The sequence below is a fragment of the Bacillus sp. A015 genome (assembly GCF_053851875.1).
Map to the genome: position 1 here is coordinate 57,672 of NZ_JBSPZB010000001.1, position 57,671 is coordinate 115,342.

Annotated in this window: 56 protein-coding genes, 1 riboswitch and 1 other annotated feature (2 of these 58 cut by a window edge); of the genes, 55 read left to right on the plus strand and 1 reads right to left on the minus strand. The window is 43.2% G+C overall.

The annotated features are described in order from the left end of the window. The 40 genes from ACSLGF_RS00295 to ACSLGF_RS00490 form a co-directional block, all read left to right on the plus strand. Positions 1–3,080, plus strand: the 3' portion of a protein-coding gene (locus ACSLGF_RS00295) for a S8 family serine peptidase (protein WP_456001363.1). The gene continues 1,237 nt to the left of window position 1, outside the view; the window shows 3,080 of its 4,317 coding nt (coding positions 1,238–4,317); the start codon falls outside the window, past its left edge; the stop codon is at positions 3,078–3,080. Between the two features lie 250 nt (positions 3,081–3,330). Beyond that, positions 3,331–4,260: a sigma-E processing peptidase SpoIIGA gene (spoIIGA, locus tag ACSLGF_RS00300; protein WP_099725937.1), complete on the plus strand. Its 930-nt coding sequence runs from the start codon at positions 3,331–3,333 to the stop codon at positions 4,258–4,260. Between the two features lie 59 nt (positions 4,261–4,319). Continuing rightward, positions 4,320–5,039, plus strand: coding sequence for an RNA polymerase sporulation sigma factor SigE (gene sigE / locus ACSLGF_RS00305; protein WP_007499746.1), 720 nt, complete (start codon positions 4,320–4,322; stop codon positions 5,037–5,039). Between the two features lie 142 nt (positions 5,040–5,181). Further along, on the plus strand, positions 5,182–5,961 hold the full coding sequence (gene sigG / locus ACSLGF_RS00310; protein WP_024424250.1) for an RNA polymerase sporulation sigma factor SigG: 780 nt from the start codon (positions 5,182–5,184) through the stop codon (positions 5,959–5,961). Positions 5,962–6,112: 151 nt separating this feature from the next. Continuing rightward, a complete protein-coding gene (locus ACSLGF_RS00315) occupies positions 6,113–7,051 on the plus strand; it encodes a sugar-binding transcriptional regulator (RefSeq protein ID WP_456001366.1) in 939 nt (312 codons plus the stop codon). A gap of 446 nt (positions 7,052–7,497) precedes the next feature. Further along, complete coding sequence (locus tag ACSLGF_RS00320) at positions 7,498–8,742, plus strand: NAD(P)H-dependent oxidoreductase (RefSeq protein ID WP_456001368.1); 1,245 nt, start codon at positions 7,498–7,500, stop codon at positions 8,740–8,742. A 12-nt stretch (positions 8,743–8,754) separates the two neighbouring features. Continuing rightward, a complete protein-coding gene (locus ACSLGF_RS00325) occupies positions 8,755–9,186 on the plus strand; it encodes a transcriptional regulator GutM (protein WP_456001370.1) in 432 nt (143 codons plus the stop codon). A gap of 18 nt (positions 9,187–9,204) precedes the next feature. Next, entirely contained in the window at positions 9,205–9,735 is a 531-nt protein-coding gene (gene srlA / locus ACSLGF_RS00330; protein WP_003210918.1) for a PTS glucitol/sorbitol transporter subunit IIC, read from the plus strand. A 13-nt stretch (positions 9,736–9,748) separates the two neighbouring features. Next, complete coding sequence (gene srlE, locus ACSLGF_RS00335; protein ID WP_456001372.1) at positions 9,749–10,759, plus strand: PTS glucitol/sorbitol transporter subunit IIB; 1,011 nt, start codon at positions 9,749–9,751, stop codon at positions 10,757–10,759. A 26-nt stretch (positions 10,760–10,785) separates the two neighbouring features. Further along, positions 10,786–11,142 (plus strand): PTS glucitol/sorbitol transporter subunit IIA, encoded by a 357-nt coding sequence (locus tag ACSLGF_RS00340; RefSeq protein WP_007499733.1) that lies wholly within the window; start codon positions 10,786–10,788, stop codon positions 11,140–11,142. Positions 11,143–11,271: 129 nt separating this feature from the next. Next, positions 11,272–12,048 carry an ABC transporter ATP-binding protein gene (locus ACSLGF_RS00345; protein ID WP_456001374.1) on the plus strand — a complete coding sequence of 259 codons (777 nt, stop codon included), beginning with the start codon at positions 11,272–11,274 and terminating at the stop codon, positions 12,046–12,048. Positions 12,049–12,127: 79 nt separating this feature from the next. Beyond that, positions 12,128–12,364: a YlmC/YmxH family sporulation protein gene (locus ACSLGF_RS00350; RefSeq protein ID WP_008344958.1), complete on the plus strand. Its 237-nt coding sequence runs from the start codon at positions 12,128–12,130 to the stop codon at positions 12,362–12,364. A 211-nt stretch (positions 12,365–12,575) separates the two neighbouring features. Further along, entirely contained in the window at positions 12,576–13,439 is an 864-nt protein-coding gene (gene pgeF / locus ACSLGF_RS00355; protein WP_456001376.1) for a peptidoglycan editing factor PgeF, read from the plus strand. A 6-nt stretch (positions 13,440–13,445) separates the two neighbouring features. Next, positions 13,446–14,135, plus strand: coding sequence for a YggS family pyridoxal phosphate-dependent enzyme (locus ACSLGF_RS00360; RefSeq protein ID WP_456001378.1), 690 nt, complete (start codon positions 13,446–13,448; stop codon positions 14,133–14,135). 1 nt (position 14,136) lies between these two features. Then, entirely contained in the window at positions 14,137–14,595 is a 459-nt protein-coding gene (gene sepF, locus ACSLGF_RS00365) for a cell division protein SepF (protein WP_456001380.1), read from the plus strand. Positions 14,596–14,601: 6 nt separating this feature from the next. Beyond that, a complete protein-coding gene (locus tag ACSLGF_RS00370; protein WP_456001382.1) occupies positions 14,602–14,883 on the plus strand; it encodes a YggT family protein in 282 nt (93 codons plus the stop codon). A 52-nt stretch (positions 14,884–14,935) separates the two neighbouring features. Further along, entirely contained in the window at positions 14,936–15,712 is a 777-nt protein-coding gene (locus ACSLGF_RS00375) for a YlmH family RNA-binding protein (RefSeq protein WP_230031455.1), read from the plus strand. Positions 15,713–15,738: 26 nt separating this feature from the next. Continuing rightward, the gene (locus tag ACSLGF_RS00380; RefSeq protein ID WP_008344947.1) at positions 15,739–16,233 is read left to right on the plus strand and encodes a DivIVA domain-containing protein; all 495 of its coding nucleotides are present in this window, start codon (positions 15,739–15,741) and stop codon (positions 16,231–16,233) included. A gap of 59 nt (positions 16,234–16,292) precedes the next feature. Further along, positions 16,293–16,531 (plus strand) — a binding site (T-box leader). Positions 16,532–16,590: 59 nt separating this feature from the next. Further along, the gene (ileS, locus tag ACSLGF_RS00385) at positions 16,591–19,356 is read left to right on the plus strand and encodes an isoleucine--tRNA ligase (protein WP_456001384.1); all 2,766 of its coding nucleotides are present in this window, start codon (positions 16,591–16,593) and stop codon (positions 19,354–19,356) included. A 160-nt stretch (positions 19,357–19,516) separates the two neighbouring features. After that, a complete protein-coding gene (locus ACSLGF_RS00390; RefSeq protein WP_456001386.1) occupies positions 19,517–19,891 on the plus strand; it encodes a TraR/DksA family transcriptional regulator in 375 nt (124 codons plus the stop codon). Between the two features lie 94 nt (positions 19,892–19,985). After that, positions 19,986–20,453 (plus strand): signal peptidase II, encoded by a 468-nt coding sequence (gene lspA / locus ACSLGF_RS00395; protein ID WP_099725925.1) that lies wholly within the window; start codon positions 19,986–19,988, stop codon positions 20,451–20,453. Next, positions 20,450–21,364 carry an RluA family pseudouridine synthase gene (locus ACSLGF_RS00400; protein WP_456001388.1) on the plus strand — a complete coding sequence of 305 codons (915 nt, stop codon included), beginning with the start codon at positions 20,450–20,452 and terminating at the stop codon, positions 21,362–21,364. The genes lspA and ACSLGF_RS00400 overlap by 4 nt, the downstream gene beginning before the upstream one ends. A gap of 170 nt (positions 21,365–21,534) precedes the next feature. Next, positions 21,535–22,077 carry a bifunctional pyr operon transcriptional regulator/uracil phosphoribosyltransferase PyrR gene (gene pyrR / locus ACSLGF_RS00405; RefSeq protein ID WP_024424234.1) on the plus strand — a complete coding sequence of 181 codons (543 nt, stop codon included), beginning with the start codon at positions 21,535–21,537 and terminating at the stop codon, positions 22,075–22,077. 153 nt (positions 22,078–22,230) lie between these two features. Then, positions 22,231–23,559, plus strand: a complete 1,329-nt coding sequence (locus tag ACSLGF_RS00410; protein ID WP_099725923.1) for a solute carrier family 23 protein — start codon at positions 22,231–22,233, stop codon at positions 23,557–23,559. 129 nt (positions 23,560–23,688) lie between these two features. Beyond that, a complete protein-coding gene (locus ACSLGF_RS00415; protein ID WP_456001390.1) occupies positions 23,689–24,612 on the plus strand; it encodes an aspartate carbamoyltransferase catalytic subunit in 924 nt (307 codons plus the stop codon). Further along, positions 24,596–25,882 (plus strand): dihydroorotase, encoded by a 1,287-nt coding sequence (locus ACSLGF_RS00420; protein WP_456001392.1) that lies wholly within the window; start codon positions 24,596–24,598, stop codon positions 25,880–25,882. The genes ACSLGF_RS00415 and ACSLGF_RS00420 overlap by 17 nt, the downstream gene beginning before the upstream one ends. Beyond that, positions 25,879–26,973, plus strand: coding sequence for a carbamoyl phosphate synthase small subunit (locus ACSLGF_RS00425; protein WP_456001394.1), 1,095 nt, complete (start codon positions 25,879–25,881; stop codon positions 26,971–26,973). Before ACSLGF_RS00420 ends, ACSLGF_RS00425 begins: the two co-directional genes overlap by 4 nt. Then, on the plus strand, positions 26,958–30,173 hold the full coding sequence (gene carB, locus ACSLGF_RS00430) for a carbamoyl-phosphate synthase (glutamine-hydrolyzing) large subunit (RefSeq protein WP_456001396.1): 3,216 nt from the start codon (positions 26,958–26,960) through the stop codon (positions 30,171–30,173). The genes ACSLGF_RS00425 and carB overlap by 16 nt, the downstream gene beginning before the upstream one ends. Continuing rightward, on the plus strand, positions 30,170–30,946 hold the full coding sequence (locus ACSLGF_RS00435; protein WP_456001398.1) for a dihydroorotate dehydrogenase electron transfer subunit: 777 nt from the start codon (positions 30,170–30,172) through the stop codon (positions 30,944–30,946). The genes carB and ACSLGF_RS00435 overlap by 4 nt, the downstream gene beginning before the upstream one ends. Continuing rightward, on the plus strand, positions 30,940–31,872 hold the full coding sequence (locus tag ACSLGF_RS00440) for a dihydroorotate dehydrogenase (protein ID WP_456001400.1): 933 nt from the start codon (positions 30,940–30,942) through the stop codon (positions 31,870–31,872). The genes ACSLGF_RS00435 and ACSLGF_RS00440 overlap by 7 nt, the downstream gene beginning before the upstream one ends. Then, positions 31,844–32,548, plus strand: a complete 705-nt coding sequence (pyrF, locus tag ACSLGF_RS00445) for an orotidine-5'-phosphate decarboxylase (RefSeq protein ID WP_456001402.1) — start codon at positions 31,844–31,846, stop codon at positions 32,546–32,548. The genes ACSLGF_RS00440 and pyrF overlap by 29 nt, the downstream gene beginning before the upstream one ends. Before the next feature lie 7 nt (positions 32,549–32,555). Next, positions 32,556–33,194, plus strand: coding sequence for an orotate phosphoribosyltransferase (gene pyrE, locus ACSLGF_RS00450; RefSeq protein ID WP_230031463.1), 639 nt, complete (start codon positions 32,556–32,558; stop codon positions 33,192–33,194). A gap of 340 nt (positions 33,195–33,534) precedes the next feature. Further along, positions 33,535–33,637, plus strand: a riboswitch (SAM riboswitch). Between the two features lie 129 nt (positions 33,638–33,766). Next, complete coding sequence (locus tag ACSLGF_RS00455; RefSeq protein WP_456001785.1) at positions 33,767–33,829, plus strand: DUF2292 domain-containing protein; 63 nt, start codon at positions 33,767–33,769, stop codon at positions 33,827–33,829. Positions 33,830–33,893: 64 nt separating this feature from the next. Then, the gene (locus tag ACSLGF_RS00460) at positions 33,894–34,595 is read left to right on the plus strand and encodes a phosphoadenylyl-sulfate reductase (RefSeq protein WP_309219414.1); all 702 of its coding nucleotides are present in this window, start codon (positions 33,894–33,896) and stop codon (positions 34,593–34,595) included. 13 nt (positions 34,596–34,608) lie between these two features. Next, a complete protein-coding gene (locus ACSLGF_RS00465) occupies positions 34,609–35,673 on the plus strand; it encodes an anion permease (protein WP_456001404.1) in 1,065 nt (354 codons plus the stop codon). A gap of 57 nt (positions 35,674–35,730) precedes the next feature. Further along, positions 35,731–36,867, plus strand: a complete 1,137-nt coding sequence (sat, locus tag ACSLGF_RS00470; RefSeq protein ID WP_456001406.1) for a sulfate adenylyltransferase — start codon at positions 35,731–35,733, stop codon at positions 36,865–36,867. A 13-nt stretch (positions 36,868–36,880) separates the two neighbouring features. Continuing rightward, positions 36,881–37,474, plus strand: a complete 594-nt coding sequence (gene cysC / locus ACSLGF_RS00475; RefSeq protein ID WP_456001408.1) for an adenylyl-sulfate kinase — start codon at positions 36,881–36,883, stop codon at positions 37,472–37,474. A 28-nt stretch (positions 37,475–37,502) separates the two neighbouring features. Then, positions 37,503–38,258: a uroporphyrinogen-III C-methyltransferase gene (gene cobA / locus ACSLGF_RS00480; RefSeq protein ID WP_456001410.1), complete on the plus strand. Its 756-nt coding sequence runs from the start codon at positions 37,503–37,505 to the stop codon at positions 38,256–38,258. Between the two features lie 76 nt (positions 38,259–38,334). Then, positions 38,335–39,120, plus strand: a complete 786-nt coding sequence (locus tag ACSLGF_RS00485; protein WP_456001412.1) for a sirohydrochlorin chelatase — start codon at positions 38,335–38,337, stop codon at positions 39,118–39,120. Then, positions 39,101–39,604 carry a precorrin-2 dehydrogenase/sirohydrochlorin ferrochelatase family protein gene (locus tag ACSLGF_RS00490; protein WP_456001414.1) on the plus strand — a complete coding sequence of 168 codons (504 nt, stop codon included), beginning with the start codon at positions 39,101–39,103 and terminating at the stop codon, positions 39,602–39,604. Before ACSLGF_RS00485 ends, ACSLGF_RS00490 begins: the two co-directional genes overlap by 20 nt. 28 nt (positions 39,605–39,632) lie before the next feature. Here the strand turns inward: ACSLGF_RS00490 and ACSLGF_RS00495 are convergent, their stop codons facing one another. Further along, entirely contained in the window at positions 39,633–41,342 is a 1,710-nt protein-coding gene (locus ACSLGF_RS00495) for an Rqc2 family fibronectin-binding protein (RefSeq protein ID WP_456001416.1), read from the minus strand. Between the two features lie 165 nt (positions 41,343–41,507). On the opposite strand from ACSLGF_RS00495, the gene ACSLGF_RS00500 reads away from it, so the two are divergent. The 15 genes from ACSLGF_RS00500 to rpe form a co-directional block, all read left to right on the plus strand. After that, entirely contained in the window at positions 41,508–44,183 is a 2,676-nt protein-coding gene (locus ACSLGF_RS00500; protein WP_456001418.1) for a calcium-translocating P-type ATPase, SERCA-type, read from the plus strand. An 83-nt stretch (positions 44,184–44,266) separates the two neighbouring features. Then, on the plus strand, positions 44,267–45,142 hold the full coding sequence (locus ACSLGF_RS00505; protein ID WP_456001420.1) for a YicC/YloC family endoribonuclease: 876 nt from the start codon (positions 44,267–44,269) through the stop codon (positions 45,140–45,142). 76 nt (positions 45,143–45,218) lie between these two features. Next, positions 45,219–45,488 carry an extracellular matrix/biofilm regulator RemA gene (remA, locus tag ACSLGF_RS00510; RefSeq protein ID WP_008344898.1) on the plus strand — a complete coding sequence of 90 codons (270 nt, stop codon included), beginning with the start codon at positions 45,219–45,221 and terminating at the stop codon, positions 45,486–45,488. 9 nt (positions 45,489–45,497) lie between these two features. Next, a complete protein-coding gene (gene gmk / locus ACSLGF_RS00515; protein WP_099725904.1) occupies positions 45,498–46,112 on the plus strand; it encodes a guanylate kinase in 615 nt (204 codons plus the stop codon). A 3-nt stretch (positions 46,113–46,115) separates the two neighbouring features. Next, positions 46,116–46,319 carry a DNA-directed RNA polymerase subunit omega gene (gene rpoZ, locus ACSLGF_RS00520; RefSeq protein ID WP_456001422.1) on the plus strand — a complete coding sequence of 68 codons (204 nt, stop codon included), beginning with the start codon at positions 46,116–46,118 and terminating at the stop codon, positions 46,317–46,319. A 118-nt stretch (positions 46,320–46,437) separates the two neighbouring features. Further along, positions 46,438–47,655, plus strand: a complete 1,218-nt coding sequence (gene coaBC, locus ACSLGF_RS00525; RefSeq protein ID WP_456001424.1) for a bifunctional phosphopantothenoylcysteine decarboxylase/phosphopantothenate--cysteine ligase CoaBC — start codon at positions 46,438–46,440, stop codon at positions 47,653–47,655. Further along, positions 47,652–50,060, plus strand: a complete 2,409-nt coding sequence (gene priA / locus ACSLGF_RS00530) for a primosomal protein N' (RefSeq protein WP_456001426.1) — start codon at positions 47,652–47,654, stop codon at positions 50,058–50,060. Before coaBC ends, priA begins: the two co-directional genes overlap by 4 nt. A 15-nt stretch (positions 50,061–50,075) precedes the next feature. Then, complete coding sequence (def, locus tag ACSLGF_RS00535) at positions 50,076–50,558, plus strand: peptide deformylase (protein ID WP_456001428.1); 483 nt, start codon at positions 50,076–50,078, stop codon at positions 50,556–50,558. A gap of 5 nt (positions 50,559–50,563) precedes the next feature. Then, on the plus strand, positions 50,564–51,517 hold the full coding sequence (gene fmt / locus ACSLGF_RS00540) for a methionyl-tRNA formyltransferase (RefSeq protein ID WP_456001430.1): 954 nt from the start codon (positions 50,564–50,566) through the stop codon (positions 51,515–51,517). Next, on the plus strand, positions 51,504–52,847 hold the full coding sequence (gene rsmB, locus ACSLGF_RS00545; RefSeq protein ID WP_456001432.1) for a 16S rRNA (cytosine(967)-C(5))-methyltransferase RsmB: 1,344 nt from the start codon (positions 51,504–51,506) through the stop codon (positions 52,845–52,847). Before fmt ends, rsmB begins: the two co-directional genes overlap by 14 nt. Positions 52,848–52,850: 3 nt before the next feature. Next, entirely contained in the window at positions 52,851–53,933 is a 1,083-nt protein-coding gene (gene rlmN / locus ACSLGF_RS00550) for a 23S rRNA (adenine(2503)-C(2))-methyltransferase RlmN (protein ID WP_456001434.1), read from the plus strand. Positions 53,934–53,936: 3 nt separating this feature from the next. Beyond that, positions 53,937–54,707, plus strand: coding sequence for a Stp1/IreP family PP2C-type Ser/Thr phosphatase (locus ACSLGF_RS00555; protein WP_456001436.1), 771 nt, complete (start codon positions 53,937–53,939; stop codon positions 54,705–54,707). After that, entirely contained in the window at positions 54,701–56,656 is a 1,956-nt protein-coding gene (gene pknB / locus ACSLGF_RS00560) for a Stk1 family PASTA domain-containing Ser/Thr kinase (protein ID WP_456001438.1), read from the plus strand. The genes ACSLGF_RS00555 and pknB overlap by 7 nt, the downstream gene beginning before the upstream one ends. Before the next feature lie 12 nt (positions 56,657–56,668). Continuing rightward, complete coding sequence (gene rsgA / locus ACSLGF_RS00565; protein ID WP_456001440.1) at positions 56,669–57,565, plus strand: ribosome small subunit-dependent GTPase A; 897 nt, start codon at positions 56,669–56,671, stop codon at positions 57,563–57,565. 3 nt (positions 57,566–57,568) lie between these two features. Next, a protein-coding gene (gene rpe, locus ACSLGF_RS00570; RefSeq protein ID WP_456001442.1) for a ribulose-phosphate 3-epimerase crosses the window boundary here: on the plus strand, positions 57,569–57,671 show its beginning. 548 nt of this gene lie beyond the right edge of the window; 103 of the gene's 651 nt are visible here — the first part of the coding sequence; the start codon lies at positions 57,569–57,571; its stop codon lies beyond the right edge, outside the window.

Sequence of the window (57,671 nt, forward strand, 5' to 3'; positions counted from 1 at the left end):
CACTGCAAGGTCCGTCTCCATATGGCGTTATGAAACCAGATATTGCTGCTCCAGGGGTAAACATTCGCTCTTCCATCCCAGGGAAAGGGTATGAGGATGGGTGGAATGGCACGTCGATGGCAGGTCCGCATGTTTCAGCCGTTGTTGCTCTTCTTCGCCAAGTACAATCAGATCTTTCTGTTGAAGAGATTGAGCAAATTCTCATTGATACAGCGAAGCCGCTGACAGACGAGCAATTTCCTGAATCGCCTAACAATGGCTATGGGGCAGGTTTAGTTGATGCGAGAGAGGCGATCACGGCATTAACCGACGGAATTGGCACGATTGAAGGCCAGGTCACCACAGAAGGGGAAGATACAGAACCGCCTGTTTTTTCTCATAAAGGACCGAACGAAATCTTTGCATCTACGCCAACGCCTCTGACCATCACAGCGGAAGATGAAGTAGCTGTGACAAATGTATCCTTGACTTACCAAGTGGATCACGGTGAATGGGAGACGCTGCAAGCAAGTCGTACGAATGGAAATCATTTAAAAGGAACCTATGTTGTCCAGCTTCCTGAACTTGAGGGCGAGAACGTCACGTATCGATGGATTGTGAAAGATTTTGGAGAAAATGAAACGGCATCAGAGCCGTACACCCTACCGGTTAAGACATCCGTCACCACGGGCTACTCGCAAGATTTTGAAGCATGGCCAAGTGGATGGTTCAGTGGTGGAATAAAAGATCCGTGGCAGTGGGGAAAACCGTCCACAGGTCCGAAACAAGCCTTTACTGGAGAACGTGTCTATGCCACAAACTTAGACAGTCCTTATGAAAATCAAATGGATGCCAATTTATCAATGCCGATGATTGCGGTACCAGAGTCAGGCTCCTCCTTTTTGCAATATCAATACTGGCATGATCTCGAAGCAAACTATGACTATGTGCATGTACATGTGCAGCCTGAGGGCGAAGATGCTGTTCAAGTGGCAGCCTATACAGGAAAAACAAATGCATGGACAGCAGGTGAAGTCGATTTATCTGCCTATAAAGGTCAAAAGGTGAGAGTGGTTTTTCAGCTGAGAACAGATGGCAGTGTCACAAAAGACGGCTTTTATTTAGATGATGTGAAAATAACAGATCAAGCATTGCCTCAAAAAGCAAAAAAACAACTTGGCGTGATCAAAAAGGAAAAGTCTACAACGCGAAATAAGAAATCAGTCAATCCGAAAAGTGCAACACCTGCTAAAGTAAAAGAAAAACATGTGCAGATGAAAAAGGAAAAAGGTCGAGATGTCCCGTCCATTCAAGCCCTTCCTATGAAGGCACAAATCAGTGTCCTTGAAAGCGGAAAATCAACGTACACTGATGAAGCGATAGGAAGATATCAGCTTTCTCATGGAGCAGGAGAATTCACAGTGAAAGCTGAAGCGTACGGCTTTGAATCACGCACCCAAAAAGTCAATATTTCCTCAAATGAAAAGGCAGAAGCGAATTTCTCCTTACAGCCACTTGAGAAACGAACGATATCCGGCACAGTTGTCAATGAAACAACGGGTGAAAAAGTAAAGGATGCCACTGTTTATCTTGTAGAGGATGCCAACATTGAGCCGGTGAAAACAGATGAATCCGGCGAGTTTTCTTTAGAGGCATTGAGCGGCGTTTATACAGTCAAAGTATTTGCGAAAGGTTTTAAAGGCTATTCTTTTACGGCGGATGTCACAGAAAAGCCGCTGGCAAAAGCGATCAAGCTTGAGCCTTTTATCGGCTTTGCTGGTGAAATTGGCTACGATGACGGGACAGCTGAAAATGCGCGGGCTTTCTATGATCCTGGCAATGGCTGGGCTGTGAAGTTTTCACTAGAAAAGGGAAAGAAACAAGCACAAGTCACAGGCGGACTTTTCCGTTTCTGGACATCAGAATGGCCAACTCCTGGCGGCAATGAATTTGCGGTTGAAGTGTATGACGCTTCCGGGAAAGACGGAGCACCAGGTGAGAAAATCGCAGGACCTTTGAAAGCGAATGCACTGCGTAATGGTGAATGGACAAAAGTAGATTTAGAAGATCAAGCAATCACTGTGGAGGGAGATTTTTATCTCGTCTACATTCAAACGAAAAAGAATACGGAATCTCCGGGGCTTGCAACAGATGAAGATGGGCCAAATACTGAAAGAAGCTGGCAGCTGACGAGCGGTGCCTTTTCTCCTTCTCCGAAAGAAGAGGGGAATTATATGATTCGTGCGCTTGTTAACTATGAAGCAGATGTGCCAGAAATTACATCTCCAAAGGCAGGAACCATCACAAATAAAGGTGAATTGGAGATTGAAGGCACAGCCTCTCCTGGGCTTGATGTAGCGATCTATCAAAACGACAAAGAGATCGCCAAAGTCAAAGCAGATCAGTCGGGCACCTTCAAAGAGAAGATCACTGTTTCAAGCGGAGAGCATATCATCACGGCAGCGACTGTCACGGATAAAGGCGCAACGAAACCATCCAAGCCGGTAAAGGTGATCATTGATCAAACAGCACCAACTTTGACCATTGATACACCGAAAAAAGGCGAAAAATCAAATAGAGAATCGCTCACTGTGGAAGGAAAAGTAACGGACGATCATCTTGATCAAGTCACAGTGAATGGAAAGAAAGCGACAGTAAAAGATGGGAAGTATTCCGCCAGAGTGCTGCTTGAGAACGGGAAGAATACGATAAAAGTGACAGCAAAGGATGCAGCAGGAAACAAAACGACTAGAACAGTCGACATTGATGTTCAATACGAGGCACCTGACATTTCTGAGCTGACTCCAGCAGAGGATGTCCATTTATCATCGGGAGAATCTGTTAAAATTTCATTTAAAAGCAGGGAAAAGCTAGAGGCAACCTTTGTCATTCACATGCCGCTGACAAACGCTGGATCAAAGCTTCAAAATATAGCAGAGCTGCCGATTCGCGAAGTAGCCAAGGGAACATATGAAGGCTACTGGACGGCTACATCTACCGCAAAAGCAAAAGGCGCGGTCATTGAAGTCATTGTGCGAGATGATTATGGAAATGTCACAAGACAAAAGGCTTCTGGCACATTAAACATCAACGAGAAGTAATCCTCAGCAAAAGACACGACTCTTTGGAGCGTGTCTTTTTTGTATCGAACAAGCGCTTGAAAACTTGTCCAAGACACCGCTCTCTTGTCCCGCCCTCTCATTCCTCGACAAAAACAATAACAATCCACCAAAAGTTCTCTATCATCCCCAACAAGAATTGACAGACTTCCATCTCATGACTGTTTTATACTGGTACAAACAAGTGCAAGTACTGCTTTTGATTCTTTGTTTCAGATGAAAGGAGCAGAAGGTGGTCATTTATTTAGATGTGATTTGGCTGTTAAACTTTTGTTTTGATCTATTGCTTCTCTTACTCACTGCATTTATTCTCAAACGACAAGTGAAAAAAAGGCGATATATGTTAGGAGCTCTGATTGGATCGAGCATTGTTCTCTTGCTCTTTACACCATTTGCAATGTTTGTGTCACACCCTTTAGGCAAACTACTTTTTTCTGTCTTGATCGTGCTTGCAACCTTTGGTTTTCAAAGATTTCGTTCCTTTTTTCAAAACCTGTTTGCTTTTTACTTTGTCACATTTTTGATGGGAGGAGGCATGATCGGGGTTCATTCGTTTTTGCAAACAAATACAGTCATTCAAGATGGACTGCTTATTTCACAAAACGATGGCTTTGGCGATCCCATTAGCTGGCTTTTCGTTTTAACCGGCTTTCCTGCCATTTGGCTGTTTTCAAAGAAAAGATTAGGAGAGGTTGGTGCGAAAAAAAGACAGTTTGATGAACAAGTGCTTGTGGAGATACACATTCATGGAGAGACCATCCGCTTAAATGGACTCGTTGATTCTGGCAACCAGCTGTATGATCCTATGACGAAAACACCTGTTATGATCGTCCAGCTTGATCAGTTAACGTCTATTTGCGGAGAGCCATTTATAGAACTAATGAAACAGTCTCATCCTGTTGAAGTGATGCAAAAGCTTGATGATCGGTTTCCACTGCTTGATCGTTTAAGACTTGTTCCATATCGTGCCGTCGGTCATGATCATGGGTTTCTACTATGCTTGAAACCAGATACGGTCGTCATTTATTCAAAAACGCATATGATCCAGCCAGCCAAGTGTTTTGTTGGAATGAGCCTAAGCGGTTTATCAGCAGATCAGGAATTTCAATCCATCATTCATCCAGATATGTTAGACGGGAAAATTATACAAGGGGTGTCGTAGTTTTTTGGTCATGTCTTTTATCTTACGAGGTCAACTTGACATTTAGAAGGGAGAAGAAGATGAAAAAATTAAAATTTAAACTCACTTACTACTGGTATAAACTCCTCATGAAGCTAGGTCTAAAGAGTGATGAAATTTATTATATTGGTGGAAGTGAAGCGCTGCCGCCTCCATTATCCAAGGATGAAGAACAGGAACTACTTGTCAAATTACCGAAGGGTGATCAAACCGCAAGAGCCATCCTTATCGAAAGAAACTTGCGATTAGTGGTTTATATCGCAAGGAAATTTGAGAACACAGGCATTAATATTGAGGATTTAATTAGTATTGGAACCATTGGTCTGATCAAGGCAGTCAATACATTTAATCCAGAAAAAAAGATCAAGCTTGCGACATATGCTTCAAGATGTATTGAAAATGAGATTTTGATGTACCTGCGCCGAAATAATAAAATCCGTTCAGAAGTATCGTTTGACGAGCCGCTCAACATTGATTGGGACGGAAATGAACTGCTTTTATCAGATGTCCTTGGAACAGATGATGATATTATCACCCGAGATATTGAAGCAAATGTAGATAAAAAATTACTGAAAAAAGCGCTAGAACAATTAAACGATCGTGAAAAACAGATTATGGAACTCAGATTCGGCTTAGTCGGCGGTGAGGAAAAAACCCAGAAAGATGTCGCTGATATGCTGGGGATTTCCCAGTCATATATTTCAAGGCTGGAAAAAAGAATTATTAAACGATTACAAAAAGAATTTAACAAAATGGTCTAAAAATTTTTTTTGAAAGCTCTGTCCTTACGCTGCCAAAGGAATTAACCTATTTTTACATGTTTCTCGTCATAGCTCGTGCATATTTTTCCATCCCAAGGAGATACTGAACTTTGTACAACAGCTCCTGTAGGGAGGGAAAAAAGTGTCCAGAAATAAAGTGGAAATCTGCGGAGTCGACACCTCCAAACTGCCAGTTCTGAAAAACGAAGAGATGAGGAAATTGTTCAGACAGTTGCAAGATGAGGGTGACGATACAGCAAGAGAAAAGCTAGTCAATGGCAATTTGCGGTTGGTTTTAAGTGTGATTCAGCGTTTTAACAACAGAGGCGAGTATGTGGATGATCTCTTCCAAGTAGGCTGTATCGGATTAATGAAATCGATTGATAATTTTGATTTAAGCCACAATGTCAGATTTTCAACTTATGCGGTCCCTATGATCATAGGAGAAATCCGTCGATACTTGCGTGATAACAATCCGATTCGGGTGTCTCGTTCACTAAGAGATATTGCTTACAAGGCACTTCAGGTCCGTGAGAGGCTAATTAGTGAGACAAGCAAGGAACCAACGGCAGAAGACATTGCCAAAGTGCTAGAAGTTCCTCATGAGGAAATTGTCTTTGCCCTAGATGCGATTCAAGATCCTGTTTCTTTGTTTGAACCGATCTATAATGACGGAGGAGATCCGATTTATGTCATGGATCAAATTAGTGATGATCGGAACAAAGACACACAATGGGTGGAAGAATTGGCCTTAAAAGAGGGAATGCGTAGATTGAATGATCGAGAAAAAATGATTCTTCGCAAACGCTTCTTCCAAGGTAAAACGCAAATGGAAGTCGCTGAAGAAATCGGGATTTCTCAAGCACAAGTATCAAGGCTTGAAAAAGCAGCCATCAAACAAATGAATAAGAACATTTTTTAAAGCCGCCACTTGATGTGCGGCTTTATTCATTCTTCTTAGAGAACACGCCTTTAGTATTGACTCGGTTATTCTTTTCATTTAATCTGTTTTTAACAAATGTTATTTCATATATCATTTGTTAGGGAACACAGAAGCGGAAAGAAGGGTTATTATGACATTCCATGATGAAAGAAGGCTGCTCATTAAGGTTGCGCATATGTATTATGAAGAAGGCGCCACCCAATCTAAAATTGCAGAAGCTGTTGGGGTTAGCCGTTCGCTCATATCGAAATATTTGGCAAAAGCACGTGAAGCAGGAATCGTGGAAATCATTATTCATGATGAAGTCAATCAACAATACGGGTCGTTAGAAAGAAAAATAGAGCGAAAATACGGGCTGCGAGAAGTCGTATGTGTTGAATCTCTCAGTCAAGAGACAACAAAAAGCCGAATCGGCGCTGCGGCTGCGGGTTTTTTATTAAAAGTGATGAAGGATGGACAAGTCATCGGTTTTTCCTCAGGGACAACTTTGCATGAAATGGCGAAAGTGCTTACGTCTGTTCAGCACTATCCATCCGTGACATTTGTTCCGCTTGTCGGAGGTGTTGGGAATGAGGATGTTGATATCCATGCCAACTATATTATTGCGAGATGTACAGAGGCACTCAAATCAAAATGTGAGTTTTTACATGTCCCTGTCATGCTTGATACGAAAGAAGCGAAGGAAGTGCTGATTAGACAGCCGTCGATCAAAAAAGTCATTGAATTAGGAGAATCATCAAATATTGCTGTTGTAGGGATTGGCGGGGTTCCGCAGCATTCAACGATGGTGAAATCTTACATGACAAGCGGCGAGGAGGATATACTTCAAGCGAAGGATGTAGCGGGTGACATTTGTTATAACTTTATTGATCGTAAAGGAGAAGTGTATCCTCATCCATGGAACGACCGGGTGATGGGAATAAGCCCGCAAAAGTTGAAAGAAATCCCGCTGGTCATAGGTGTCGCTGGAGGAGAAGAAAAGATTGAAGCGATAAGGGCAGCATTAGAAGGTGGATTAATTCATGTATTAATTACGGATGAACGAACAGGAGATGCCTTATTAAAGTAACTACCTAATATGATTAGGTAGTTTCAGCGTGTAGACAAACCCTCACATTCGTTGTCAGGTCTGCGTGCCGGTGCTCACGAATGTCAAATTCGCTCCGCTCCGGTACTCGTTCTTCCTAGACTTCAAAGGTTTTCTATCACGCTGAAAAGAAGACAAAGGGCTAAAATAAATATCATTTTAGCCCTTTGTCAACAATCTGTAACTACCTAATATGATTAGGTAGTTTTTTTTGAGTCTTTAGACTCAAAAAGATTGAAAATTTTATCGATTTTAGCTTGACACAAAGTTGACACATCATATAAACTAAGTTCATAACAAATGATAAATAAAATAACAAATGTTACAATAATAAGATTTTTGTTAATTTTTATAACATTTGTTAAAAGTTTCAGATTATTTTTCTAGCAATCTATTGTGAAGCAAGAAAACCTGAAAGGATGATTTAGATGTCAATTTATCAACAGTTATTAGCACGAGAACGCAGTGGAGATCCGATCAAAGTAGGAATTATTGGAGCTGGTCAAATGGGTTTTGGACTCATTTCACAAATTTCTAACATTCCAGGGATGATTGTAGCAGGTGTTTGTGATATTCACCTTGATGCAGCAGAGAAGGCAGCAAATTTTTACAAGCAGCATGCGAAGTCTCATCAAATGGTTGTCACAAATGATTATAGAGAAGTGATTCAATCAGATTTCGTGGAAGTTGTTGTGGATGCAACAGGAGTTCCAGAGGTCGGAGCAAACATTTCTTTGGAAGCGCTTAATTCAAAAAAACATCTTGTTCTTTTAAATGTAGAAGTCGATATTACAATCGGTTTGGTCATGCATAAATTATTCACGAACGCAGGGCTTGTTTACTCAGGATCAGCTGGAGACGAACCAGCAGCAACACTAGAATTATATGAATTTGCGAAAACAATGGGGCTTGAGGTGCTGGTTGCTGGGAAAGGCAAAAACAACCCGTTCTTCCCAGAAGCAAATCCAGATACGTGTAAAGCAGAAGCAGATAGTAAACATATGAGTGCACATATGCTGGCGGCGTTCCAGGACGGAACAAAAACAATGGCAGAAATGAACTTATTGAGTAATGCGACAGGTCTTTTGCCAGATAAAGTGGGCATGCACGGAGTCGAAGCGAATTTAGACAATGTAGCAGATAAATTGAATCAAAAACAGCAAGGCGGCGTGCTGGATAACTTCGGAGTTGTTGAATATGTAAATGGACTTGCACCAGGCGTATTTGTCATCGTCAAGAGTGAGCTTGAGCCAGTAGATGAAGAGCTTCGCTACTTAAAAGTTGGAAAAGGCCCACACTATACGCTTTATCGTCCTTTCCACTTAGCGAGTCTTGAAACACCAGTCACCATCGCAAAAGCAGTCTTACAGCATGATTCATCCATCCACCCAATTGGTGTACCAGTGTCAGAAACAGTGGCTGTTGCGAAGAGAGATATTAAAGCAGGAGAAACACTTGACGGAATTGGTGGATACTCCGTAAGAGGTGTCCTTGAAACGCATCAAGACATGAAAACGAATGGTCACATTCCAATTGGCTTAATCAGCGGAAAAGTAGTAGCGAAAAAAGACATCAAATTAGGACAATTCCTATCTCATGATGATGTAGAACTTGATTCAAACACAACGGTCTGGAAGCTGCGTTCATTACAAGATCACTTATTTCAATCATAAGGGCGTGAGGCTATGGAAAAATTAGCAATCGTACTTTGTATCATTCTCATTGTGCAGTATGGTTTATCGTTTATTCAAATCAAGTACTACCGCAAAAGCATGGACTCACTTATTGATGACTACAAAGGGAAACAAGGCTATCACTTGTTTTCAGGAATGGAGCGGCGCAAAGTTGGTCCTGGGGCCATTGCGCTCATCATTGTCGATGAATCATATATCATTCAAAAATGTCATGTGCTTGGCGGAGTCTCGATCTTATCTAAATTTAAGGAATGTCCTTCATTTGAAGGAAAACATGTAGGGGCTGTGCTAGACGAGCACCATATGATGAAACAAACATTGAAAAAACGCAAAAAAGGACCAGCTGTCATGCAAGCACTCTCTATGGCAGCTGAACAGGCACTTGTCTCGATTTCGAAGAAAAATATAACAAATGTGAACTAAAGAAAGGGGAGATGAAACATGGAATGGATTCAATGGTTTGGAGAGCACTTTATCGGAATGTTTGAAGCCGGCGGAAAGCAATTCATGGGTCTTGTTACAGGTATCGTTCCAACGCTTGTTGTGCTACTTACTTTCACATATGCTGTTATGAAGTTTATTGGAGAAGAGAGAGTGAATAGAGCGATCCAATTTGCAGCAAAATATACCATTTTGCGCTACACGTTAATGCCGATTTTATCCGTTCTTATTTTGACAAACCCAATGGCTTATACGTTTGGCCGCTTCTTACCTGAAAAACAAAAACCAGCATTCTATGATTCAGCTGTTTCATTTGTTCATCCGGTGACATCACTATTCCCGTATGCCAATGCAGGAGAACTATTTGTCTACTTAGGAATTGCGAACGGGATTAAAGAAGCTGGATATTCAATGTCAGAGCTTGCTGTTCGTTACTTCTTAGTCGGGATTGTGGTCATTTTACTTCGCGGAATCATTACTGAATGGATCACAAAATACTTAGCAGGAAAAATGAAAGCGAATTCACAATAGGGGAGGGTTAGACATGACAAACCACAAAGTATTTGTAGCAAAAGGTGCTGGCGGATGGGGAAAAGGCTTAGAGCTTGAACCAACTGGTAAAAGAAGAAAGGTTGTTTCCATTACAGGGGGAGGCATTCACCCAGTTGCACGTAAAATTGCAGAAATGACAGGGACAGAAGCATGTGATGGCTTTAAAAACTCGATACCAGAAGATGAAATGATGTGTGTTGTCATTGACTGCGGAGGAACCGCGCGAATCGGACTTTACCCAATGAAGCGCATTCCAACTGTAGACGTTTTGGCATCCTCTCCTTCTGGACCGCTTGCAAAACATATTACAGAGGATATCTTCGTATCAGGCGTAACGGAAAAAGATATTTCCTTTGCGGAAGCATCTGATGGTGAAGCGAAAGCAGAAGGTCAAGAAAGCAGTGAGTCGATTGACAAAGAGAATTTCAAAGAAACCTATTCAAAGCTAAAAGAAGAAAATATCGAGCGTCAGGAAAAAGGCAATTTCCTTATGAGATTCTCAAGAGGAATCGGGAAAGTAACCGGCACGTTCTACCAGGCTGGCCGTGATTCTGTTGATATGCTTTTGAAAAACATTATTCCATTCATGGCATTTGTCAGTATGTTAATTGGAATTATCAATTATACAAAAATCGGTGATCTGATTGCCCATTTTCTATCACCTTTGGCAGGATCTCTATGGGGGCTCTTACTGCTCGTTGTGGTCTGTACACTGCCATTCCTATCACCTGTCTTAGGACCGGGTGCAGTTATTGCACAAGTCATCGGTGTTCTGATTGGTAGTCAAATTGCACTAGGTAACATTCCGCCTCAATTTGCACTTCCTGCACTATTTGCCATCAACGGTCAAGTAGGGTGTGACTTCATCCCAGTTGGGCTATCGCTTGGTGAAGCGAAGCCGGAAACGGTACAATATGGGGTGCCAGCTGTTTTGTACAGCCGTCTCATTACAGGGGTTTTATCTGTTGTGATCGCATACGTTGCCAGCTTCGGTATGTATTAAACGTATTAAAGGAGGAATCGAGATACATGGTAACACAATCTGTCGTAAAAGAAATTGGGATCTTAGTCCCGCAGTTTAAAGAAGATAAGCTGATTGTTTTATTTGGACCCGCAGCGCCGCAGGAATTAAGAGATATGTCTGTCATTCACGAGTTCGAACATTTAGAAGAAGAGCCGCTGAAACTAGGCGGAACCATTCAAGTGGGCGATCAAACTTATACGATCACAGCACTCGGCAATAAAGCAAATGACAACTTTAAAGAGCTCGGCCATATTTCGATCTACTTCCAAGAGCCGTTTGATGATGTATTACCGGGAGCTGTCTTTGCATCCCCGCACACGTTTCCTGATATAAAAGAAGGCGTCCGAATTGAAATTTCGTAACCATGCAGAAAAGCTGTTCCTAAAAAGGAGCGGCTTTTTTATGTGAGGTTTACCGAAAGGAGCATTTACGATATGCTGTAAACATTCATTATTTGTATATTCAGAATTTTTACTCAGGAGGAATTGATGGTGTCGCTTGACTTGAAGGATGTTTCTTTAAAACGAAATGGAAAATGGCTGCTGCGTTCTGTTGACTGGCAGGTGAAAAAGCAGGAACACTGGGTGCTTTATGGATTAAATGGTGCGGGGAAAACCGCTTTATTAAATATGCTGTGCTCGTATTATTTTCCAACGTCAGGTGAGATGACGGTATTAGGGCATGTCTTTGGCAAGGAGGCTCTTGGTGAAAAGCTACGGAAGAAAATTGGACTCATCTCTGCAGGTCTTGAAAAGAAGCTGCACAGAGAGGACAATGCATTTGAAATTGTCCTTAGCGGAGCATTTGCTTCTATCGGGCTTTATGAAACACCAACAGATGATATGAGAGAGAAAGCGATTGACCTATTAAAAGCGTTCGGATCATTCAAATATGCCAATCGCACATATGAAACCCTCTCACAAGGAGAGAAACAAAAAGTACTGATTGCAAGGGCTTTAATGAATGATCCGAAGCTGCTGATTTTAGATGAACCTGTGACGGGCCTTGATTTTTTAGCAAGAGAACAAGTGCTGGAGACGATCTCATTCATTGCATCGAAGCCTGATGCGCCCACTTTGCTTTATACGACCCATCATGCAGAAGAGATTCTGCCGGTTTTTCACCACACCCTATTATTAAAAGAAGGGGCAGTTTTTCATAAAGGGGAGACAAAGCAAATGATGACAACCGACTTGCTATCTTCCTTCTTTGAATGTGCGGTGGATGTCATGTGGAGAAATGGCCGTCCGCACTTAAGTAAATTGTAGATAAAAGAAACTATTGGTCTGCGTCCCTGCTTTTCCATCATACATATTATAGTAGAAAACGAAAGGCGGGGAAGGAAAGATGATCAGTATTTCTGAATTCCAAATCAAGGATGTCGTCGATGTATCCAGCGGGAAAAAACTAGGCACCATTGGGGACATTGATATTAATGTCACGAGCGGTAAAATACAAGCGATTATCATTGGCGGCACAGGTAAAATGATGGGATTTTTCGGAAAAGAAGAGGAAATGATCGTTCCATGGCGAAATATAGTAAAAATTGGCGAAGATGTAATACTTGTCCGATTGTCTTCTTAATTCGTATATCTCCTCAATGAATATCTCAATTTTTCCTTAAAACGAGCTCTCCATTCTCAGCAAACAATGTCTTTTTCGGGTAAAAAGATTACGTTTTCATATCAATTTGAAAAAAAACCTGTAGAAAGGGCACATTTGAGTGTAATATTTAATGAATCCCACTAACTGTCTATGCATGTCTTGTGGTAAAATAGGAGCGATATAAAGAGAGATGAATGAAAGGTGGGAGGCAGCTTTGACACACAAATATGGCCCCTTTCAGCAGAAATCACCTTATGCAATGACCATTCATGATTGGACGAACATGACATGTTCTGGTAAAGAGGTATTGGCCGGATTTACAACAAAAAATGGCGGCTTCAGTCTTTCTCCATATCAATCACTGAACACTGGACTCCATGTAGGAGATGATGCTTCTAGTGTCCAAATGAATCGTCAAGTCATAGCAGATGCTACTGCTGTGCCGCTCTCTGAATGGGTGTTTGCTGACCAAACACACGAGGATCGCATAATGAAAGTCACTAAGGAGCAAAGAGGAAGAGGAAGTCTTCATTATCATGAGGCACTGCCTGGAACAGATGGCTTATATACCTCTGAATCTAACACGATGCTCGCTCTTTGTTTCGCTGACTGTGTTCCGCTTTATTTTCTAGCTCCGCAAAATGAACTGATTGGAACGGCTCATGCCGGCTGGAAAGGAACCGTCAAACAAATTGGCGCAAAGATGGTTGATGTATGGGTTAGCCAAGAAGGTGCCGAGGCTGATCAAATACAAGTCGTCATTGGACCATCAATTGGCAGCTGCTGCTACATAGTAGATGATGTTGTCATGGATCAAGTGAAAAAGCTTCCTTTTTCAACAGAGGATGTGTATTCCGAGATTTCACAAGGACAATATAAAATTGACTTGAAAATATTAAACAAAAACGTATTGCTTCATGCAGGAATAAAAGAAGAAAATATACATGTCAGTTCGATGTGCACAAGCTGCAGCGATCAGCTTTTCTTCTCACACCGGCGTGATCAAGGGAAAACAGGACGTATGATGTCTTTTGTCGGGTTTAAGGAGGCATAAGTGCAATTGAATGTACGAGAGAATCTCAGACAAATAAATGAACAAATCAACGAAGCATGTAAAAGAGCCGGTCGAAACCCAGCGGATGTATCGGTCGTCGCTGTCACAAAATATGTCTCGATTGAACGAGCACAAGAAGCCAAGGAAGCTGGAATTTTGCACTTTGGTGAAAATCGTGACCAAGGGTTACTTGAAAAACAGGCGGCCATAACCGATGAACACATTAGCTGGCACTTCATCGGCAGTTTACAGACACGAAAAGTGAAATCTGTCATTCAGACAATTGACTACTTACATTCGCTCGACAGAATGTCCCTTGCGAATGAAATTGAAAAAAGAGCGGATCACACCGTTCTCTGTTTTGTACAGGTGAACACATCTCTTGAGGAGTCAAAACACGGCTTACAAAGCGAAGACGTGATTCCATTTGTGAAACAGCTTGCTGATTTCAAACACATTGAAATTGCTGGACTGATGACGATGGCTCCATTTACAGATGATCAGACTGTGATTCGAAACTGTTTTAAAACATTAAAAAGCCTTCAAGAAGAGGTAAAGCTTCTTAACCAAGTAAATGCACCTTGTCAGCATTTATCGATGGGCATGTCAAATGATTTTGAAATCGCAATTGAAGAAGGTGCGACATTCGTTCGGATTGGCTCTTCACTTGTTGGAAATGAAACAGGAGGTGCGTGACATGAGCATAAAAAATAAGTTTAAAAGCTTTTTCACACTCGACGATGAAGAGTATGAGTACGAATATATTGATGAAGAAAGAGAACCAGTTCAAGAAGAAAAAGGAACAAAAGACAAAGCAGCATTTCAAGAGCACCCGCAGACAGGAAAACAAAATGTCGTCAGCTTGCAAAGCGTGCAGAAATCCTCTAAAGTGGTGTTAAGTGAGCCGCGTGTTTATGCAGAGGCGCAAGAGATTGCAGACCACATTAAAAACAGACGTGCAGTCGTCGTGAATTTGCAGCGTATTCAGCACGATCAAGCAAAGCGAATCATCGACTTCTTAAGCGGAACGGTTTATGCAATCGGTGGAGACATTCAGCGTATAGGCTCGAATATATTCCTCTGCACACCTGATAATGTGGATGTATCTGGCACAATATCAGAGCTTTTGGCAGAGGAAGAACCTCAGAGGTGGTAAATCAAAGTGATTCTATATTCCATTTTTAAGATTTTAGAGACTGCATTAACGATTTACTCATTCGCGATTATTATTTACATCTTTATGTCATGGGTGCCTTCTGCAAGAGAAACAACAGTTGGCCGTTTTTTGACATCCATTTGCGAACCATATTTAGAACCATTTCGTAAAATGATTCCGCCAATTGGCATGATTGACATCTCGCCAATTGTGGCATTGCTTGTGATTCGTTTTGCTTCATCGTATGGACTGAGAGGTCTTTATCAAATGATTGCCGGAATCATGTAACAGGCTGCCGGGCTTGGCATCTGCCAGGCTCTTTTACATAAAGGGGAACAAAATGAGCGATATTTATCAACATTTTAGAAAAGACGAACAGCCATTTGTCGACCAAGTGTTAGGCTGGAAAAAAATCGCACTCGACCAGTATCGAATGAAATTAACAGACTTTCTTGATCCGCGTGAGCAGTTTATTACCAAGTCCGTCATCCAGCATTCTGATGAACTTGGGATTATGTTTTTTGGCGGATATGAAGGAGCGGAGCGCAAAAGAGCCCTGATCTATCCTGATTATTTAGCACCGTCTATTCGGGATTTTGAGCTGTCTTATTTTCAGGTGAACTATCCGAAAAAGTTTATTTCGATAGAACACCCGAAGCTTCTTGGCTCACTCATTGGGACAGGCTTGAAGCGTCAAAAATTCGGTGATCTGTTATTTTCTGAGGAAGATGTGCAGTTTATTTGTACAAGTGATGTCGCCGATTTTGTTCGGGCGCAGCTGACACATGTCGGCAGAGCATCCGTTTCATTAGAGGAAATCAGTGAGGCAGATATAAAGCCAGTCATCAGCAAAACAGACATCAAAGAAGATACCATTTCCTCTTTACGGCTTGATGCTGTATGCGCCGCTGTCAGCCGTCAGTCTCGGCAAAAAGCACAGCTTTTAGTCAAAAATGGACGTGTCAAAGTAAACTGGAAAATCACTGAGGACCCTTCCTTCACAATCGGCGAAGGCGATCAGCTCTCTGTGCGGGGATTTGGCCGCTTTAGCTTAAAAACGATTGATGGGAAGACAAAAAAAGATAAATTTAAAGTAACATTTGAGCTTCTGACATAACGAACTTGAATCTGGAGGTGGCGAGGTTGCCATTAACACCTAATGATATTCATAATAAAACGTTCACAAAAAGTTTTCGCGGCTATGACGAAGATGAAGTAAACGAGTTTTTAAGCCAAGTACGTAAAGATTACGAAATCGTGCTTCGTAAAAAGAATGAGCTTGAAGACAAAGTCAACGAGCTTGACGAAAGACTAGGTCATTTTGCGACAATTGAAGAAACATTAAACAAATCGATTCTTGTGGCGCAGGAAGCAGCAGAAGACGTAAAACGTCACTCTGATAAAGAAGCGAAATTGATTATTCGTGAAGCTGAAAAAAATGCAGACCGCATTATCAACGAAGCGCTATCAAAATCAAGAAAAATTGCGATGGAAATTGAAGAGCTGAAGAAACAGTCGAAGGTCTTTAGAACTCGTTTCCAAATGCTCATCGAAGCTCAGCTTGATCTTCTGAAAAATGATGATTGGGATCATTTGCTGGAATATGAAGTTGACGCTGTCTTTGACGAAAAAGAATAAGCGCATCATCTTGACATGACGTGCACATGTTGCATATAATACCATCATAAATTAACAAGAGATAAACGTTTGAAAGGGACACTCGCAGCTGTTATATGCGTAATAAAGCGAATCAGGGATGGTGGAAGCCTGACATTACGAAGCGCTGCAATGAGATCACCCCTTTAGTTCCTTTTCTGAAATGAAACCAGTAAGAAAAGGCGTCTGATCACGTTACGATTTTAGAGTGGATAAGCGGCTGTTTCATAGCGCTTGTCTAAAAGGGTGGTACCGCGAGACAAGCCTTCTCGTCCCTTATGGGATGAGAGGGCTTTTTTTATTGTTTTTTAATAAGAATTTGCATGTGGAGGAATGGGTATGAACTACAAAGACACCTTATTAATGCCGAAAACAGAATTCCCAATGAGAGGGAACTTACCAAACAAAGAGCCTGAAATCCAAGAGGAGTGGGCAGAAAAAGACATCTATCAAATGGTCTTAGAGCGGACAAAAGGACGTCCGACCTTTATTTTGCATGATGGACCTCCATATGCGAATGGTGACATTCATATGGGGCACGCACTCAATAAAATCCTAAAAGATTTTATTGTCCGTTTTAAATCGATGAATGGGTTCCATGCACCGTACGTACCGGGCTGGGATACACACGGCTTACCAATTGAAACAGCCCTCACGAAAAATAAAAAAGTGAAACGAAAAGAAATGTCTACAGCAGAATTCCGCAAACTATGCGAGGAGTATGCTTGGAAGCAAATCGAGGGTCAGCGCAATCAGTTCAAACGATTAGGCGTAAGAGCAGACTGGGACAATCCATATGTGACATTAAAGCCTGAATACGAAGCGCAGCAAATTCTTGTCTTTGGTGAAATGGCGAAAAGAGGCTATATTTACAAAGGGCTGAAGCCTGTTAACTGGTCTCCTTCAAGTGAATCAGCACTCGCTGAAGCGGAAATTGAATATAAAGACAAACGTTCACCATCTATTTACGTATCATTTAAAGTCAAAGATGGCAAAGGCGTATTTGGAAACGATGAACAATTCATCATCTGGACGACAACACCTTGGACGCTTCCTGCAAACCTTGGTATTTGCGTTCATCCAAACCTAGAGTACAGTGTGCTCCAAGTTGGTACTGAGCGATATGTCGTCGCATCTGAGCTAGCTGAACAAGTGGCAAAAACACTTGGCTTTGAAGAATACGAAGTCGTAAAAACACTGAAAGGAAAAGAATTAGACAACATCGTTGCAGAGCATCCGATTTACGGCAGAGATTCTCTCGTGATGCTTGGCGATCACGTAACAACGGATGCAGGAACAGGCTGTGTTCACACAGCACCAGGCCACGGGGAAGATGACTTTATCGTTAGCATGAAGTACGGTCTTGATGTGCTATGTCCAGTAGATGGAAAAGGCGTGATGACAGAAGAAGCGCCTGGTTTTGAAGGACTATTCTACGAGGATGCCAATAAAGCCATCACAGAACAGCTTGAAGCAAAAGGTGCGCTGAAAAAGCTCGACTTTATCACGCACTCCTACCCGCATGACTGGAGAACGAAAAAGCCAACGATTTATCGTGTGACAGCTCAGTGGTTTGCTTCGATTAAAGATTTCAGAGAAGCGCTATTAGACAATATTAAAGAAACAAAATGGGTTCCAGCATGGGGTGAAACACGCCTATTCAATATGGTGCGTGACAGAGGTGACTGGTGCATTTCAAGACAGCGTGTATGGGGCGTTCCAATTCCGGTCTTTTATGCGGAAAATGGTGAGCCGATCATCACGGACGAAACGATTCAGCACGTATCTCAATTATTTAGAGAACATGGCTCGAATATTTGGTTTGAAAAAGAAGCGAAGGAATTATTGCCAGAAGGCTTTACACATCCAGGCAGTCCAAATGGTGAATTTACAAAAGAGCAGGACATCATGGATGTATGGTTTGATTCTGGTTCTTCTCACCAAGCCGTTTTAGAAGAAAGAGATGACCTTGTCCGTCCGGCAGACCTTTACCTTGAAGGCTCTGACCAATATCGCGGCTGGTTTAACTCTTCCTTATCAACAGCGGTGGCTGTCACTGGAAAAGCGCCATATAAAGGTGTCCTAAGCCACGGCTTCACGCTTGATAAAGAAGGACGCAAGATGAGTAAATCATTAGGCAATACGATTGATCCAACGAAGGTGGCGAAGCAGCTTGGTGCGGAGATTCTTAGGCTTTGGGTTTCTTCTGTCAACTATCAAGCCGATCACCCAGTGTCTGATGATATTTTGAAACAAGTAGCAGAAGTATATCGTAAAATCCGTAACACCTTCCGCTTCCTGCACGGTAACCTCTTTGACTTTGAGCCAGCAGTTCATGCAGTGCCAGTAGAAGAGCTTCGTGAAGTGGACCAATATATCTTGATCAAATTAAACAAATTAATTGATAAAGTGAAAAAAGCATATGATGATTACGAATTTGCTGTCGTATATCATGCGATTCACAATTTCTGTACGATTGAGCTAAGCTCTTTCTATCTCGATTTTGCAAAAGATGTGGTGTACATTGAGCATGCAGATCATCCGGACCGCCGCAGCATGCAGACCGTCTTCTACGAAACATTAATGGCGTTAGTGAAGCTGACTGCACCAATTCTTCCGCATACAGCAGATGAACTATGGAGCCACTTAAGCTTTGTTGAAGAGCCAAGTGTTCAGTTAACAGATATGCCAGAAGGTGTGGCTGTTCCTCAAGCAGAAGCGACAGAAGCGAAGTTCGACCGCTTTATGGAAGTGCGTGACGATGTCCTTAAAGCGCTAGAAATTGCACGTAACGAAAAAGTCATCGGACGTTCACTTGAAGCAAGTGTGACTCTTTATGCGACAGATGAAGTGAAAGACCTTCTTGCATCCATTAAAGAAGATGTGAAGCAGCTCTTTATCATCTCTGAACTAACGGTAGAAGATAAGCAGAATGAAGATACATCAGCGCCTGAATACACATCAGGACGTATTGTGGTTCAAAAAGCAGAAGGAGAACTGTGCGAACGTTCTCGCATTATTTCAAAAGATGTTGGTGCAAATCCGAAATACCCAACATTGTCGCTTAAAAATGCTGAAATCGTGGAGAAATATTACCAAAATTAACAGTGCGACATCACCAGCTAGCGCCCCGCCATATGCGGGGCGTTTTCTATTCTGAGAAAATGACAGCGTTTAGAACGAAAGGAAAAATCTTATGGCTTTAAAGTGAACAGGCGGGGCAACAATATGATTATCACGACAGGGCAGGAGTTGAAATAGCGACATGAATGGCGATCTAGAGACGATTTACATGGAACTCCTTCAAATGAAAGAAGAACTGCAATCTAAACTGTTTGAATATGCATCATTTCGTTCACCCGATGAACATGTCACATTGAATGAGGCCAAAACGACAACGCTTCTTTATCACATCAAAGAAGAGCTGCAAGATGTGTCGCTCGCTATTGCAAAAATTGAGCAAGGAACCTATGGCATATGTGAGGCAACAGGTCTTGCAATCCCGCTTGAACAAATGAGTATTCTTCCTACAGCCCGCACGACTGACGACTTTTTATATCATAAGCAATACGAGAAAAAAGCATTCACTCCTTATCCTCACGATTCAAACGATTCTCATTTTGAAGCCTTCCACATGTAGGGAGGTTTTTGTCTGTCAACTAAAGTTTCTTTACTCCTTCCTGTTTTCTTGATAAAATGCTTAAAGATCAAAGTATGAAGATGGAGGAACGTGTGTGTTCTATTACATAATCGCATTCGTTATGATTTGTTTAGATCAATTAACAAAATGGCTCATTGTCAAACATATGATGCTCGGAGATTCTATTCCAGTGATTGATGGCTTCTTTTATATCACGTCTCACCGAAATTCAGGAGCCGCATGGGGTATTCTCCAAGGACAAATGTGGTTTTTCTATGTGATCACACTCGTTGTTATTGCGGGAATTATTTATTACTTGCAAAAGCATGGACAAAAGGACAAGCTGCTTGGAGTAGCGCTGGCCTTAATGCTTGGCGGAGCGATTGGAAACTTTATCGACCGCATTTTCCGTAAGGAAGTGGTTGATTTTGCTCATTTCGTATTTGGGGATTATCATTATCCAATCTTTAACATTGCAGATTCTTCTCTATGTGTAGGGGTTATTCTGCTCTTCATTCAAATGCTTTTAGATGGAAAGAAAAATAAGGAGTCAACTACATGAATCAAGTAAACATTGCCGTTGCAGAAGAACAAACGAGTGAACGGCTTGATAAATTTTTAAGCACGACAGAACCAGAATGGTCAAGAACCCAAGTCCAGCAGTGGGTAAAGGATGGGCTCATCGAAGTAAACGGGAAACAAGTGAAAGCGAATTACAAAGTCCAAGCTGGAGATCAAATCAAAGTGGAGATTCCAGATCCAGAAGCACTTGATGTAGAAGCAGAACCAATGGATCTTGATATTTATTATGAGGATGAAGATGTGCTAGTGGTGAATAAACCACGTGGAATGGTCGTTCATCCAGCACCAGGCCATGTGTCAGGAACACTTGTGAATGGCCTTATGGCACATTGCAATGACTTATCAGGCATTAATGGCGTGATGAGACCTGGAATTGTCCACCGGATTGATAAAGATACGTCTGGACTGTTAATGGTCGCTAAAAATGATATGGCGCACGAATCACTCGTCAATCAGCTAGTTGCCAAGACCGTCACAAGAAAATATACCGCCGTTGTCCATGGCATCATCCAGCATGATACAGGAACAATTGATGCACCAATTGGCAGAGACAAAAAAGACCGCCAAAGCATGACGGTCACAAAAGAAAACGCAAAGCAGGCAGTCACTCACTTTGATGTGATTGAACGCTTTCAAGATTTCACCCTTGTCGAATGCCGTCTTGAAACAGGAAGAACACACCAAATTCGTGTTCATATGAAATATATTGGCTATCCTCTTGCGGGAGACCCGAAATATGGCCCGAGAAAAACAGTCGATTTCAATGGACAGCTGCTGCATGCAGGTGTTTTAGGATTTGATCATCCTAGAACAGGAGAATACATCGAATTCACAGCACCAATTCCAGCTGATATGCAAGCTTTTATCGATTCATTAAGAAATAACGATTGACAGGCCGTTCTTTTTCTGAAATAATAAACAAAGAAATTGAGATTCTTTAAAACAGTCCAGAGAGGCTGAGAAGGATAACGGATCCATTTGTGCACGTGTATGCACAAATGAACGCCCCTCTCTGCCCTTTGCAGAAGGGGCTTTTTATTTGTCAAAAAGAGGTGTAGAAGATGGAACAAAAAGCAGTCATTCTTGATGAACAAGCGATAAGACGAGCGCTTACCCGAATTGCACATGAAATGATTGAGCGCAACAAAGGGATGAAGGATGTCATCCTTGCCGGGATCAAGACAAGAGGCATTCATCTTGCAAAGCGCCTTGCAGAGCGCATCGAGCAAATTGAAGGAAATCCAGTCACTGTGGGTGAACTTGATATTACGCTATACCGTGATGACCTGACAAAAAAGACAGACAACCAAGACCCGCTTGTAAAGGGTGCAGACATTCCAGCTGACATTAATGACAAAACACTCATCGTCGTTGACGATGTCCTGTTTACAGGCAGAACCGTAAGAGCGGCCATGGATGCTCTTGTGGATGTAGGCAGACCGTCTTCTATCCAGCTTGCTGTTCTAGTCGACCGGGGACACCGGGAGCTGCCTATTCGAGCGGATTATATCGGGAAAAACATCCCGACATCAAAAGCAGAAACAGTCATGGTTCAGCTCAATGAAGTAGATCAAAACGACCTTGTCGCTATATATGAAAAATAACCTTTTTAAATGCATTCCAGAGAGTTTGCAAAGAGGGCAATAACAGAGAAACCGAACACACGCTACATGACGTGTACGGTTTTTCTAGGCCTCTTTGCGCATACTCGCAAAGAGGCTTTTTTAATGAAAAAGGACACATCTAGGAGGAAAATCATGAGTCAGCAAAAAGCCAATTTAGGCATTCGAGATATCCCAAAACCGTTCACATGGCTATCACTTAGCCTCCAGCATTTGTTTGCCATGTTTGGTGCGACCATTCTTGTACCAAAAATCATTGACATGAGTCCAGCAGTCGCGCTCATCTCAAGCGGTGTTGGAACCATTGTTTACTTAATCATCACAAGAGGACAAATTCCGGCGTATCTTGGATCATCCTTTGCCTTTATCGCCCCCATATTGAATGTCAAAGCAACAGGCGGACCTGGAGCCGCAATGGTTGGCGCCTTCATGGCGGGTGTGGCTTATGCGCTCATTGCACTATTCATTAAATGGCTAGGCACAGGCTGGCTGATGAAGCTTCTGCCGCCTGTCGTCGTAGGACCAGTCATTATGGTGATCGGACTTGGACTCGCTGGAACAGCTGTCAACATGGCGATGTATGCTGATCCGAATGCAACCGAGCTTGTGTACAGCTTAAAGCATTTAATGGTCGCTGGCTTTACACTAGCTGTCACGATTATCAGCATGATCTTTTTAAGAGGATTCCTTAGCCTGATTCCAGTATTAATCGGTATTATCAGCGGCTATCTCTTTGCCTTAACACAGGGCATCGTGAACTTCCAGCCGGTCATTGACGCAAAATGGTTTGCTGTACCAGACTTCGTCGTACCATTTGTCGACTATACACCTGCTGTGACGTTAAGCATTCTCACAGTGATGGTGCCGGTTGCCTTTGTGACCATGTCTGAGCACATTGGCCATCAAGTGGTGTTAAGCAAGGTCGTAGGGCAAGATTTTATTAAAAAGCCAGGTCTTCACCGCTCCATTTTAGGAGACAGTGCGGCGACCATCTTCGCTTCACTCATTGGCGGACCTCCAACAACGACTTATGGGGAGAACATTGGCGTACTTGCCATCACAAGAGTGTTCAGTATCTTCGTCATCGGCGGAGCAGCAGTATTTGCGATCTGCTTCGGCTTTGTTGGGAAAATGTCAGCATTAATCAGTACAGTGCCGTCCGCGGTCATGGGAGGCGTTTCGTTCCTGCTCTTTGGGATCATTGCCTCAAGCGGCCTGAGAATCCTGATTGATCATAAAGTGAATTTTGAAGAAAAACGTAATCTCATTATCGCATCTGTCATCTTAGTCATCGGAATTGGCGGGGCATTCATTGAGGTGAAACAAATCAACCTCACACTATCTGGAATGGCACTCGCTGCGATTACCGGCGTTCTGTTAAACCTGATCCTGCCGCACCAGAAAGCGGAGGATAACGAGTCAAATGAATCGAATACAGAAAACCTTTTAAAAGAAGTCCAGTGAGGCTGACAAGGGTTCTAAATTGAGCAGATTGTGCGAAAGTGCCGCTGCTTCTTTTGGAGAACCCTAAGCTGCCGAGGCTTAGGGTTTTTTTGAACCTGAAAGTGATGAAAAACTAGAGGGGGAAGAAAAATGAATGATCTATCGACAATGAGCAGCTTATCTAAGGAAGAGATTTTACAGCTGATTGAAGAAGCATCCGCACTGAAAAATGGGAAACAAGAACATGGCTTAGCTGGAGAATTTGTAGCGAATCTCTTCTTTGAACCAAGTACAAGAACACGTTTTAGCTTCGAAGTAGCCGAAAAGAAACTTGGAATGAATGTGCTTAGTCTAGATGCGGCAAGTACCTCAGTTCAAAAGGGAGAGACGCTTTACGATACGGTGAAAACGCTAGAATCCATTGGAATCAAGGCGTGTGTCATTCGGGACAGCACCGACGAATATTACAACGAGCTAATCGGGAAGGTAGGGATTCCCATCATCAATGCTGGAGATGGCTGCGGGCAGCACCCGACACAATCACTGCTTGACCTGATGACCATCTTCGAAGAGTTTGGCGGGTTTGAAGGCTTAACGATTTCGATTCATGGAGATATCAAACATAGCAGGGTGGCAAGGTCGAATGCTGAGGCTCTTTCAAGACTTGGAGCGACAGTGCTCTTTTCAGGACCAGCCTCCTTCCAAGATGAACAAAACCCTCACGGAACGTATGTCCAAGTAGATGAAGCCATTAAACAATCTGATGTGGTGATGCTGCTAAGAATTCAGCATGAACGGCACGCAGAAAAGATGGGCAGTGACGATTACTTATCTACTTATGGATTAACAGTAGATCGGGCAAGCAAAATGAAAGAACGAGCCATTATTATGCATCCAGCACCAGTAAACAGAGGTGTTGAAATAGATGATTCTTTAGTAGAATCCAAGCAGGCAAGGATTTTCAAGCAAATGGAAAATGGCGTGTATATCCGAATGGCTGTTTTAAAAAGAGCTTTTCAAAATAGCAGACTACATCAAAAAGGGAGAGATTCTGTCTATGTCATATCTCATTAAAAACGGTTTTATCTTAACAAGCACAGGGGAAAGAGTGCAGCAGGATATAAGGGTAGAAGGAAAAGTGATTCAAGCGATTGGTCATTTAGAAAGAGAAGACGGAGAAGAGATCATTGATGCAGCTGGGCTGTTTGTGTCACCAGGCTTGATTGATCTGCATGTGCATTTAAGAGAGCCAGGCGGCGAGAAAAAAGAAACGATTGAAACAGGCTCTAAGGCAGCAGCAAGAGGCGGGTATACGACGATTGCAGCTATGCCGAATACACGGCCAGTTCCAGATACAAAGGAGCAAATGGAATGGCTCATGAATCGAATCGAAGAGACCTCATCTGTGAGAGTACTGCCATACGCCTCCATCACCACTAGACAAATTGGCGAAGAGATGACAGACTTTGCAGCGTTAAAAGAAGCAGGTGCCTTTGCTTTTACGGATGACGGTGTTGGCATCCAAACAGCAGGCATGATGTACGAAGCGATGAAAAAGGCAGCAAGACTTGATCAAGCGATTGTAGCGCACTGTGAAGATAATTCACTCATTTACGGAGGGTGCGTTCATGAAGGAGAATTTTCAAAAGCAAATGGGTTAAACGGAATACCGTCAATTTGTGAATCGGTGCATATTGCAAGAGATGTCCTCTTAGCAGAAGCAGCGAACTGTCATTATCATGTATGTCATATCAGTACGAAAGAATCTGTCCGAGTCGTGCGCGATGCAAAAAAAGCAGGCATTCGTGTAACGGCTGAGGTTTCACCGCATCACCTGCTTTTATGTGATACGGACATCCCGGGTCTTGATACAAACTATAAAATGAACCCGCCGCTCAGAGGAAAAGAGGATCGCGAGGCACTGATCGAGGGACTTTTAGATGGCACAATTGATTTCATCGCAACAGATCATGCTCCGCATACAGAAGAAGAGAAAAATGAAACGATGCAGCGTGCCCCTTTTGGGATTGTAGGACTTGAAACAGCGTTCCCGCTTCTGTACACACGCTTTGTGAAAACAGGCGAATGGACATTAAAAGAACTTGTTGATTATATGACAATCAAACCAGCAGAAGCCTTCTCCCTTCCATACGGAAAGCTAGAAGAGGGTCAAGCAGCTGATATCACGCTCATTGATTTAAACAAAGAAATGGCAATCGATAAAAAAAGCTTCTTATCTAAAGGACAAAATACACCGTTTGACAAATTGACTGTATCAGGATGGCCGGTCATGACACTTGCATCTGGGAAAGTCGTTTATGAAGAGGGGAGACTAGTAAATTGAAGAGACGCTTAGTGCTAGAAAACGGAACAGTATTCGAAGGAACAGGCTTTGGCAGCTTAGAATCGTCAGTCGGAGAAGTCGTCTTTAATACGGGGATGACAGGCTATCAAGAAATTTTGTCTGATCCATCATACTGCGGACAAATTGTTACACTCACTTATCCGCTCATCGGCAACTATGGCATTAACCGTGATGATTTTGAATCGATCACACCGTTTGTGAAAGGGCTGATTGTAAAAGAGCTTTGTGAAAAGCCCTCAAACTGGCGCTCTTCATACTCACTTGATGAATACTTGAAAATGAAAAACATTCCAGGGCTTAGCGGAATCGATACACGGAAGCTGACAAGAATGATTCGAAGTGCAGGAACATTAAGAGGGGCTTTTGCAGGACCGGATGAACAAGTGGAAGACGTTGTGCGCCGCCTTCAAACATTGCAGCTGCCAACGGATCAAGTGAGACAAGTTTCTGTGAAAAATGCGTACCCAAGTCCAGGGAGAGGAAAAAGAATTGTGCTTGTGGATTTCGGGATGAAGCACGGCATTTTGCGCGAGCTCAATAAGCGTGACTGTGATGTCATTGTGGTGCCATACAATATCACTGCGGATGAAGTGCTGCAGTTAAAGCCTGACGGGATCATGCTTTCAAACGGCCCTGGGGACCCTGTTGATGTACCAGAAGCTGTCGAGATGATTCAGCAATTGATTGGGAAGTTACCACTCTTTGGCATTTGCCTAGGACACCAGTTATTCGCTCTTGCGTGCGGCGCAAGTACAGAAAAAATGAAATTCGGTCATAGAGGATCGAATCACCCGGTCAAAGAACTAGCAACTGGCAAGGTGACCTTGACGTCTCAAAACCATGGCTACACGGTAAGTACTATTAATGAAGACTTGCTTGAAGTAACACATATTGCTCTAAATGACAATACGATTGAAGGGTTAAAACATAAAGAAGCGCCAGCATTTACTGTACAGTATCACCCAGAAGCATCACCGGGTCCAGAAGATGCGAACTACTTATTTGACGAGTTCATGGAAATGATTCAGACGAATGAGAAAGAAGGGGAAGAAGTATGCCAAAACGCGTAGACATCAAAAAGATTTTAGTCATCGGATCAGGTCCAATCATCATCGGTCAGGCAGCAGAGTTTGACTATGCAGGCACACAGGCTTGCTTAGCACTAAAAGAAGAGGGCTATGAAGTCGTTCTTGTGAACTCCAATCCTGCGACGATCATGACAGATACAGAAATGGCCGACAAGGTATACATTGAACCACTGACACCAGAATTCTTAACACGAATCATTCGAAAGGAACGCCCTGATGCGATCTTACCAACACTTGGCGGACAAACTGGACTGAACCTCGCTGTTGAATTATCAGATCTTGGCGTATTGGCTGAATGCGGCGTTGAAGTACTCGGAACAAAACTATCAGCTATTCAAAAAGCTGAGGACAGAGATTTATTCCGTAATCTGATGAATGAACTAAATGAACCTGTCCCAGAAAGTGAAATCATTCATAATCTTGAAGAAGCGATGGCGTTTACGAATCAAATCGGTTTCCCTGTCATTGTCAGACCAGCCTATACATTAGGCGGAACGGGCGGCGGAATTTGTACAAACGAGCAAGAATTGAAGGAAATCGTCGAAAACGGATTGAAGCTAAGCCCAGTCACACAATGCTTGCTTGAAAAGAGTATTGCGGGCTTTAAAGAAATTGAATATGAAGTCATGCGTGATAGCGGTGATCATGCGATCGTTGTTTGTAACATGGAAAACTTTGATCCTGTCGGCATCCACACAGGTGACAGCATTGTCGTTGCACCAAGCCAAACGTTAAGTGACCGCGAATATCAGCTGCTTCGTAATGTGTCACTGAAGCTCATCCGTGCACTTGGCATTGAAGGCGGCTGTAACGTACAGCTGGCACTTGATCCGAACAGCTTTCAATACTATATCATCGAAGTAAACCCGCGCGTGAGCCGTTCCTCTGCGCTTGCGTCTAAAGCGACAGGCTATCCAATTGCTAAACTTGCAGCGAAAATTGCTGTCGGCTTAACGCTTGATGAAATGATGAACCCAGTCACAGGTAAAACATATGCAGCCTTCGAGCCAGCACTTGACTATATCGTTTCAAAAATCCCGCGCTGGCCGTTTGACAAATTTGAATCTGCCAACAGACGTCTTGGTACGCAAATGAAAGCAACCGGTGAAGTCATGGCGATCGGCCGTACATTAGAAGAGTCTCTTTTAAAGGCTGTACGTTCACTTGAAGCGGATGTGCATCATATTGAATTAAAAGATGAAGCAGACATCACAAACGAAGTGCTCGAAAAGCGGATTATCAAAGCAGGAGACGAGCGACTATTTTATATCGCTGAGGCGCTTAGAAGAGGTTATACAGTCGAACAGATTCATGAATTCTCAAAAATAGATTATTTCTTCCTCCATAAGCTAGAAGGCATCATCGCATTTGAAAAGACGTTAAAAGAAAACAAAGGCAATACAGACGTATTAAAAGAAGCGAAAGATAAAGGCTTCTCAGACATCTATATTAGCCGCGAGTGGAACATGAAGGAAGCGGATGTCTACAAGCTAAGACAAGAAGCAGGCATCGTTCCTGTTTACAAAATGGTGGATACATGTGCGGCAGAATTTGAATCAGAGACGCCATATTTCTACAGCACGTATGAAGAGGAAAATGAATCAGAACGAACAGACAAGAAAAGCGTCATTGTGTTAGGCTCAGGTCCAATCCGAATTGGACAAGGGGTTGAGTTTGATTATGCAACCGTTCATTCTGTGTGGGCGATCAAACAAGCAGGGTATGAAGCCATCATTATAAACAACAACCCTGAAACGGTCTCAACAGACTTCAGTATTTCAGATAAGCTTTACTTTGAACCACTTACTGTAGAAGATGTGATGCACATCATCGACCTTGAAAAACCAGAAGGTGTCGTTGTTCAGTTCGGCGGACAAACAGCGATCAACTTAGCAGATGAATTATCGAATAGAGGAGTTAAGATTCTAGGAACTTCGCTTGAAGACCTTGACCGCGCGGAAAACCGTGACAAGTTTGAGCAAACATTAGAAACACTCGGCGTACCGCAGCCAAAAGGAAAAACAGCTACGTCTGTGCCGGAGGCGGTAGCGATTGCGAATCAGATTGGCTACCCAGTCCTTGTCCGTCCTTCCTATGTGTTAGGCGGTCGTGCGATGGAAATTGTTTACCAAGAAGCCGAGCTTCTTCACTATATGGAGAATGCGGTGAAAGTCAATCCGCAGCACCCAGTGTTAATTGACAAGTATTTGACAGGAAAAGAAATTGAAGTAGACGCCGTGTCTGACGGAGAAACTGTCGTGATCCCAGGCATTATGGAACATATTGAAAGAGCCGGAGTTCACTCTGGTGACTCTATTGCGGTCTATCCGCCGCAAACATTGTCTGAGGACATCAAAGCGAAGATCGCAGAATACACGATTAAACTCGCAAAAGGACTGAACATTATTGGACTGCTTAACATTCAATTTGTTCTATCAAAAGGAGAAGTGTTCGTACTTGAAGTGAACCCGCGTTCAAGCCGGACTGTCCCATTCTTAAGTAAAATTACGGGCATTCCAATGGCAAACCTAGCGACAAAAGTCATTTTAGGTGACAAGCTCAAAAACTATGGCTACCAAGAAGGGCTTCACGCCGAGCAAGAAGGGGTGTACGTCAAAGTCCCGGTGTTCTCTTTTGCAAAACTAAGAAGAGTGGATATTACACTCGGGCCTGAAATGAAATCAACAGGTGAAGTCATGGGGAAAGATGTCACAATCGAAAAAGCTCTCTACAAAGGGTTGATTGCATCAGGGATACAAATTCCAAATGACGGAACGGTTCTCCTCACAGTCGCTGACAAGGATAAAGAAGAAGGGCTTGAGATTGCAAGAAGATTCCATTCCATCGGTTATCAGATTTTAGCGACAGAAGGAACGGCGAATTACTTAAAACAAGCCTCCATACCATCAAGTGTGGTCGGCAAAATAGGAGAAGAAGGAAAGAATCTTCTCGAAGTCATTCGAAACGGTGAAGCCCAATTTGTCATCAACACCCTGACAAAAGGAAAGCAGCCGGCAAGAGACGGCTTTAGAATCAGACGTGAATCTGTTGAAAATGGAGTGGCTTGCTTAACGTCACTAGATACAGCAGAAGCCATTTTAAGAGTGCTTGAGAGCATGACATTTAGAGCAGACGAAATGCCAGAAGTGAAAACGAATGCTGAGGTGACAGTAACGATATGAAAAAAGCATACTTGACGGTCGTCTCGAACCGAGAGATCGCTGATCATATTTACGAAATGACATTAAAAGGTGACCTTGTGGAATCATTTCAAACGGCTGGACAGTTTCTTCATATAAAGGTCAGCGAATCCATGACACCGCTGCTGAGAAGACCGATCAGTATTGCCAACATTCATGCCGAGCAAAAAGAAGCAACCATCATTTACCGCGCAGAGGGAGAGGGCACGAAGCTCCTTTCCCAAAAGCGGGCGGGAGAATCAGTCGATGTATTAGGGCCGCTTGGGAACGGGTACGACCCTTCAGTTGTCCATCCCGGGCAGACGGCATTACTAGTCGGTGGAGGAATTGGAGTACCGCCTCTATATGAGCTGTCCAAGCGTTTAACGGAAAAAGGCGTTATCGTGAAGCATGTCCTCGGCTTTCAATCGAAAAAGGATGTATTTTACGAGGAGAAATTTCAAGCACTCGGAGATACGTTTATCGCGACCGTTGATGGAACATACGGCTCAAAAGGTTTTGTGACAGGTGTGATCGAAGAAAATGATTTGAGCTTTGATGTGCTGCTTTCCTGCGGACCGACACCTATGCTAAAAGCACTAAAGGACAGATATCCCGATAAGCCTGTCTACATTTCAATGGAAGAACGAATGGGCTGCGGAATCGGTGCATGCTTTGCTTGTGTCTGTCATACCGATCAGCACGAAAAACCTTACGTCAAAGTCTGTCTTGATGGACCTGTATTTAAAGCAGAGGAGGTGGCATTGTCATGCTAAACGTGGAGTTACCCGGCTTATCTTTAAAGAACCCGATTATACCTGCATCAGGCTGCTTTGGATTCGGAAGAGAGTTTGCTTCATTATATGATTTATCCATGCTGGGCGGCATCATGATCAAAGCCACTACCCTTGAAGCGAGATTTGGCAACCCGACACCGAGGGTGGCTGAGACTGGAGCCGGTATGCTGAATGCGATCGGTCTTCAAAATCCAGGTCTAAAAGGCGTGCTCGAAAATGAATTGCCTTGGCTTGAGCAGTTTGATACCCCCATTATTGCAAACGTTGCTGGCTCACAGGTTGATGATTATGTCGAAGTAGCAAAACAAATCAGCCAAGCAAAGAATGTCCATGCCCTTGAACTGAATATTTCTTGTCCGAATGTCAAAACAGGCGGGATCGCATTTGGTACAGACCCAAACATGGCAGCGTCGTTGACAAAAGCGGTCAAGGAAGTCTCCTCCGTTCCTGTCTATGTGAAACTGTCTCCTAATGTGGCCAATATTGTTGAGATTGCTAAAGCAATTGAATCTGCTGGAGCGGATGGGCTCACCATGATTAATACCTTAATTGGCATGCGTTTAGATTTAAAAACTGGGAAGCCCATCCTTGCCAATAAAACAGGCGGATTATCAGGTCCAGCTATAAAACCTGTCGCTGTTCGAATGGTACATGAGGTCAGTCAGGCGGTTTCTATTCCGATTATTGGGATGGGCGGGGTGCAAAGTGCTGAAGATGTACTTGAATTTTTACTAGCAGGTGCAAGTGCAGTAGCTGTTGGCACAGCCAATTTTGTGAACCCTTTTATTTGCCCAGAAATCATTGAAGAGCTGCCAAATGTGTTAGCGGCTTATGGTTATTCATCTGTAGAGGAATGTATCGGAAGGAGCTGGAAGCATGAAGCACTTGCCCATCATCGCGCTTGATTTTCCATCAGGGCAGGAGGCACTTGCCTTTTTAGAACCCTTTGAAGGCACACCATTATTTGTGAAGGTTGGTATGGAGCTGTTTTACCAAGAAGGGCCAGCCATCCTTGACGCGCTGAAAGAAAAAGATTGCCGCATATTTCTTGACCTGAAATTACATGACATTCCAACAACGGTGCAAAAGGCGATGAACCGGCTTGCTGCACTTGGCGTTGATTTGGTCAATGTGCATGCAGCTGGCGGGAAACGAATGATGCAGGCTGCGGTAGAGGGACTTGAAAGCGGGACGCCTGCTGGACAAAGCCGCCCGGGCATTATTGCTGTGACTCAGCTGACAAGTACGTCAGAAGACATGATGAACAAAGAATTACTCATTGATCGTCCATTGCAAGAGACTGTGTTGCATTACGGACAATTGGCATATGAAAGTGGACTCGACGGTGTTGTTTGCTCTGTTCATGAATCTAAAGCCCTTCATGAGCACATCTCACCATCCTTTCTCACTGTGACACCAGGGATTCGCTTGCCGAATGATCAAACCGATGACCAAAAGCGTGTGGCGACACCTGCCTTTGCAAAAGAGCAAGGTGTTTCACAAATTGTTGTCGGAAGGTCCATCACGAAAGCTGAAAGTCCAATGGAAGCCTATCATCAAATTTTGAAAGAGTGGGAGTGACTGCCGGATGAAAACGAAAATCGCTAAACATCTACTACAAATCAAAGCTGTCTCATTAAAACCAGACACACCGTTTACGTGGGCAAGCGGCATCAAATCACCGATTTACTGTGATAACCGCCTGACTTTGTCGTACCCGGAAGTGAGACACGACATCGCTGAAGGTCTAAAAGATTTGATTCTCACTCATTTTGAGGGAGCGGAGGTTGTCGCTGGCACTGCAACAGCGGGCATTCCGCATGCCGCATTAGCTGCAGACCGCCTGAACGTGCCGATGTGTTATGTCAGAAGTAAGCCAAAAGCACACGGAAAAGGGAATCAAATTGAAGGAGCCGTATCGCCTGGTCAAAAAGTTGTTGTCGTAGAAGACCTCATTTCAACTGGTGGGAGCGTGCTTGAAGTGGTCTCGGCTCTTCAAGACGAAGGCTGTGACGTACTCGGAGTTGCTGCAATTTTCACATACGGCCTGCCAAAAGCAGCTGCTGCTTTTCAAGAGAAAAACATTCCATATGTCACACTAACAGACTATGACACGCTGACAGACGTGGCACTTGAGCTAAAAGCGATCGAACCTTCTGCTATGAATAAACTAAAACGCTGGAGACAAGATCCTACCTCTGAATCTTGGATGGAAGAAACGGTCTAAAAAGCTGTGCCTAGCTGCACAGCTTTCAGCGTGTAGACAAACCCTCGCATTCGGTGTCAGTCCTGCGTGCCGGTGCTCACGAATGTCAAATTCGCTCCGCTCCGGTACTCGTCCTTCCTAGACTTCAAAGGTTTTCTATCACGCTGAAAAGAAGACAAAGGGCTAAAATAAAGGTCATTTTAGCCCTTTGTCAACAATCTGAAAGCTGTGCCTCGCTGCACAGCTTTTTCATTTGGTTAAAAATAGTAAAATAGACTCAAATTCAAATAAGAACTAATCCTATCAATAAAGTCGGGTTGACTTTTGTTTGAATTGTGTTAATATTTAATACAAATTAAAACTCTTATCCAGAGAGGTGGAGGGATTGGCCCGATGAAACCCGGCAACCTGCGATTCGCAAGGTGCCACTTCCTGCAAAATGATTCTATTTTGAAAGATAAGGAAATCGTGAGCTTCCTCATCTTTCTTTCGGACTGAAAGAAAGTTTTTTTATTTTTCACGATGAGGAGGAAGAATTGAAGAAAATCAGGATGAGGATTTAGTGAAGCACGTGCAAGAACTGATTGGGGGAAATGAAATTCGGTTCGATTACGTTCATTGTTCAGGACGGTCAAATGTTTAAGTGGGAAAAATGAAAAAATTAGATTGAAGTAGTGCGCAGATTAGCAATATGAGCGGTACTCCGGAAGGGGAGAAACAATGTTAACTTACGAAAATTGGCAAGAGCCGTCCATTACATTTCAAGAGGACGATTTGTATAAAGGGGCCCTATCCGTGCTGAAATGGGCGTACGGTCATTATGGTGATCAGCTCGTTTATGCATGCAGTTTTGGCATTGAGGGCATTGTCCTGATTGATCTTATTGCGAAAGTAAAAAAGGATGCGAGAATTGTCTTTTTAGATACAGGTCTGCATTTTAAGGAAACGTACGATACAATTGATGCGGTAAAGGAAAGATACCCCGGATTAGACATCGTACTGAAAACACCTGAGCTGACAGTTGAACAGCAAAACGAGCAGCATGGTGAAAAATTATGGGAAACAAATCCTCAAAGCTGCTGCCATATGCGCAAGGTCATTCCTTTGCAAGAGACACTATCTGGCTATCCGGCATGGCTTTCTGGCTTAAGAAGAGAGCAGTCACCAAAACGAGCAGGTACGAACTTTTTAAATAAGGATGAAAAGTTCAAATCAGTGAAAGTATGTCCGCTCATTCACTGGACGTGGAAGGACATATGGAGATATGCATCTAGAGAGGATCTTACTTATAATCCGCTGCATGACCAGGGATACCCAAGTATCGGCTGTGCACCGTGTACACAGCCAGCATTTACTGCGGATGATTTGCGTTCTGGCAGATGGTCAGGTACAGCAAAGACTGAGTGCGGATTACATGAGTAAGGGAGCATAATGTATGGAAATCGCCGCAATTTTATTTAGTTTATTCTTTGCTTTAAACATAGGCGCAAGCGGAGCAGCCGCTTCTATGGGCATTGCGTATGGATCAGGTGCAATTAAAAAGCCCATCTATGCACTCAGCGTTTGTGCAGTTGGGGTTTTAGCAGGTTCAGTGATTGGCGGCGGTGAGGTCGTCAAAACGATTAGCTCTGGTATTATGCCAGAATCTGTGATTACGCTTGAAATCGTTTGTATCATCATTGGCTCTGCCGCATTATCACTCTTCATAGCGAATCTGATGGCCATCCCTTTATCAACAAGTGAGGTCACAGTAGGGGCTGTGGTCGGTGTTGCAGTCGCGTATAAAGTGTTATATGTGAAATCTATTTTAGTCATTGTGGCCTTTTGGATCATCATTCCACTTGTCGCCTTTGTTTTCACCTTTACTGTAGTCAAAATCATCAGAATGTTCCCTAAACGCACATTATCTAAAAAAAGCACTGCGATTTTATCAGTCTTGCTCATGATCAGTGGATTTCTAGAGGCGTTTTCAGCCGGTATGAACAATGTTGCCAATGCAGTCGGCCCGCTTGTGGCCTCAAGCGTCTTGTCCGTTGGGCAAGGAACACTTTACGGCGGAATCTTCGTCGCACTTGGTGCCCTGTTGCTTGGCAGAAGAGTGCTAGAAACAAACGGAAAGAAAATCACCCGCTATCAAACGGGTGAAGGGATTTTGTTATCGAGTACCGGCGCTGGACTTGTCATCGTCAGCTCTATTTTTGGGCTGCCAGTTCCACTTACTCAAATCACCTCCTCATCCATTATCGGACTTGGGATGGCAAAGGGTGGACCTAACATTTTTCATAAACATATCGTGAAAAAGATGCTGAAGGTCTGGGTTGTGTCACCCTTTTTATCACTCAGCCTATCGTATCTGCTGGTGAGCCTTTTCCTAAAAGGAGATTATTACTCTATCTTTATCATGATGAGTGTACTGCTTGCCTCACTCGGTGCGCTGAGTCTGATGAAGGCAGTCAAAAATGAAAGCAGCTCTATTCATGAGCAGGGCGGCGGGATTTAACTATAAATCCGACTATTAACATCTAATAAATATGAACATTGAGAGGAAGATGAACAAATGAGTTTAACACCACATGGTGGCGTATTAATTAATCGAGTAAATGAAGAATATGATCTCAGTACGGCTGCGAAGGAAATTGAACTAGATGCGATTTCCTTTGCAGACCTTGAACTCATTGCGATTGGCGGATATAGTCCAATTGAAGGGTTTTTAACAAAAGCTGATTATGAAGCAGTTGTCAGCAGTATGCGGCTAGCAAGTGGTGTCGTTTGGTCTCTTCCGATTACGCTGCCAGTCACAAAGGAAAAGGCAGCCGAGATCAATCAAGGTGATATTGTGCGTCTCTCGTACAATGGAACAGTATACGGGGTCATTGAAGTAGAGGATCAATACACACCAGATAAGGAAAAAGAAGCTGTAAATGTGTATAAAACAGATGACCGCAATCATCCAGGCGTGAAAAAATTATTTGAACGCGGTGACACGTATATTGGCGGTAAAATTACACTGACGAAACGAAGCGAAAAACCATTCCCTCAATTTACGTATGAGCCAGAAGAAACAAGAAAACATTTTAAAGAAAACGGATGGAAAACAATTGTTGGTTTTCAAACGAGAAACCCCGTCCACCGTGCCCATGAATATATTCAAAAGACAGCACTAGAAACAGTAGATGGTTTATTTTTAAATCCGCTTGTTGGTGAAACAAAATCTGATGATATCCCAGCAGATGTGAGAATGAAAAGCTATCAAGTGTTATTGAACGGTTATTATCCAAAAGATCGCGTCTTTTTAGGTGTTTTTCCTGCTGCAATGCGTTATGCTGGACCAAAGGAAGCGATATTTCATGCGCTTGTTCGTAAAAATTATGGCTGCACACACTTTATTGTCGGAAGAGATCATGCAGGTGTTGGTGATTATTACGGCACATACGAGGCGCAGGAGCTATTTGATCAATTTACAAGCGAAGAGATTGGCATTACCCCGTTAAAATTTGAACACAGCTTCTACTGCAATACATGTGAAGCGATGGCAACTCCAAAAACATGTCCGCACGATAAAAGCGAGCATGTCATTCTTTCAGGTACAAAGGTTCGAACGATGCTGAGAAACGGTGAATTACCACCAAGCACGTTCAGCCGAAAAGAAGTTATTGAAACATTAATCGAAGGATTAAAAACGACGGTATCTTAAAGGAGGGTATGACATGAGCAACGAACATATCGTATGGCATGATTCATCTATTACAAAAAAAGAATATCAACAGAAAAACAATCATACAAGCGGCATCATCTGGCTCACTGGTCTAAGTGGTTCAGGCAAATCGACGATCGCAAATGCAGCGGCTAGAGAGCTGTTTGAACAAGGCTACCAAGTCACAGTCCTTGATGGCGATAACGTACGGCATGGACTCAATAAAGATTTAGGGTTTTCAGATGATGATAGAAAAGAAAACATCCGGCGCATCGGAGAAGTGGCGAAATTATTTGTTGAGCAAGGGACCATTGTCATCACAGCTTTTATTTCTCCATTTCAAGAAGATCGCCAAATTGTTAGACAGTTAGTCGAAGATGGGGAATTTCACGAAGTGTTTGTGAAATGTGATCTGAACGTGTGTGAAGAGCGTGATCCAAAGGGATTATATAAAAAAGCCAGAAACGGCGAAATTCCATTTTTTACTGGAATTGATTCACCATATGAAGAGCCAGCTGCGCCTGAGCTCGTATTAGATACAGGTGAATGGTCTCGCGAGGAATCCAAACAGCGCCTTGTTGATTATGTAAAGGGAAGAGCGAAATAATCGCCTGATGGCAGGGGGAGAAAGCACGATGGGGAAAGTATACATTGTTGGTGCCGGACCGGGTGATCCAGACTTAATTACATTGAAGGCCCATAAGGCAATACAGCAGGCAGATGTCATTTTATATGATCGTCTGGTCAATCAAGAGATTCTCGCCCACGCCAAACCGGAGGCGGAATTGATCTATTGCGGCAAGCTGCCAAATCATCATACGATGAGACAGGAAGCCATCAATGAAGCGCTTGTTACTCATGCAAAGAAAGGGCACATTGTCGTTCGTCTGAAAGGCGGCGATCCCTTTGTATTTGGCCGCGGCGGTGAAGAAATAGAATGCTTAGCTGAGCACGGGATCCCGTATGAAGTCGTCCCTGGGATTACCTCTGGTATTGCCGCGGCTGCTTATGCAGGCATTCCTGTGACGCACCGTGAATTCAGCTCAAATGTCGCCTTTGTCACAGGACATTATCAAAAGGATGAACATTTTGAAGAAAAGTGGGAGGCGCTGGCAACGGGAATTGATACCCTTGTCATATACATGGGTGTCAAAAACGTAGAAAGAGTGCAGCGGCTTCTTTTGAAAAATGGACGGGACCCTGAAACACCAGCTGCGTTTATTCACTGGGGAACCACTACTAGGCAAAAGACGACTTGCTGCACTGTGGCGACGCTGTCTGAAACCGTTGAAAAAGAAGGAATCGAGCATCCAAGTTTAATTGTTGTAGGAGATGTCGTTCATTTTCATCAAAAGCTGAGCTGGTTTGAACCTGCACTGATCGAAAAATAAAGAACGAAGAGGGAAAAGACACGTAGATACATCGTGTCTTTTCGTCTGATCAAAACAGGATGAGAGGAGAAGCCAAATGAAGCAGGCTGTACTTTATGTTGGACATGGAAGCAGAGTGAAAGAAGCACAAGATAAAGCCATTTCTTTTATGAAAAGCTGTATGCCGTTAGTGGAAGCAGATATACAAGAAATTTGTTTTTTAGAGTTGACCAATCCTTCTATAGAAGAAGGATTTGAGACTTGTGTGAAAAAAGGAGCAACACACATTGCGATCGTCCCGCTCCTCCTTTTAACCGCCATGCATGCCAAATCAGATATCCCAGTCGAGATTGAAAAAGGACAAAAACGTTTCCCGCAAGTGAAGGTGACATACGGAAGACCCATCGGGGTGAATCAAGAAGTGACGAAGGCTGTTGTTGCAAGGATTGAAGAAGCTGGATATCAAGGAGAGAAAGCACGGATTCTTTTGATTGGCCGCGGGAGCTCTGATCCGGATGTGAAGCGAGATGTGTATGGCATTGCAGGCGATGTCCGAAGCCTGCTCCCTCATGCAGAGGTTCTTCCATGTTTTATTACGGCATGTGAGCCAAATTACCGAGATGTTCTTGCGCAGTTAACAGCAGATGACGATACGCCTGTGTATATCGTTCCTTACCTGTTGTTTACGGGCATTTTAATGAAAGAGATTGAAAGCGAGGCCGTTCAGGCGAGAGAGCGACTTCAGGATGTACGAGTATGCCGGTATATTGGCTTCCATCCGCATGTGAAAGCCGCTTATATTGAACGCGTGCAAGAAACCATTTTAAACAAAGAGAATGCGTTCCATTTCCAAGGAAAAAGCCATGCTTCCAGTCCATCTTGATTTAACCAATAAACAAGTGCTCATCGCCGGCGGCGGACTGGTAGCGGCAAGAAGGGCGAATGCGCTATGCACGGAGCCTTGCCGCATAACCGTCGTGAGTCCTGACATTTGTGATGAAATGGCCCATCTCATTGATACATATAAGCTGAATTGGAAGGAAAAGAAGGTGAGCGCTGAAGATTTGGAGGATGCATTTTTCATTGTTGCTGCAACAAACGACCCTTCGGTGAACGAATGGATTGCGCAAACAGCGCTGCCGCATCAGCTTGTCAATTGTGTGAGCCAATCAGAGTTAGGCAATGTGATCGTGCCAAAGGTTGTCAAAGCAGGGAAAGTGACGATTTCAGTATCTACGAGCGGCGCAAGCCCAGCCCGGACAAAACAGCTGGCTGAGGCAATCGAGACCTTGCTTGAAAAAGAAGATGTAGACGCGCTTGAAGCCCTCTATATAGAAAGAAAAAAACGACAAAGAAATAGCCGATAAAATCTCATATCGATTTTATCGGCTTTTTTTATTTTCGCAGCTTTAGGACAACATCTTCATCCGGCGTGACAAATAATGTTTGCTGCTGATCATACGTAACAAAGCCCGGCTTTGCTCCGTTTGGTTTTTTCACATGACGGATTTTCGTATAATCGACAGGCACGGAGCTGGATTCTTTTGCTTTAGAGAAGTAGGCAGCAATTTGAGCCGCTTCATGCAACGTTTGTTCATCAGGTGTTTGATGACGTATGACGACATGTGATCCTGGAATATCCTTTGTGTGCAGCCAAATGTCATCACGAGCAGCAGCCTTTGTGGTCAAATACTCGTTTTGTTTGTTGTTTTTCCCCACTAAAATGGGAATGCCTTGAGAAGATTCGTACGTTTCCAGCTGGATGGCCGCCGGTTTTTTCTTTTTGGCGTGCCGCTTTTGTTTGGCGCGCAAATATTTCCCTTCAACAAGCTCTTCTCTCATTTCCTCTAAATCTTTTGGCGAGGCAGAGGACAGCTGCTGAATCAGCTCTTCAAAATAAACAATCTCTTCATGTGTCCGCTTGATTTGTTCATTTACAGCTTCTACTGCATTTTTTGCCTTTTGATATTTTGTAAAGTACGCCTGTGCATTTTCAGAAGGGGTTTTGTTTGTTTTTAGCGGGATCGTCATTTCTCCGCCTTCTTCATCGTAATAATTGATGACAGTCGCTTCTTCATCCCCTTTTTTTATGGCATATAAATTGGCTGTTAACAATTCACCATAGAGCTGGTATTTATGCGCATTTTGAGATTCTTCAAGGGTTCTTTTTAGTTTTTTTAGCTTGTTTTCATTTTTCTTCTTTTCATTCACGACAAACCGTTCAAGGTCAGCCGCCTGCTGTTTGACTCTGTCCCTTTCAGCTTTTCCGAAATAAAAGCGGTCAAGCAGCTGGCTGAGAGATTCGAATGTCTTCATTTCGCCATTTACATGCTGGAGCTCTAATAAATAGAAATACTCTTTGCCGTCTTTTCTTGTGAGCTGCGGGGTAAAAGAATGCGTCCGAATGAGCTGGAACATGTCAAGCAGTGTATTTGGAATCGTTTCCTGATTGGCAAGACCGGCCCTGTGAACAGCTTCCTTTGCAAACAGCGGGGAAACCCCAGAGAATGTATCGACAATTTGACTCGTGATTTTCCCTTCTTGAAAGCGTAAATGCTTTAAAATATCATCCTTCGTCACTTCAAAAGGGTTCAATTTTTGCTGTGCAGGCGGCAGCAGGTATTCATGACCAGGGAGTACCGTTCGATAGCTGTTCACAGATGGAGAAAGATGTTTCAGACCATCAATGATCTGCTGCGTTTCATCTTCAACAAGAATTAAATTACTGTGCCGTCCCATGATTTCGATATAGAGCTTCCGCGTCTGTTCATCGCCAATTTCATTTCGGCTTCGCACATGGAGCACGATGACCCGGTCAAATTCAACCTGTTCAAAACGTTCAATGAATCCGCCCTCAAGATGCTTTCTGAGAAGCATACAAAACATTGGGGGTTCGCTTGGATTGTCATAATGATGCTCAGTGAGCTGCACTCTTGCATAGCTCGGATGAGCCGATAAAAGGAGCTTATGATTTTTCCCGTTTGACCGGATATGAAAAATCAGCTCGTGCTTATATGGCTGATGTATTTTGGAAATTCTCCCGCCAGTTAATGCCTCTTGCAATTCATTTGTCATACCGTATGTAAAAATGCCGTCAAATGACATGTTGGATACACCCTCTTCTTTCACACAAATCTACTGAAAGAACCTTACATTTTCTCGTTCTTTAGGCAGTCTTATTATTATAGCATGATTTAGGACGAGTCTGAATAAACTGGCTTATAGAACACTGCATATGAGAGAGAACAAAAGAGGAGTGGACGAGGTCAAATGAATTGGCATGAACTGAACCAAACCGATTTATTAAAAACAATGAATACATCGATAGGTGACGGACTGTCAGAAAAAGATGTACAAAAGCGGCTTGAAAAACACGGACCAAATGAATTGCAGGAAGGGAAAAAGGCGTCGGCTCTGATCATCTTTTTAGCGCAATTTAAAGACTTTATGGTCTTAATTTTGCTTGCGGCAACGATTATTTCTGCCTTTTTAGGTGAATACATTGATGCTGGGGCGATTGTAGCGATTGTTCTGATTAATGGTGTACTCGGCTTTTATCAAGAACGCCGGGCGGAAAAATCCCTTCAAGCGCTAAAGGAATTATCGACTCCGCATGTATATGCAAGGAGAAACAATGAGTGGGTCAAGATCCCGTCTAAGCACCTCGTACCAGGGGATATTGTGAAGTTTTCAAGCGGAGACCGGATTGGGGCAGATATTAGATTACTAGAAACAAAGAGTTTAGAGATCGAAGAGTCAGCTCTTACTGGTGAGTCCATCCCAGCGGTCAAACATGCCAGTCCACTTTCACGAGACCATGTAGCGCTTGGAGATTTGACGAACATGGCCTTTATGGGGACGCTTGTCACGAGAGGAAGCGGCGTGGGTGTTGTCATCGGGACAGGAATGAATACAGCCATGGGACAAATTGCCGGTATGCTGGATGCTGCAGGTAATATGGAAACACCGCTGCAAAGACGTCTCGAACAGCTAGGGAAAATCCTGATTGTTGCTGCTTTATTCTTAACCGTGCTCGTAGTAGTTCTGGGCGTTGTGCAAGGACATGATTTGTATCATATGTTCCTAGCGGGTGTATCTCTCGCTGTTGCTGCCATTCCAGAAGGATTGCCGGCGATTGTAACCGTCGCACTTTCCCTAGGTGTGCAGCGGATGATCAAACAAAAATCAATTGTCAGAAAGCTCCCAGCTGTGGAAACGCTCGGCTGCGCGTCGATCATTTGCTCAGATAAAACAGGGACAATGACGCAAAATAAAATGACGGTAACACATGTGTGGGCAGAGGGGAAAATGTGGAATATTTCTGGCACGGGCTATGAGCCGTCTGGTGATTTCACCTTAAACGGAGAACTTGTCCATGTTGACAAACATCCAAGCCTTCAAAAGGTTTTATTATATGGTGCGCTTTGTAATACATCGACCATCGTTGAAAAAGATGGGGAGATGAGGCTTGATGGAGATCCGACAGAGGGCGCACTTTTAACCGCAGCACGTAAAGCGGGTTTTACAGAGCAATTCATAGAAGCTGGGTTTCACGTCGTAGAGGAGTTTCCTTTTGACTCAGAAAGAAAGATGATGTCAGTCGTCGTCGAAACGAATCAAAAAGAGCGGTATGTCATTGCAAAAGGTGCGCCAGATGTACTGATGAACCGTTCAAGTCATATCATGCACGGCGGACGCACAGCCTCATTTTCAACCACTCACAGGCAAGAAACAGAAGCTGCGATTCAAGGCTTAGCAAGACAAGCGCTTAGAACCATTGCAATTGCGTATAAAAAAGTCGGTTTGACAGAAAAAATCACATCTGTTCAGCAGGCAGAAACCGATCTAACATTGATCGGGCTAGAGGGCATGATCGATCCACCTCGTCCTGAAGTCAGGCGAGCGATCAAAGAGTGCAGGGATGCTGGCATTAAAACTGTGATGATTACAGGTGATCACGTGGAAACAGCCAAAGCCATCGCAAAAGACTTGAGCCTTTTACCGAAGCAAGGAAAGGTACTTGACGGGAAAGCGCTGGACCAGCTGAGTGACAAAGAGCTTGAGCAAATGGCTGAAAATGTATACGTTTTTGCCAGGGTATCCCCGGAACATAAGCTGAGAATTGTGAAGGCCTATCAAAAAAATGGCCATATTGTGGCGATGACAGGTGATGGGGTCAATGATGCGCCCGCGATTAAACAAGCAGATATCGGAATATCCATGGGCATCACAGGAACAGACGTAGCAAAAGAAGCGTCCTCCCTTATTTTACTTGATGACAACTTTGCGACCATTAAATCCGCTATTAAAGAGGGCCGGAATATTTACGAAAATATTCGTAAGTTTGTCCGCTATTTGCTTGCATCAAATGTTGGAGAAATTTTGGTTATGCTGTTTGCGATGCTCCTTGCGCTTCCGCTTCCACTCGTTCCTATTCAAATTTTATGGGTAAACCTTGTGACAGATGGACTCCCAGCTATGGCACTTGGAATGGATAAGCCAGAAGGCGATGTCATGAAGAGGAAGCCGCGGAACATGAAAGAGGGCATATTTGCTAGAGGGCTTGGCTGGAAGGTCATATCAAGGGGATTCCTCATTGGGCTTGCCACTCTGTTAGCATTTATGTTTGTGTATCACCGCGATCCAAACGAACTGCAATATGCACAGACTGTCGCATTTAGTACGCTCGTTTTGGCGCAGCTCATTCATGTATTTGACTGCCGCAGTGAACGGTCTATTTTTGAACGTAATCCATTTGGAAATCTCTATTTAATCGGTGCTGTTCTGTCATCACTTCTTCTGATGCTTGTGGTCATTTATTATCCGCCGCTTCAGCCAATTTTCAAAACGGTGTCAATTGCACCAGTTGATTGGCTGCTGATCATCGGTATGTCCGCACTGCCAACTTTTTTATTGGCAGGATCACTTTTGACAAGAAAAAAATAATTCGTTATGGTATAATTTTGAGGTAATAGTGTCTGCTATTACCTTTTTCATTTTATTAATATGAAAGAATTGGGTGTTTTGACATGATACGCAGTATGACGGGATTCGGCCAAGCGAGTAAAACGGATGGAGAACTGACAGTGTCAGTCGAGCTAAAATCGGTCAATCACCGTTTTAAAGAGGTTCATGCCCGTTTGCCGAGGCCGCTTTTATATTTCGAAGATACATTAAAAAAAATCATTCTTCGTCACGTGCAGCGTGGTAGAATTGAGCTGTTTGTCACGATTGAAGGCGGTAAACTAGCAAGCCGGTCTTTACAGATCGACTGGCCGCTGCTTGATGAATATATGAAAGCCGCAAAAGACCTCAAGGACCGCTATCACATTTCAGGTATTCAGCATGCACATGACTTACTTCAGCTGGAACATGCTGTTCAAGTAGAAGAGTCGGTCAGCCGAAATGAGCAGCTGGAGCATTTGCTGATAGACGCTTGTGAAGCGGCTGTCAAGGAGCTTTGCTTCATGAGAGAGCAAGAGGGTGCATCACTTCAAAAAGACTGTGAACTGAGGCTCTCTGAACTAGAGGCCTTTACAGAAGAAATAAAAGTCTTTGCACCAGAGGTTGTAAGTCAGTACAAAGAACGATTGAATCAAAGGTTGCAAGAATGGATCGGAGAGGCGCTTGAAGAAAGCAGACTGGCCACAGAGGCTGCCATCTTTGCTGATCGCTGTGACATTACAGAAGAGATCACGAGGTTAAAAAGTCATTTTCAGCAATTCCAGCAAATTTTGATGCAAGGCGGCGCTGCCGGCCGGAAACTTGACTTTCTTGTACAGGAGCTCAACCGTGAAGTGAACACGATTGGATCTAAAGCAAACCATCACCATTTAACAAAGCTGGTGGTCGAAATGAAAAGTGCTATTGAAAAAATAAAAGAACAAGTGCAAAATATAGAATAGTCATTGTGTATGCTGTTTACAGTACGTCTCTTTCGGGGAGACTAGAGACGTTTATATTACAGGGGGACGAAAGAAGATGACCATAAAGTTGATCAATATCGGATTTGGAAACATCATTTCAGCGAATCGGATGATTTCGATCGTCAGTCCGGAATCAGCACCGATTAAACGAATGATACAAGACGCAAGAGATCGAGGCATGCTCATAGATGCTACATACGGAAGAAGAACCCGTGCTGTTGTCATTATGGACAGTGACCATGTCATCTTATCTGCCGTTCAGCCTGAGACTGTCGCGCAAAGACTTTCTGTAAAAGAAGAAATCATAGATGAAGGGCAGGGGTAATACGCCATTATGAAAGAAAGAGGACTTTTAATCGTTCTCTCTGGACCTTCGGGAGTTGGAAAAGGAACGGTCAGACAAGCCATTTTCTCCCAGGAAGATACGAAATTTGAATACTCTATTTCAGTGACAACACGCAAACCGCGTGAAGGTGAAAGAAATGGTGTCGATTATTTCTTTAAAACCAGGGAAGAATTTGAACATATGATTGAAAACAAAAAGTTGTTAGAATGGGCAGAATATGTCGGGAATTACTACGGCACACCTGTTGACTATGTAGAACAGACACTGAGCGAAGGAAAAGATGTTTTCCTTGAAATCGAAGTGCAAGGCGCACTTCAAGTAAGAGAAGCTTTCCCGGAAGGTCTTTTTATTTTCCTTGCACCGCCTAGTCTTTCAGAACTTCAAAACCGTATCATTACTCGCGGTACAGAATCTGAGGACCTCATTCGAAATCGAATGGCCGCTGCAAAAGAAGAGATTGAAATGATGGATGCTTACGACTATGTCGTTGAAAACGATGATGTCGCGCTTGCTTGTGAAAGAATCAAAGCGATCGTCCTTGCAGAGCACCTGCGAAGAGACAGAGTCGCACCAAGATATAAAAAAATGCTGGGGGTAGAATAAACGATGTTAGATCCTTCAATTGACTCATTGATGAACAAACTTGATTCAAAATATACACTTGTGACAGTGTCTGCACGCCGTGCACGTGAAATGCAGATCCATCAAGATCAGCAGATCGAAAACACAAAGTCTTACAAATTTGTAGGGAAAGCACTTGAAGAAATCGACGCTGGTCTTTTGACATTTGAAAAACAGGATCAAGAATAACACATCGCTTTCTGCAATGCAGATACGATACGTTCAAGAAAGTCAAAACTATGATTGGTTTTGACTTTTTTGAATTGTAGACGAATTTGTGAAAAAGGCCATTAAGGGGGACAAACAAATGTTACAGTCAAAAAATATTTTGCTCGGCGTCAGCGGAGGAATCGCCGTATATAAAGCAGCTGCACTCACTAGTAAACTCGTACAGGCAGGCGCAAATGTAAGAGTGATTATGACGGAATCTGCCCGTGAGTTTGTGTCTCCGCTTACCTTCCAAGCCCTATCTCGACAAGAGGTTTATGTGGATACATTTAAAGAGAACAATCCAAGAGTCATTGCGCATATTGATGTAGCTGACTGGGCCGATCTCATTCTCGTTGCTCCTGCAACAGCACATACGATTGGTAAAATGGCCGCAGGACTTGCAGATGATATGCTCACAACCACCTTGCTCGCTTCAACAGCTCCTGTATGGATCGCACCGGCTATGAATGTGCATATGTATGATCACCCAGCTGTGAAGCGGAACATTCGCACATTATATGAAGACGGATACCGGTTTATTGAGCCAAGTGAAGGTTATTTAGCCTGCGGGTACATTGGAAAAGGGCGTTTAGAGGAACCTGAAAAAATTATTGAACACATTCGTGCGTTTTTCGAGGAGCCAAAAAGCTTGCCGCTTTCAGGGAAAAAAGTCGTGGTGACAGCAGGTCCTACACGAGAAGTGATTGATCCGGTTCGTTTCTTTACAAATCGTTCTACTGGGAAAATGGGCTATGCCATTGCAGAAGCTGCCCAGCAAATGGGGGCTGATGTCACGCTTATTTCTGGTCCTGTTTCTTTGACTGCGCCTGACCATGTAGATGTGGTACGAGTTGAATCGGCAGAGGAGATGTATCAGGCTGCATTAGATGTGTACGGGGAAGCAGACCTTGTCATTAAATCAGCAGCTGTTGCCGATTACACCCCTGTCACGACATATCCTCATAAAATGAAAAAACAGGACGGTGCACTGGAAATTGAATTCACGCGTACAAAAGATATTTTAAAAGAGCTGGGGAAAAGAAAAGAGCACCAAGTGCTTGTCGGTTTTGCAGCTGAAACGCAGGATGTAGAATTTTATGCGAAAAAGAAAATCGAATCCAAGCATTTAAATATGATTGTTGCCAACAATATAACAAAAGAGGGTGCAGGCTTTGGCACAGACACAAATGTGGCAGCGATCATCAAAGCAGACGGAACAAAAAAAGAGTTGCCGATGATGAGCAAAAAAGACCTCGCTTTTGAAATCTTAAAGGAGGCAAAACAGCTATTGCCAAAAGAGCGTGATCGAGCATGATTGCTGAAGTCATAGTGGATGTCACAACGAAAGCCATTGATCGCCCATTTGACTATCGTGTGCCCGATCGGTTCAAAGGTCTCGTCAAACCTGGGATGAGGGTCGTCGTTCCCTTTGGCCCGAGGAAGATTCAAGGGTTTGTGACAAAAGTCAAAGATGTAACAGACGTAAAGACAGGAAACATTAAGGACATTGTGGATTTATTTGATTTATCACCTGTTCTGACAGATGAGCTATTGGAGCTTTCCCACTGGCTGACGGAAAAAACATTGTCCTATCATATTACGGCTCTGCAATCCATGCTGCCTGCAGCCATGAAGGCCAAATATGAAAAAGAAATTCAGGTGTTATCAGATGAAGAACTTCCGCAGTCATTGAAAGAGCTTTTCGGTCAGCAAGAAAGCATCCTTTACGCTGACATTCCGCCTGAACAACTGAAGCACATTCAAAAGCATGTCCAAAAAGGTCATCTAGAGGTGAGATATCATGTCTCTCAAAAATCTGGAAAGAAAAAGGTGCGCATGCTTCAGGTCGTCGTTTCGAAAGAAAAACTTGAAGAAAAGCAGCAGCAGCTAAAGAAAAATGCGGTGAAACAAAAGGAATTGCTCTCCTTTTTGCTTCAAGCGAGTGAGACCACTTTTTTAGCGAAAGACTTACAGCAGCAAACAGGCGCTAGTTCTCAAACGCTTAAAACCTTTATTCGAGAAGGTCTGTTAACAGAGAGCTATGAAGAGATCTATCGAGATCCTTATGCAGACCGGGAGTTTAAACAATCTGATTCCCTCGATCTCACGACAGAACAAGCAGAAGCAGCGAAACACATTCATCAAGCAGTGAGTGAACATCAGCACGAAACCTTTCTGCTGCACGGGGTGACAGGAAGCGGGAAAACGGAGATTTATTTGCAGACCATTGATCATGTACTTCAAAAGGGAAAAGAAGCGATCGTTCTAGTTCCTGAAATCTCATTAACCCCTCAAATGGTTCAGCGGTTTAAAGAACGATTTGGCTCAAATGTGGCTGTTCTTCATAGCGGATTATCGACAGGGGAAAAGTATGATGAGTGGCGGAAAATTCACCGCAAGGAAGTCAAGCTTGTCGTGGGAGCAAGGTCTGCTGTTTTCGCTCCATTTGAACATCTAGGAATGATTATCATAGATGAAGAGCATGAATCTTCCTACAAACAAGAAGAGATGCCTCGTTATCATGCCAAGGACGTTGCAATTGAACGAGCAAGACGGCACCAATGTCCAGTCGTATTAGGCAGTGCAACACCTTCACTTGAGACCTATGCGCGTGCGAAAAAAGGTGTGTATACATTGCTGACGCTAAAGCAACGCGTGAACCAGCAGCAGATGCCGCACGTCTCGTTAATTGATATGAGAGAAGAATTAAGGAACGGCAACCGGTCTATGTTCTCAGAAGAATTAATGCTCAGGTTAAAAGAAGTGCTTGAAAGGAAAGAACAAGCCGTCTTATTTCTGAATAAAAGAGGCTATTCATCCTTTGTGATGTGCCGTGATTGCGGATATGTGGAGCAATGCCCTCATTGCGAGATTTCCCTTACCTATCACCGTTATCAAAAACGGCTGAAGTGTCACTATTGCGGTCACGAAGCCCCGGTACCTGCTGAATGTCCAGAATGCCACAGCGAGCATATTCGTTATTTTGGTACAGGTACGCAGCGAGTAGAAGAAGAGCTCACAAAGGTTTTGCCTGAGGCGAGGGTAATCCGAATGGATGTAGATACAACCTCTCGAAAAGGCGCTCATGAAAAGCTTCTTACCTCATTTGGCAACAAAGAAGCGGATATTCTACTCGGTACGCAGATGATTGCAAAAGGCTTAGACTTTCCAGATGTTACACTTGTCGGTGTACTGAGTGCGGATACGTCCCTTCATATCCCTGATTTTCGTTCAAGTGAAAAAACATTTCAACTTCTCACGCAAGTCAGCGGCCGGGCAGGGCGCCATGAAAAAGCGGGCTCAGTCATTATTCAATCGTATACGCCTTCTCACTATAGTATTGAATTAACCAAGCAGCATGACTATGAAGCCTTTTATGAGCAGGAGATGCTGCATCGTCGTCATCAGTCCTATCCGCCATTTTACTTTTTGGCAATGGTGACTGTTTCACATGAAGAAGTGACGAAGGCAGCGCATGTCGCTGATCAAATTGTCCAGTTTCTGAAAATGAACTGTGCACCGAATACAAGAATCCTTGGTCCAGCTGCATCTCCGATCGCTAAGATCAAAGATAGATATCGATATCAATGCGTGATAAAATACAAAAGGGAAAATGAACTGGCAAGTTTACTACGGAAAATACAAGATCATTATCAAAAAGAAATGGAACAAAAACAGTTGATGATTTCAATAGATATGAATCCATATATGATGATGTAAAACGGAGGGCTTTAAGTGGCAATAAAACCAATAGTCATACATCCGGCAGAAGTGCTTGAACAAAAGACAGAGCCTGTCGATACGTTCGATAAAAAGCTTAAAAAACAGCTCGATGACATGTATGATACAATGCTTGAGCTAGATGGAGTCGGACTAGCAGCACCGCAAATCGGTATTTCAAAAAGAATCGCCGTTGTAGATATAGGAGAAGAATCTGGCAGAATTGATTTAGTGAATCCCGAGGTTCTTGAAGTAAAAGGAAGCCAAACAGACATTGAAGGCTGCTTGAGCTTTCCATCTTTATACGGCACTGTAGAAAGACCAAATCATGTGAAGGTGAAAGCCTTTGATAAGCAAGGCAAACCGTTTACAATAGAAGCAGAAGGATTTTTAGCAAGAGCCTTATTGCACGAAATTGATCATTTAGACGGCATATTATTCACGTCGAAAATCATTCAAACTTATACAGAAAAAGAACTTGCGGAAATGGAAGGGTGAAGAAAATGGCACGTATTGTATTTATGGGAACCCCTGATTTCTCAGTACCTGTGCTGCAAACACTGATAACAGAAGGGTACGAAGTCGTAGGGGTCGTCACGCAGCCAGATCGCCCGAAAGGCAGAAAACGAGTGCTCACGCCGCCTCCTGTGAAAGTGGAAGCCCTAAAGCATGGCATCCCTGTTTTGCAGCCTGAAAAAGTGCGCCTTGATGAAGAAATCGATAAAGTGCTTGCATTAAAGCCGGATTTAATTGTAACAGCAGCCTTCGGACAAATTTTACCAAAAAGGCTACTAGATGAACCTGAATTTGGCTGTATCAATGTTCATGCTTCCTTGCTGCCAGAGCTAAGAGGCGGCGCGCCGATCCATTATGCGATCCTGCAAGGCAAAAAGAAAACAGGCGTGACCATCATGTACATGGTTGAAAGACTCGATGCAGGTGACATGATTAGTAAAGTAGAAGTAGAAATTGATGAATTAGACAACGTTGGGACATTGCATGATAAATTAAGTATAGCAGGCGCCGCATTGCTAAAAGATACGGTTCCAAATGTTCTGAACCGGTCCATCTCTCCGATTCCGCAAAATGAAGAGGCGGCAACCTACGCACCTAATATTAAGCGGGAGCAAGAAAGGTTAGACTGGACAAAAACCGGAGAAGAGCTTTACAACCAAGTTCGCGGCTTAAATCCATGGCCAGTTGCCTATACTGAATGGAACGGCGCTCATTTAAAAGTTTGGGAAGCGAAAAAAGTTCCGCTTCAAGCGCAAGAAGAACCTGGGAAAGTGATTGAACTTCAAAAAGAAGGACCGGTCATTGGAACTGGGAATCAGCAAGGCCTTATATTAACAAGTGTGCAGCCGGCTGGAAAGAAAAAAATGACCGGCGAAGACTTCTTAAGAGGCGCAAATATCGAAATTGGACAGAAATTAGGGTTAATGAATGAAGAAAAGTAATGTGAGAGAAGTAGCGCTGGACGCTTTAATCAAACTTGAACAAAACCAAGCTTACAGTAATTTGCTTTTGCAGTCAGTCATGAAAGATAAAGATCTGGCAGATCAGGACAAACCACTGTTAACAGAGCTTGTATACGGTACACTGCAAAATAAGCTGGCACTAGATTATATGCTGGCGCCATTTGTGAAAAAACCGCAAAAGGTGGCCCCGTGGGTCATGCAGCTTTTGCGTATGTCTCTTTATCAAATGGTCTACCTTGAAAAAATTCCAGATCGTGCAGCCATCCATGAAGCAGTCGAGCTAACGAAAAAGCGCGGGCATAAAGGCATTTCTTCACTTGTGAACGGCGTACTTCGTTCAGTACAAAGAGAAGGCGTTCCGGCATTTGATGCAATCAAAGATCCGGTAAAGCGGCTCTCGATTGAGACAAGCCACCCACTATGGCTCGTACAGGAATGGGTTGAGGCGTATGGCTTTGAAGCAGCTGAAAGAATGTGCCGCATTCATTTAGTACCGCCAAAGCAAGCTCTTCGTGTCAATCGAATGAAAACCGATCGCATGGCATTACAGAATGAACTGATGGATGCAGGAATTGAAACAGAGCTCGGCGACTTATCTGAGGATGCACTGAAGCTCATGAAAGGGTCCATCGTATCAACTCCTTCTTTTCAAGAGGGCTTTGTGACCATTCAAGACGAAAGCTCAATGCTTGTCGCAAGAGCACTAAACCCTCAGCCGGGAGAAACGGTGCTTGATGCCTGCGCGGCTCCTGGCGGCAAATCAACACATATCGCAGAGCGAATGAACGATGAGGGGAAAATTGTTTCACTTGATTTACATGAACACAAAGTGAAACTCATCAAACAAGCAGCAAAGCGTCTGCACCTTACTCACATTGAGGCAAAAGCGCTTGATGCAAGGAAAGCAGCGGACTATTATAGCGAAGCTTCGTTTGACCGTATTCTGATTGATGCACCGTGTTCTGGTTTTGGCGTCATCAGACGAAAACCAGATATGAAATATACTAAGTCTCAAGAAGACTCTGCAAGGCTTGCGATAATTCAGCAGGCAATCTTGAACGAAACAGCCTCGCTTCTAAAGCCGGGCGGAACCCTTGTATATAGTACATGTACAATGGACCCAACAGAAAATCAACAAGTGATTCATGCGTTTTTACAAGAACACCAAGACTTCGAACCCGATCTATCTCTTAATGAACGGCTGCCTGAGCAGGTTGCTCCGTTTGTTCAAAATGGAAGTGTGCAAATTCTTCCTCATTATTTCGGAACAGATGGTTTCTTTATTTGCAGCATGAGAAAGAAGGGATAAAAAATGACAGAACAAAAAGTAAGAAAAGAACTGAAAACAGACATGCCGTCGATCTACTCATTTGAGCTTCACGAAATCAAAGAATGGTTAAAAGAACAAGGTGAAAAGCCTTTCCGTGCAGCCCAAATTTTTGAATGGCTTTATGAAAAACGTGTGACATCCTTTGACGAAATGTCTAACCTTTCAAAGGAATTAAGAGAAAAATTAAAGGATCAATTTGCGATCACCACATTAAAAACAGTGATCAAACAAACATCTCAAGATGGAACGATCAAATTTTTATTTGAATTACATGATGGCTATACAATTGAAACAGTGCTCATGCGTCACGAATACGGCAACTCTGTGTGTGTGACCACGCAGGTCGGCTGTAGAATTGGCTGTACATTCTGTGCATCGACACTTGGCGGCTTGAAGCGAAACCTTGAAGCGGGTGAAATCGTTGCCCAAGTATTGAAAGTGCAGCAGGCGCTTGATGAAACGGATGAGAGAGTTAGCTCTGTTGTCATCATGGGTATCGGTGAACCGTTTGATAACTTTGAGGAAATGCTTGCATTCCTCAAAATCATCAACCATGACAATGGCTTAAATATTGGCGCGCGTCATATTACTGTCTCAACAAGCGGGATCATTCCAAAGATTTATCAATTCGCTGATGAGCAAATGCAAATCAACTTTGCTGTGTCATTGCATGCACCAAATACAGAGATTAGAAGCGGCTTGATGCCGATCAATAAGGCGTATAAGCTGCCAAAATTAATGGAAGCCATTGAATACTACATTCAAAAAACGGGTAGACGTGTCAGCTTTGAATACGGCCTGTTTGGCGGAGTCAATGATCAAGTTCATCACGCGGAAGAACTTGCTGATTTATTAAAAGGAATCAAATGCCACGTGAACCTGATTCCGGTGAACTATGTACCGGAGAGAGATTATGTGAGAACACCAAGAGAACAAATCTTCCTATTTGAAAAAACGCTGAAAGAAAAAGGCGTAAACGTAACGATTAGACGAGAGCAAGGCCATGACATTGATGCTGCTTGCGGTCAGCTAAGAGCGAAGGAGCGTCAGGAAGAGACGAGGTGACGAATGTTGATAAGGGCAGCCTTTTTAACCGATACAGGAAAAGTCCGTCAGCATAATGAAGATGATGCAGGTATTTTTGAAGCAAAAGAAGACACACTGCTAGCTGTTGTAGCAGATGGAATGGGAGGTCATCTTGCTGGTGATGTGGCCAGCAAGATGGCAGTATCTTCTTTAAAAGAATACTGGGAAGCAGCATCTTCAATTCCAAATAAACCAGCCGATCAAGAAAGCTGGTTAATCTCAAAAATTAGTGAAATTAATGACCAAGTATATGAACATGCGAGAAACAATGAGGAGTGCCAAGGAATGGGGACGACCATTGTTTGTGCGCTCATTCATTTGCAAACGGTCACAATTGCCCATATTGGAGACAGCCGCTGCTACTTACTCAGAGAAGGAGCACTGACCCAACTAACGGATGACCACTCGCTTGTCAATGAGCTTGTGAAAACAGGTGAGATTTCAAAAGCGGATGCAGAATATCATCCAAGAAAAAATGTGCTCACGAAAGCATTAGGAACGGATAAACACGTTCAAATCGATGCACGCACCTTTGAAGTTGACCCAGGAGATCAAATCCTGCTTTGCTCAGATGGATTATCGAATAAAGTAGAAAAAGAGAATTTGATTCATATCTTAACGCAAACGACCGCACCGGATGAAAAAGTAACAGAGTTAATTCAAACAGCGAATGACAACGGCGGTGAAGATAACATTACAGCAGTACTGTTAGAAATCTCCTCCAAAACAGAGGAGGGTGACAGCAAGTGTTGATCGGAAAAAGGATCAGCGGCCGTTATCAGATTCTTCGCGTCATAGGCGGAGGCGGAATGGCAAACGTTTATTTGGCGGAGGATATGATTTTAGATCGCGAAGTAGCGATTAAAATTTTACGGTTTGACTTTGCAAGCGATGATGATTTTATTAGACGGTTCCGGCGAGAAGCGCAATCAGCAGCAAGTTTAGATCATCCGAACATTGTCAGCATCTACGATGTAGGAGAAGAAGATGACATTTATTATATTGTCATGGAATATGTCGAGGGAATGACGCTGAAGGAATACATACACGCCAATGGCCCGCTTCATCCGAAAGAAGCCGTTCGCATTATGGAGCAAGTCGTTGCGGCGATGGAAGAAGCCCATGCGAAACAGCTCGTCCACCGGGACATTAAGCCTCACAATATATTAATAGACAACATGGGGAATATCAAAGTCACTGATTTTGGAATTGCCATGGCACTCAGCTCAGCGACCATTACCCATACAAATTCTGTCCTAGGATCCGTGCACTATTTGTCTCCAGAACAAGCACGCGGAGGTCTTGCAACGAAAAAGTCAGACATCTATTCACTTGGAATTGTGCTCTATGAACTCATCTCAGGACGCATGCCGTTTGAAGGGGAATCAGCGGTTAGTGTCGCGCTGAAGCATTTGCAATCAGAACCCCCATCTGTGAGAAGATGGAATCCTTCTGTTCCACAAAGCGTGGAAAACATCATTTTAAAGGCGATGGCCAAAGATCCATTTTATCGATTTGAAGATGCATCTGAAATGCAAAAAGACTTAAAAACAGCCTTCGACCCTGCAAGACTAAAAGAAAAACGCTTTGTCATTGAAGAAGATCATGAAGCAACGAAAGCCATCCCAATCATTCAAGATCATCAAGTCGGCCAAGACAATGAAAAAACAGCCGTCCATCCTGCTCAAAAACCAAAGAAAAAAGAGAAACAAAAACCGAAAAAGAAACGAAAAAAATGGCCTTGGGTTGTGGCATCGATCTTATTCATTCTGACAGCCGCGACGATTTTAGCCATCACTGTGTTTCCAGGGTTACTCTTTCCAAAAGATGTTGAGGTCGCAGATGTATCGGGCATGACGGTTGAAAAAGCAGAAGACACCTTGAAGAAAGCTGGATTTACCGTCGCTGCTGAACCTATTGATATCGCTGATGAGAAAATTGAAAAAGGGCTTGTCGTCAAAACAGATCCGAAAATCGGCACAAAGGTAAAAGAAGGAACAGAGATTCAGCTTTACCAAAGTACAGGCAAAGAAAAGACCGAATTACCTGATGTAACAGGCGAAAAGGTCGAGAAAGCAAAAGAATTATTAGAGAAAAAAGGGTTTAAACAGGTCGTCGTGGAGGAAGTGAATGATAATGACACCGAATCAGGGCTTGTCATGGAACAGCAACCTTCAGCGAATACAGAGCTTGTCGCAGCAGATGAAGAAGTGACTTTGACAGTCAGCATAGGCCCTGCCGATATTACATTACGGGATTTAACGACGTATAGTAAACAGGCGGCATCGAATTATCTAGAGGATAATGGACTAAAGCTTGATGAAAAAGAAGCGTATTCTGATGATGTGCCAAAAGGCGAGGTCATGAAGCAGGAACCAGGAGCGGGAACTGCTGTCAAACCAGGTGATACGGTCAACATCACATTCTCTCTTGGACCGAAGGAAAAACCGGCCAAAACGGTAACTGAAAAGATTGCGATCCCATATGAACCAGAAACAGAAGGGCAAGAAATGAATGTCCAAATTTCCATTGATGATGCAGAACACAGCATTTCTGATTTATATGAAACCTTTAAAATCAATGCCCCAACCGAACGAACCATTAAATTTAAGATTGAACCAGGTCAAAAAGGGTATTATCAGGTGACGGTTGATGATAAAGTGGTGAGCTCCAAAACGATCGAATACCCTGATGATGAATAAAGGAGGGACTTTATGCCTGAGGGCAAAATTATTAAAGCATTAAGCGGGTTTTATTATGTACTGGATGAGTCTGAAGAAAGTGGAAAAGTGATTCAGTGCAGAGCGAGAGGCATTTTTCGAAAAAATAAAATCACACCTCTTGTTGGAGATTATGTCGTCTATCAAGCAGACAACGATAAGGAAGGCTACTTATTGGAAGTAAAAGAGCGGACAAACGAACTTGTTCGGCCGCCTATCAGTAACGTCGATCAAGCGGTGCTTGTTTTCTCAGCGATAGAGCCAACCTTTAGCACATCGCTTTTAGACAGATTTCTAGTACTTGTTGAAGCCAACCATATTGAGCCGATTATCTGCATTACAAAAATTGACTTGCTGAAAACAGAGCAAGAGCGCAAAACCATTCAAGCATATGCAGAGGACTACAGGCAAATTGGATATGACGTTCATTTAACATCTACGATCGAGAGGGACGGAATTGAAAAGCTGACCCCGCACTTTCATCATAAAATGACCGTATTTGCAGGTCAGTCTGGTGTAGGCAAGTCCTCACTTTTAAATGCGATGAGCCCGGATTTGGCGCTAAAAACAAATAATATTTCATCCCATCTTGGCAGGGGGAAACATACGACAAGACATGTGGAACTCATTCGTACAGCTGAAGGACTCATTGCAGATACACCTGGCTTTAGCTCACTCGAATTTACAGGCATCGAAGCGGAAGATTTAGGTCTGTACTTTTTAGAAATCAGAGAGCGGAGTGCAGATTGTAAGTTTAGAGGCTGCCTGCACGTGAAAGAGCCAGGCTGTGCAGTAAAAGATGCGGTAGAACATGAGCAAATCAGAGAGTATCGCTATCAGCATTATTTAGAGTTTTTAACTGAAATCAAAGACAGAAAGCCGAGGTACTAAATCATGGTTTATATTGCCCCTTCCATTTTATCAGCAGATTTTGCTAATTTGGAGAAAGATATCCGTGATGTGGAACAAGGCGGAGCGGATTATATTCATATTGATG

Bases quoted from the DNA above. Each gene is read 5' to 3' on its own strand.
- sigE (WP_007499746.1), top strand. From the start codon at position 4,320: ATGAAAAAATTAAAATTTAAACTCACTTACTACTGGTATAAACTCCTC.
- ACSLGF_RS00315 (WP_456001366.1), top strand. From the start codon at position 6,113: ATGACATTCCATGATGAAAGAAGGCTGCTCATTAAGGTTGCGCATATG.
- ACSLGF_RS00320 (WP_456001368.1), top strand. From the start codon at position 7,498: ATGTCAATTTATCAACAGTTATTAGCACGAGAACGCAGTGGAGATCCG.
- ACSLGF_RS00325 (WP_456001370.1), top strand. From the start codon at position 8,755: ATGGAAAAATTAGCAATCGTACTTTGTATCATTCTCATTGTGCAGTAT.
- srlA (WP_003210918.1), top strand. From the start codon at position 9,205: ATGGAATGGATTCAATGGTTTGGAGAGCACTTTATCGGAATGTTTGAA.
- srlE (WP_456001372.1), top strand. From the start codon at position 9,749: ATGACAAACCACAAAGTATTTGTAGCAAAAGGTGCTGGCGGATGGGGA.
- ACSLGF_RS00340 (WP_007499733.1), top strand. From the start codon at position 10,786: ATGGTAACACAATCTGTCGTAAAAGAAATTGGGATCTTAGTCCCGCAG.
- ACSLGF_RS00350 (WP_008344958.1), top strand. From the start codon at position 12,128: ATGATCAGTATTTCTGAATTCCAAATCAAGGATGTCGTCGATGTATCC.
- pgeF (WP_456001376.1), top strand. From the start codon at position 12,576: ATGAATGAAAGGTGGGAGGCAGCTTTGACACACAAATATGGCCCCTTT.
- sepF (WP_456001380.1), top strand. From the start codon at position 14,137: ATGAGCATAAAAAATAAGTTTAAAAGCTTTTTCACACTCGACGATGAA.
- ACSLGF_RS00375 (WP_230031455.1), top strand. From the start codon at position 14,936: ATGAGCGATATTTATCAACATTTTAGAAAAGACGAACAGCCATTTGTC.
- ileS (WP_456001384.1), top strand. From the start codon at position 16,591: ATGAACTACAAAGACACCTTATTAATGCCGAAAACAGAATTCCCAATG.
- ACSLGF_RS00390 (WP_456001386.1), top strand. From the start codon at position 19,517: ATGAATGGCGATCTAGAGACGATTTACATGGAACTCCTTCAAATGAAA.
- ACSLGF_RS00400 (WP_456001388.1), top strand. From the start codon at position 20,450: ATGAATCAAGTAAACATTGCCGTTGCAGAAGAACAAACGAGTGAACGG.
- pyrR (WP_024424234.1), top strand. From the start codon at position 21,535: ATGGAACAAAAAGCAGTCATTCTTGATGAACAAGCGATAAGACGAGCG.
- ACSLGF_RS00410 (WP_099725923.1), top strand. From the start codon at position 22,231: ATGAGTCAGCAAAAAGCCAATTTAGGCATTCGAGATATCCCAAAACCG.
- ACSLGF_RS00415 (WP_456001390.1), top strand. From the start codon at position 23,689: ATGAATGATCTATCGACAATGAGCAGCTTATCTAAGGAAGAGATTTTA.
- ACSLGF_RS00420 (WP_456001392.1), top strand. From the start codon at position 24,596: ATGTCATATCTCATTAAAAACGGTTTTATCTTAACAAGCACAGGGGAA.
- carB (WP_456001396.1), top strand. From the start codon at position 26,958: ATGCCAAAACGCGTAGACATCAAAAAGATTTTAGTCATCGGATCAGGT.
- ACSLGF_RS00435 (WP_456001398.1), top strand. From the start codon at position 30,170: ATGAAAAAAGCATACTTGACGGTCGTCTCGAACCGAGAGATCGCTGAT.
- ACSLGF_RS00440 (WP_456001400.1), top strand. From the start codon at position 30,940: ATGCTAAACGTGGAGTTACCCGGCTTATCTTTAAAGAACCCGATTATA.
- pyrF (WP_456001402.1), top strand. From the start codon at position 31,844: ATGAAGCACTTGCCCATCATCGCGCTTGATTTTCCATCAGGGCAGGAG.
- pyrE (WP_230031463.1), top strand. From the start codon at position 32,556: ATGAAAACGAAAATCGCTAAACATCTACTACAAATCAAAGCTGTCTCA.
- ACSLGF_RS00460 (WP_309219414.1), top strand. From the start codon at position 33,894: ATGTTAACTTACGAAAATTGGCAAGAGCCGTCCATTACATTTCAAGAG.
- ACSLGF_RS00465 (WP_456001404.1), top strand. From the start codon at position 34,609: ATGGAAATCGCCGCAATTTTATTTAGTTTATTCTTTGCTTTAAACATA.
- sat (WP_456001406.1), top strand. From the start codon at position 35,731: ATGAGTTTAACACCACATGGTGGCGTATTAATTAATCGAGTAAATGAA.
- cysC (WP_456001408.1), top strand. From the start codon at position 36,881: ATGAGCAACGAACATATCGTATGGCATGATTCATCTATTACAAAAAAA.
- cobA (WP_456001410.1), top strand. From the start codon at position 37,503: ATGGGGAAAGTATACATTGTTGGTGCCGGACCGGGTGATCCAGACTTA.
- ACSLGF_RS00485 (WP_456001412.1), top strand. From the start codon at position 38,335: ATGAAGCAGGCTGTACTTTATGTTGGACATGGAAGCAGAGTGAAAGAA.
- ACSLGF_RS00490 (WP_456001414.1), top strand. From the start codon at position 39,101: ATGCTTCCAGTCCATCTTGATTTAACCAATAAACAAGTGCTCATCGCC.
- ACSLGF_RS00495 (WP_456001416.1), bottom strand. From the start codon at position 41,342: ATGTCATTTGACGGCATTTTTACATACGGTATGACAAATGAATTGCAA.
- ACSLGF_RS00500 (WP_456001418.1), top strand. From the start codon at position 41,508: ATGAATTGGCATGAACTGAACCAAACCGATTTATTAAAAACAATGAAT.
- ACSLGF_RS00505 (WP_456001420.1), top strand. From the start codon at position 44,267: ATGATACGCAGTATGACGGGATTCGGCCAAGCGAGTAAAACGGATGGA.
- remA (WP_008344898.1), top strand. From the start codon at position 45,219: ATGACCATAAAGTTGATCAATATCGGATTTGGAAACATCATTTCAGCG.
- gmk (WP_099725904.1), top strand. From the start codon at position 45,498: ATGAAAGAAAGAGGACTTTTAATCGTTCTCTCTGGACCTTCGGGAGTT.
- rpoZ (WP_456001422.1), top strand. From the start codon at position 46,116: ATGTTAGATCCTTCAATTGACTCATTGATGAACAAACTTGATTCAAAA.
- coaBC (WP_456001424.1), top strand. From the start codon at position 46,438: ATGTTACAGTCAAAAAATATTTTGCTCGGCGTCAGCGGAGGAATCGCC.
- priA (WP_456001426.1), top strand. From the start codon at position 47,652: ATGATTGCTGAAGTCATAGTGGATGTCACAACGAAAGCCATTGATCGC.
- fmt (WP_456001430.1), top strand. From the start codon at position 50,564: ATGGCACGTATTGTATTTATGGGAACCCCTGATTTCTCAGTACCTGTG.
- rsmB (WP_456001432.1), top strand. From the start codon at position 51,504: ATGAAGAAAAGTAATGTGAGAGAAGTAGCGCTGGACGCTTTAATCAAA.
- rlmN (WP_456001434.1), top strand. From the start codon at position 52,851: ATGACAGAACAAAAAGTAAGAAAAGAACTGAAAACAGACATGCCGTCG.
- ACSLGF_RS00555 (WP_456001436.1), top strand. From the start codon at position 53,937: ATGTTGATAAGGGCAGCCTTTTTAACCGATACAGGAAAAGTCCGTCAG.
- rsgA (WP_456001440.1), top strand. From the start codon at position 56,669: ATGCCTGAGGGCAAAATTATTAAAGCATTAAGCGGGTTTTATTATGTA.